The sequence below is a fragment of the Rathayibacter sp. AY1C4 genome (genome assembly GCF_002932195.1).
Taxonomy (GTDB): domain Bacteria; phylum Actinomycetota; class Actinomycetes; order Actinomycetales; family Microbacteriaceae; genus Rathayibacter.
Map to the genome: position 1 here is coordinate 113,770 of NZ_PSWE01000004.1, position 50,406 is coordinate 164,175.

The following is a 50,406-nucleotide window of genomic DNA, read 5'->3' on the forward strand; positions in this document are numbered from 1 at the left end:
CAACTCCCTCGAGGAGGCGAACCTCTTCGAGCTGGCCTGGTCCCTGAAGCGCCACGACGACTTCGTCCGCGAGTTCCTGCCCCTGACCTTCGTCGGCAACCACGACGTGACCCGGATCGCCAGCGCCGTCAGCGACGAGCGCCACCACGGCCACGCCACGGCGATCCTCGGCTTCGTCGCCGGCGTGCCGAGCATCTACTCCGGCGACGAGCGGGGCCTGCGCGGCGTCAAGGAGGAGCGGATCGGCGGCGACGACGCGATCCGCCCGGAGTTCCCGGCCGAGCCCGCCGAGTGGCCGGGCGGGGAGGCCTACCGGGCCCACCAGGAGGTCGTCGCGTTCCGCCGACGGAACCCGTGGCTGGTCGGCGCGAGCACCCGCACGGTCGACCTCTCCAACACCGCCGTGATGCTCGTGGCGGAGGGCCCGGAGGGACGCACCGCGCGGCTCGCGCTGAACATCGGCGACGAGACGGCGACCGTCGGCGGCGTCCAGGTCGCTCCCCACTCCTGGTCGCTGCACGACTGACCCGGCGCGCGGGCGGCCCGGCAGTGCGCGACGGAGCGTCGACCTCCGGGGGCCCGTCCTCTACGCTCGGGCGCATGCCGAGACCTGCACGAGGACCCTCCGACGGGCGAGCCGACTCGATCGACGACGCCGGGATGCCGGCGTCCGGACTCGAGCAGGCGTTCGCCGCCCCCGTCGACCCGGAGAGCGACCCCGGACCGGGCGAGAGGAGCGGCCTGTCGAGCCGCATCGCCCAGGAGCTGCTCGAGGACGGCTTCGGCCTCGACGCGAGCGACGAGGAGCCCCCGTCCCGCGCCGTGGAGATCGACGATCCCGCCCGCGCCGTGGGTGACGATCCCGCCCACCCCGTGCACGGCTCGATGTCCGGCGAGTTCGAGCGCCGCTGAGCCCGGCCGCCGTCGGTCGGTCGTCGACAGCCCGGCGGCACCGCTCCGCCCGCCGGCCGTCGTCACCCCGCCGGTACCGCGCCGCCGGCCGCCGGAGCCGGGTCCGGGCCGGCCGCCTGCAGCTCGGCGAGGAATCCGGGCCGGAGCACGCGTGCCTCGATCGACGCGGCTCCCGAGGTCCAGCCGTCGCCGAGCGGACGCTCGGGCGTGAGCAGCACGTGGCCCGGCGTCCCCGCTCGGCCGAGGGCGGCGGCGACGCGGCCCTCCGGATCGTAGAGGGCGTGGTCGACGAGCGGCCCGTAGACGGCGTGCACCGCGAAGTCCTCGCGGCTGCCGAGGAGGACGGGCAGCAGCTCCTCGCCCGGGCGCAGGCCGTGGGGCCACCAGCGGAAGCGCTCGACGAGCTCGTGGCAGGCGGCGCACGAGGGCGAGAAGAAGACGAGGTGCGTCGCCGGGCGGGACAGCTCCTCGAGCGTCAGGAGCTCGCCGGCCACCGTGACGAACGCGAGGTCGGCGGCCGAGAGGTCGCCCTCGGGCGCGCGCCCCGGCGCGGACTCCCTGTCGGCTGCGGACAGGCGGGCGGCCGCCCGGACGCGAGCGGCCGTCGACGCCGCACGGCGGTCGCGCACCAGCACGAGCGAGACCGCGGCGAGAGCGGCGGCGAGCCCGGACGCCGCCGCCGAGGCACCGCCGCCGCCGAGCAGCGCGGCCGGAGCGAGCCCGCCGAGGGCCCCGGCGACCGCGAGCGCGAGCAGCACCGCGTTCCTCGCGACGGTGCGTCCGGTCATCCGTGCCGAGCCCAGCCCGCCGAAGCACTCGCAGTCGACGTCCTCCGTCGCGCGGACCGCGCGGACGGCGACGACGAGGAACACGGCGTCGAGGAGCGCCACCGGCACGAGGGCGGCACGGTGCGCCGGAGCGGGCGCCAGCACCACCGCGGCGCCCAGCGCGATCTCGACGACGGGGAAGGCGGCCGCGAACCAGCCGCGGCGCCGGAGGAGGAGGGGGACCCCGAGCGCCTCGAGGCTCGCCCGGAACCGCTCCGTGCGGCCGAGCTTCAGGGCGCCGCTGACGACGAGCACCGCGCCCGCGCACCACGCGGCGATCGCGAGAACCGCCTCCAGCATCCGTCGCCCTCCTCGCTCGGCATCGACCCGCACAACGCTACCGGCGCGGACCGGCCTCCCGCGGCCGAGACGGGGAACGGGGCGGAGACGGCGCGATCCGGCGCGTTCCGCCCTCCGGACGAGCCGCTGCCGGCACATCCGGCGCCCGGATCCCTCCAGGCGGGGCGCCCCCGGGCTCCCTCCCGGTCCCGGACGGCCGCTCCGCCGTACACTGCGAGAGGATCGGAGGGGTCATGCGGGGACGGCGAGCGCGCGACGAGCGGCACGGCACGGCGGCGAGTCCGCCTGCGGCCGCCGCTCCCCCGGCTGCGGTCACGGCTCCGGCCCCCTCGGACTCGCCGGACGACGCCTCGGGCGACGTCTCGACCGGGATGCGGATCGCCGCCGCCTGGTCGTGGCGCTTCCTCGCCGTCGCCGGGCTCCTCTACCTCCTCGTGCGCCTCGTCTCGCTGCTGCCCGTGATCGTCGTGCCGGTGCTGATCGCGCTGCTGCTCACCGCGCTCCTCACCCCGCTGCGGAACCGGCTCGAGCGCCTGCGGCTCCCCCGCCCGCTCGCGGTCCTGGTCTCGATCGTCCTGATGCTCCTCCTGCTGACCGGCCTCGTCGGGCTGGTGATCGTGCAGTCGCGCTCCGGCTTCAGCGGAGTGGGGCAGCGCGCTCTCGACGCGGTCGACGGCGTCGAGGCGTGGCTGCGGAGCCCGCCGCTGTCGTTCTCGGACGTCCAGCTCTCGGACTGGGCGCAGCGCGCGGTCGACTGGGCCGACGCGCAGGCGTCGACGATCGCGTCCGGGGCCCTCGCCGTCGGCTCCCAGCTGGCCGAGGTCTTCGCCGGAACCCTCCTCACCCTGTTCTCGCTGATCTTCCTGCTCCTCGACGGCCGCCGGATCTGGCACTGGTTCCTCCGCCTCCTCCCCCGCCGCGCGCGCCCCGCGATGGAGCGCGGCGGCGCCGCCGGCTGGCGGACCCTCAGCCAGTTCGTGATCGCGCAGCTCGGCGTCGCCGGGATCAACGCCGTCGGCATCGGCATCGGCGCGCTCGCGCTGCAGCTGCCGCTCGTCGTGCCGATCGCGATCGTGGTGTTCCTCGGCTCGTTCGTCCCGATCCTCGGCGCGATCGTGACCGGTGCGCTCGCCGCACTGGTCGCTCTGCTGTTCAGCGGGCCCGTCGCCGCGCTGGTGATGGTCGGCGTCGTGATCCTGGTGCACCTGCTCGAGGGGCACGTGCTGCAGCCGCTCATCCTCGGGACCGCCGTGAAGGTGCATCCGCTCGCCGTGGTGCTCGGAGTCGCGACCGGGCTCGAGGTGGCCGGGCTCGCCGGGGCGCTGTTCGCGGTGCCGACCATCGCGACGCTGAACGCGGCGGTCACCGCCATGCGGGCGCGCGCGCCCGGAGCGGAGTGAGCGCGTTCGATCCGGCCGCCCGACCCGGATCGACGGTGCTGCCCGCCCTCGCCTGCCCGGTCTGCGGCGGCGCGCTCGCCCCCGACGCGCTGCCCCGCCCCTCCTCGCTCCGCTGCCCCCTCGGGCACAGCTCCGACCTCGCGCGCCAGGGCTACGCCTCGCTCCTGCGCGGGAGGCACGCGACCTCGGGCGACACCACGGCGATGGTGCAGGCCCGCGCCGACCTGCTCGGCTCCGGCCACTACCGGGTGATCCAGGACGCGGTCGCCGCGGCCGTCCCCGCCGGCGCACGGCTCGTGGTCGACCTGGGCTGCGGCACCGGGGCGTACCTCGCGGCCGTGCTCGAGGCGCATCCGGCGGCGGACGGGCTGGGCCTGGACCTCTCGGCCCCGGCCGCCCGCCGCGCCGCCCGCGCGCATCCCCGGGCGGCGATCGCGACCGCGGACCTCTGGCAGCCCCTCCCGCTGGCCGACGCCTCCGCCGACGCGCTGCTCACCGTCTTCGCGCCGCGGAACGCCCCGGAGATGCGGCGGGTGCTCCGTCCGAGCGGCGTCGCCGTCGTCGTCACTCCGCGCGAGAGGCACCTGCACGAGATCCGCGAGCGGTTCGGGATGCTGGGCATCGACGCCGGCAAGGCGGAGCGGCTCGACGAGCAGCTGGCGGGGTTCGCGCTCGAGGAGCGCATCGAGCTCGACACGACGGTGCTGATGAGCGTCGACGAGCTGCGCGCCGAGGTGCTGATGGGGCCGAGTGCCCACCACGTGGATCCCGAGGCGCTGGACGCTCGGCTCGCGGCGGTGGAGGGGACGACCGCGGTGACGGTCGCGGTCACCGTGTCGCGCTTCGTGCGCGCGGAGTAGCGGCGGGCGTGCCGCCGACCCCGCGTCAGTACGTCTCGCGCAGGCGCTCCTGGTCGACCACCGCTTCGCGGTCCGCGAGGCGGCGCAGGCCCGCGAGGGGCTGGGCCATCCGGTGGTTGCCGCGGAGGACCGGCTCGGCCCGGTCGAGGAAGGCCCAGTACCCGGCGGTCACCGGGCAGGCGTTCTCGCCCAGGCGCACCTTCGGGTCGAAGCGGCAGCCGCCGCAGTAGTCGGACATCCGGTTGATGTAGGCGCCGCCCGAGGCGTACGGCTTCGTCGCGACGACGCCGCCGTCGGCGTGCTGGGACATCCCGATCACGTTCGCCGGCATCACCCACTCCGTGCCGTCGACGAAGACGTCCACGAACCAGTCGTTGAGCTCCGCCGGATCCCACCCCCGCTGCAGTCCCCAGTTGCCGAGCACCATCAGGCGCTGGATGTGGTGCGCCCAGCCGTGCCGGTGCACGTCGTCGAGAGTCTCGTGCAGGCAGTTCGCCTCGATGCCGCTCGGGTCGAGCGCGAGCAGCTCGGCGGGCAGCGGCGTCGAGGCGCCGAGCGCGCGGCTGCGGTTCCGGTACTCCGGCCCGAGGTGCCAGAACAGGTTCCAGACGTAGTCGCGCCAGCCGAGGATCTGGCGGATGAACCCCTCCGTCGCCGCGATCGGCGCGCCCCCGGCGGCGTACTCCGCCTCGGCCGCCTCGACGACCGTCCGCGGATCGAGCACGCCGAGGTTCATCGGGGCGCTGAGCAGCGAGTGCGCCATCGTCCAGTCGCCCGAGAGCATCGCGTCCTCGTAGGTCCCGAAGTCGCCCAGCCGCGACGACACGAAGTCGGCGAGCGCCGCCTCTGCCTCGGCGGGCGTCGCGGCGAAGCGGCGCGGACCGTCGGCGCCGACCAGGCGGATCGCCCCCTCGGCCTCCCAGCGCGCGAGGTCGGCGCGCACCTCCTCGTCGATGTCGTCCTCCTCCGGCCACCACGGGTCGGGCAGGCCGAGCCGGGAGGCGCCCTTGGGCGGAGGCTGGCGGTTGTCGTGGTCGTAGTTCCAGCGGCCGCCCTCGGGCTGGTCGCCGCGCATCAGCACGCCGGTGCGCTCGCGGCTCCACCGGTAGAAGTCCTCCAGCAGCAGGCGCTTGCCCGAGCGGGAGAGCGCCCACTCGCGGAAGTCCTCCTCGGCCGTGATGAAGCCGCAGCTGGGCAGAACGCTCATGCCGAGCCTGCGGGCGAGGCGGCGGCCGCCGCGGGTGGGCGGGTCGATCACCTCGAGGTCGTCGCGCCCGGCGAGGGCCTCGCCGAAGGTCTCGGAGCGGACGTACTCGGCGCGGTCCCCGAGCTCGCGGGCGCGGTGGCGGAGCGCCGACAGCAGCAGCTGCGCCTTGGCGCGGTGCATCGGGCGGCGCCCGAACGCCGATCGGGCCTCGACCAGCAGCATCGGACCGCCGTCGTCGAAGGCAGGGCCGAGCTGGCCGATGACGCTCCAGCGGGTGCGAGGGGGTCTGCTCATCCTCGGAGGCTAGGCGGACGGATCCGGCGCCGGTAGGAGTTGCGCGGCACGGATGTGCAGCCGCCACGTCTTGCACCCCCGCCCCCGATGCAGAAGTCTCGGAGCGAGCGCGGCCGATCCGACCGCGCACCGACGCGACGAAGCGAGGAGGCCGCCATGGCCCACCACGACCACGACAACGAGCACCACGAGGGTCACGAGCACCACGACCACCACGAGGGTCACGACGAGCACACCGCCGGCCACGGCCGTCACGTCGCCGAGGGCACGAGCACCGAGGACACCGAAGGCGGCGAGTACACCTCGACGGAGGGCGTCTCGCACACCGCCGGCGAGGCCGAGGGCAGCTACGTCGACACCTCGGTCAACGAGCAGAGCACCGCCGACAAGGGCAGCTACGTCGACACCAGCGCCGCGGGCACCTCCGCCGAGGGCGAGGGCGAGTACACCGACCGCGACGAGTGACCCGCGCCCGGGCGCCGCGCGTCCCGCCGGGACACCGCGCTCCGGCCGGTGTCCCGGCGGGGAGCCGGCGCCTCGGCGGGACGCGGTGGTCCGCCGGCGCTTCAGGCGGGCTTCAGCGGGGCCGCGGCTAGCCTGGGCTCGCGCGGGCCCCCGCGCGCCGAGCCCGGGGAGGCCGCCATCCGCATCCTGGTCGTCGACGACGAGATCAACCTGCTCCGCGCCCTCGAGACGGGCCTGGAGGCCGAGGGCTTCGCCGTGGACACCGCCACCACCGGCACCGACGCCCTCTGGTACGCGCAGGAGGCCGACTACGCCGCCATCGTCCTCGACCTGATGCTCCCGGACGTCAGCGGCTTCCGCGTCTGCGAGCGGCTGCGCGCCGCCGAGGACTGGACCCCGATCCTGATGCTCACCGCGAAGGACGGCGACCTCGACCAGGTCGAGGCCCTCGACACCGGCGCCGATGACTACCTCACCAAGCCGTTCTCGTTCCCGGTGCTCGTCGCGCGGCTGCGCGCCCTCATCCGCCGCGGAGCCGCCGAGCGGCCCACGGTGCGCGTCGTCGGCGATCTCGTGCTGGATCCGGCCTCCCGGAGCGTCGAGCGGGGCGGAGTCGCCGTGCCGCTGACCGCGCGCGAGTTCAGCGTCCTCGAGTACTTCGTCTCACGGGCGGGCGAGGTCGTCTCCAAACGCGACGTCCTCGGAGCCGTCTGGGACTTCGACTACGACGGCGACCCGAACATCGTCGAGGTCTACGTCCGCACCCTGCGCAACAAGATCGACCGGCCCTTCGGCCGCGACACCCTCCGCACCCGGCGCGGGGCGGGCTACACGCTGGTGGCCGGGTGAGCCGCCGGAGCCTGCGGACCCGCATCACCGCGGCCGCGACCGCCGTGGTGGCCGCCGCCGCGCTCCTCGGGAGCGTGCTCTTCGTCCTGGTCCTCTCCTCCGTGCTCGCCTCGAGCGCCGCCTCCGCCGCCGACGCCGAGGCGGAGCGGGTCGCTGCGCTGGTCGAGCAGGGCGGCCCGGAGGCCGTCCGCGGCTCGGAGGGACTGGTCCAGCTCGTCGTCGACGGGCGAGTCGCCGCCGCGGGCGAGGACGCGGAGGACCTCCCTCCGCTCGCGCTGGCCGAGAGCGACGACCCGGTCACGGTCGACGTGGACGACGAGGGGCCGGTGGTGGTCGCCGCCCGCGAGCTCGACGACGACTCCCTCGTCGTGGTCGGCGTGCCCGACGAGGGCCGCGAGGAGGCGGTGTCCACGACGATCGGGCTGCTCGCGGTCGCCGTCCCGCTGCTGATCGCGCTGGTGGCGGTGGTGTGCGCCGTCGTCGTCGGCCGGGCGCTGCGCCCCGTGGAGCGGATGCGCGAGGAGGCCGAGGCGGTCACCTCCTCCGCCCTGGACCGCCGGATCGCCGCTCCCGGCTCCGGCGACGAGGTCGACCGGCTGGCGCACACCCTCAACCGGATGCTCGATCGGCTGCAGAGCGGGCATGAGCGGCAGCGGCGCTTCGTCTCGGACGCCTCGCACGAGCTGCGCTCCCCCGTCGCGGCGCTGCGCCAGACCGCGGAGGTGGCGCTCGCGCACCCGGACCGGCTCGACTCCGCCCGGCTGGCGAGGACGGTCGCGGAGGAGTCGGTGCGGCTCGGCGGGCTGATCGAGGGCCTGCTGCTGCTCGCCCGGGCGGACGAGGCGCGCCTGGCCGTGGCGTCGGCCCCGGTGGACCTCGACGACCTCGCCCTCGGCGAGGTGCGGCGCCTGCGCGACTCCGGGGCCCGGGTCGACGCGAGCGGGATCTCGGCCGTGCAGGCGGTGGCCGACGAGGCCCTGCTCTCGCGGGCGCTGCGCAACCTGGTCGACAACGCGGTGCGGCACCGCTCCTCGCAGCTGGCGCTCTCGACCCGGATCGACGGAGCGGAGGCGGTGCTCGCGGTGGACGACGACGGGCCGGGGATCCCGGCGGCGGAGCGCGAGCGGGTGCTCGAGCGCTTCGTTCGCCTCGACGAGGGCCGGGCGCGCGACGCCGGAGGGTCGGGCCTCGGCCTGGCGATCGTCGCCGGGATCGCCCGGGCCCACGGCGGACGGGTCGTCGTCGGCGACTCGGCGCTGGGCGGCGCCCGGGTCGAGGTACGGGTGCCGCTCGTCCGCTGAGCGGGCGCTTCAGGCTCGCTTCAGCGCCCGACCGCGAGAGTGCTGGAGGCGTCGACGAGCGGCGCCGGGACGGAGCCATCGTGCAGAAGAAGACGAAGATCATCGCCGGGATCGCCGGAGCGGTCGTGCTGATCGGAGCCGGGACGGGCATCGCCTACGCCGCGACCGACGGCTTCGAGGGATCCGACTCCCTCATCGGCAGCGACCTGGACCGCGCGAGCGAGGCAGCGCTCGCCGAGATCGGCGGCGGGACCGTCACCTCGGCCGAGCGCGACGACGACGGCGCCACCGGCTACGAGCTGGACCTGACCGACCGCGCCGGCCTCGAGTACGAGGTGCGCCTCGACGACTCCTTCGCCGTCGTGTCCGTGGACCCCGACGACCGCGCCCTCCAGGCCGGCTCCGTCGACGACGGCGTGCCTGCCGGCGACCCGACCGCGGCCGCCGTGGACCCGGACGACCTCACCGGCGACGACCTCGCCCGCGCGAGCGAGGCGGCGCTGGGCGCCGTCGGCTCCGGGACCGTCACCGAGGCCGAGCGCAGCGACGACGCCGGCCACGCCTTCGAGGTGGAGGTCACCCGCGAGGACGGCACGGACGTGGACGTCGAGCTCGACGCGGCGTTCGCCGTGCTCTCGACGCAGGAGTAGCGCTCTAGCGGCCGCCGGGGCCCTTCGCGGCCCCGGGCGCGGCACCGCTGCCCGCGGGGGCGCCGACGCCGGTCGCCGCACCGCGAGCGCCGGGGCCGTTGCCGTTGCCGCCCGCGTTGCCGTTGCCGTTGCCGTTGCCGTTGCCGTTGCCGTTGCCGTTGCCGTTGCCGGGAGCGTTCCCGCTGTTCCCGGGTGCGTCGCCGCTGTTCCCCGGAGCGTCCCCGCTGTTCCCCGGAGCGTCCTCGCCGGGAGCGGCCGGGGTCTCCTCCGCGGGCTCCTCCGGCTCGGTCGGCGTCTCCTCCGGCTCCGACTCCTCGGGCGAGGGGGCGGGGTCGTCCTCGGTCTCGACGGGGGCCGGCGTGTCCTCCGGCTCCTCCTCGACCGGGGTCGTCTCCTCGGGAGCCGGGGCGGTCGTCTCGGCCGGCGCCGGCTCCGGGGCTCCCGCGATCAGGGCCTCGAGGTCGCCGCGGACGACGTCGACCTGCGCCTGCACCGTCGCTGCGCGGTCGGAGCTGACGGAGCCCTCGGCGAGCGCGGCGTCGAGCGCCGATTGCAGCGAGGCGAGCTCGGTGAGAGCGCCCTGGTAGTCGTCGGCCGAGGCCTTCTCGGCGACGGCCACCACAGCGTCGTCGAGGGTCTGGGCGGTGCCCTCGTCGATGCCCTGCGGCGCGGAGGAGCATCCGCTCAGCAGCAGGACCGAGGCGAGCACGGCGCCGGCGGCGCGCAGTCGGAGGCCCCTCACGAGCGGATGCTCTCGCGCAGCTGACGGAGGTGGTCGCCCAGCTCGCCGTCCACCTGCGGCAGAGGCGACTGGGGACCGTCGATCAGGATGATCGCGAGCCCGACGGCGACCGCGACCAGCGCGAGCACCAGCACGATCAGCCACGGGCTCGGGCCGCGGCGCTGCGGAGGGGCGGCCGCGGGGCGGAGCGGAGCCGTGCGCGGCGCCGGAGCGGTCTGCGGTGCCGGAGCGATCCGCGGTGCCGGAGCGATCCGCTCGGTCGCGGTGAAGCGCTGCGTCGGAGCGATCGCCTCCGTGGCCGGGTAGGCGTCGGCCGCGAGCCGGCGGGTCGGGTCGAGCGCCTCCGTCCGCGTGATCGGCTCGGTCTCGGCGAGCGGCTCCGTCGACATCACCCGGGTGGCGGGGACGTCGGGAACGACGATGGCCGCCGGCGGGGAGTCGCGCCGCGGATCGATCAGGCGGCGTGCCGACTCCGCCACCTGGAGCGCGGCGGGACGCTCGCCGGGCTCGCGCCGCGTCATCGAGGTCAGGAGCGAGGTCCAGCCGCTGCCGAGCGACTCCGAGACCTCGGGGTCGCGGAGCAGGCGGGCGAGCGTGACCTCGATCGCCGAGCCCGTGAACGGGCGGCGGCCGGTCAGCGACTCCAGGAGCACCAGGCCGAGGGAGTAGATGTCGCTCGCCGAGGTGACCGGGTCGCCGTGCGCCTGCTCGGGGCTGAGGTAGGCGGCGGTGCCGATGAGGGTGCCGGGCGCGGTGATCCGCGTCGCGTCGATGAGGGAGGCGATGCCGAAGTCGGCCAGCTTCGGGCGGAACTCGCGGCTGGTCAGCGGGCTCGGGACGAGCAGCACGTTCGACGGCTTCACATCGCGGTGCACGACTCCGGCCGCGTGGACCGTGTGCAGGGCCTCGCCGAGGTCGCCCGCCATCGAGGCGACGTCGTTCGGCGCGACCGGGCCCTCGGCGAGCCGCTCGGACAGGCTCGGCCCCTCGGCGAGCTCCATCACCATGTAGGCCTGGCCGTTGGTGTCGTCGCCGCCGTCGTGCGCGTCGTAGAGCGTGACGAGGGCGGGGTGGTTGAGGGCCGCGAGCAGCCGGATCTCGGACGCCTTGCGCTGCAGGTCCTGTGCGTCGTCGATGCCGGGGGCGAACATCTTCAGCGCGACGGAGCGGCCGAGGACGCCGTCTCGCGCCCGGTAGACCGTGGCCATGCCGCCGCGGCCGATGAGCTCCTCGATCGTGTACCGGCCGTCGACCGTCGTCCCGACGATGCGGGTGTCGCCTGTCCGGTGGGATGCCACAAGTCCTCCTCGCGGTCGGCGGCGGGTGTGCCGCGCCCCCCGGTGCGACCGTCGACCCAGGGTAGTACGTCGACCCTGCACGCCGCCCTCCCCCGGCCGGGCTGTCAAGCGGGTGCCCCCGCGCGCGCCCCGACGTAGCGTCGGAGGTCCCGACGAAAGGCGACGACATGGACCAGGACCGCACGGAGCAGGACGACCAGGGCTCGACCATCGGCAAGCCGGACGGGGCGGCGCCCGCCACCTCCTCCGAGAGCGAGACCATCGAGAAGGACATCTCGGAGTCGCCCGGCAGCGAGCGCGAGACCGAGGCCAAGCAGGATTCGGACCCGGCGGAGAGCCGCACCGAGGTCTCCGGCTCGGCCGAGGTGAAGGCCGTGCCCGGCACGGGCGGCCCGGACGACGTGGGCGACGTCGAGGTCGACCCCGACGAGGTCTCGCTGAACGGCAAGCCGTTCCCGGGTCACGCCGGCACGAAGTAGGACGCCCGGGAGGGGCGGGGCCGCGGCTCCGCCCCTCCCGTGCTCTCCGGTCCACCCACCACCGGTCGTCCGCCCTCGCCCGGAGGTTCCGCGGACCGCGCGGATCGTCCCGCGCCTGTCAGGCGAGCGGCGTCAGGCGACCGGCGTCAGCAGGCCCGGGTCGCGGCGGTCGACGGTGCGGGAGTTGTTCACGCGGCGGTCGACCGGGTGGGCCGTGACGGTCGAGGCCATCGCGACGGACGCCCGGTCGAGGGTGGCGAGCATCTCCTCGGCGGAGGCGAGCGGAGCCGGGTCGAGCCAGGCGTCGCGCACGTCGGGCGTGAGGAACACGGGCATCCGGTCGTGCACCTCGCCGGAGGCGTCGCGCGCCTCGCGGGTGATGATCGTGAAGGAGACGCGCCAGTCGTCGCCCTCCTTGCGGGCCGTGTAGAGGCCGGCCGCGGCGAGGATCGGCTCCTCGCCCTGCAGGAACCAGGGCTGCTTGCCGTCGGCGCGGGTCTCCCACTCGTAGTACCCGCGCATCGGCACGATCGCGCGCTGCTTGGCGAACGCCCCGCGGAACAGGCCGTTCGTCGCGACCGACTCGAGGCGCGCGTTGATCGGCGAGGGCCCCCTGCCCTTCGACCAGGACGGGGTGAAGCCCCAGGACGCGAGCTCGAGCTCGCGCTCCCGCTCGCCGTCGTGGAGCCGCTCGCGGACGATCGGCGCGACGTCGGTGGGAGCGACGCTGTAGTCGGGCGCCCAGTCCTCGGCGCGCCCGCCCGCGGCGACGAACTCGCGGATCAGCTCATCGGTCTCGGAGTCCATCGCGAAGCGGCCGCACATGCGGGACAGGCTACGCCGCACCTCCGACGCCGCGCGAGGCGCCCGGTCCGACCACCCGGGACTTCGCGGACCAGAAGCGCATCAGCGCGCCGGCGAGGATCGAGCCCAGCGCGCCGGCGGCGAGGTCGCCGAGCGTGTCCTCGTAGCCGACGAAGATCGAGGAGTCGATGAAGCGGTGCCCCGCCCACTCGCCCCACTCCCACAGGACGCCCGCCGTCGTCCCGAAGCAGGCGCAGAGCACGACCGCCGGGAGCAGCGGCCCGCGATCGCCCGCGACCGCCGGCACGACTCCGGCCCGCGCGGCGACGATGTAGGCCACCGCGGCGATCAGCCCGTTGAGCACGCAGTGCACGACCAGGTCCCACTGCGGCCAGGCCTCGTAGAGGCCGAGGACGCTGCTCCAGGACGCCACGAGCAGCGCGAGCCCGAAGAGGGCGTCGAGCGCCGGACGGATGCCGAGGAAGCGCGGCAGCACCAGCCCGATCGCCGCGAGCGCGAGCACCGCCACGTCGACCAGGTCCCAGCCGATCGCGGCCGCCACGATGCTCGCCGCTCCGATCGCGCGGATGCCGTCGGCCGTCCACTCCCCGCGGGTGCGCGGGGGCTCGAGGAAGGTCTCGACGAGGGCGGAGCCGCTCACGGCTTCGTGAAGCGCAGCACGGCCTGGACCGGCTCGTGGTCGGAGGGCGCCGCTCCCCCGTAGCGGACGGCGTTGATCCCCGCGGAGACGACCTCGAAGGCGCCCTCGCTGACGAGCAGCCAGTCGATCCGCTTGCCCGGCGCCGGCGCGCGGTAGTTCGAGAAGGTGCTCCACGAGTGGGTGAGGTGCTTCTCCGCCGTCTCCCACGCGTCCGCGAGGCGGCCCTCCTCGAGGATCGTCCGGTAGGGGACGGTGTCGACGTCGGTGTTGGTGTCGCCCATCACGATCGCGGGGCGTCCGAGCTCGAGGACGCGGCGGGCGATCAGCTCGGCGGAGCGCTGGCGCGAGCGCCGCGAGATGTGGTCGAAGTGGGTCGAGACCACGGTGAGCTCGCGGCTGGTCGCGTGATCGGTCAGCTCCGCGATCACGGCGGTGCGCGGGATGCGGTTGCCCCAGCTGCGCGAGCCGGCGACGTCCGGGGTGTCCGAGAGGGCGATCTGGGTCCAGTGCCGGACGGCGTAGCGGCTGCGGTCGACGAAGAGCATCACGCGCTCGCCGCCGCGGTCCGCGTCCCGGCCGAAGCCCATCGCCTCGAAGGAGGAGCCCAGCGCCTCGTGCACGGCGGCCGACTGGTCCGGCAGCGCCTCCTGCACGGCGAGGATCGAGGGGCGCTCCTGCTCCAGCACCCGCTGGACGAGCGGGCGGCGCCGGTCCCACTGGTCGACGGCGCGGGAGGTGAGGCGCGGCATCCGCCGGCGGATGTTGTAGGTCATCACGTGCAGATCGGGCGCCTCGGTCGGGCCGATCAGAGGCGTCGCGTCGGTCATCACTCCACCCTACGGGGGCGGATCGAGGTGCCACGGAGGCTTGCGGTGACCGCTCCCGGCCGCTCTACTTCGGACATGCCCCTCTCCCAGGACCTCACCGCTCTCGCCGACGAGCGCTTCGTCTCGCTCACCACGTTCCGGAAGTCCGGGGACGCCGTCTCGACCCCGGTCTGGATCGCCCGCGACGGCCACGAGCTGATCGTCACCACTCCCCGCCGCAGCGGCAAGGTGAAGCGCCTCCGCAACGACGCGCGGGTGACCCTCGTCCCCTGCGACCGCCGCGGCCGCGTCTCCGACTACGCGGTGCCGGTCGAGGCCGCCGCGGAGATCGACGCCGACCCCGGCGAGGTCGAGCGCCTGGGCCGCGTGTTCCTGGCGAAGTACCGGCTCGAGTACCGCGTGTTCCTCCTGATCGAGGGCCTGGTCACCCGCGCCGACCGCACCCGCGTGATGCTCCGCGTCTCCGACCGCTGACCCGCACCGCCCTACACCCCCGGAGGCTCCCGCCGGAAGGCCTGGGGGCCGCCGGACCCGAGGTCTACCGTGGGGCGATCGCCGGTGCCCCTGCGCGCTTCCCGCGCGCGCTCCGGCGGCAGTCAGAAGGAGCACGCAATGAGCATCGGAGCAGGGATCTTCCTCCTCGTCGTCGGCGCGGTCCTCGCCTTCGCGGTGGACGTGCAGGTGTCCGGGATCGACCTGAAGCTGGTCGGCTACATCCTCATGGCGGCCGGAGCGGTCGGCCTGATCCTCGGGCTGGTCCTGCTGACGCGCCGCCGCCAGGCCGTCTCGACCACGCGCTCGGCCGTCGACCCGGCCAGCGGCGAGCAGGTCACCCGCCGCTCGAGCGAGAGCGACGGCCCGCTGATCTGATCGGCGGAACGACGAAGGGCGGGACCTCGCGGTCCCGCCCTTCGTCGTTCACGGCCCTACTCGGCGGGCTCGTCCGGCTCGCCGCCGGAGACGGTGTCGGTGTCGCCGCCACCGGAGGAGGTGTCCGTCCCGGTGCCGTCGGGGAGGTCCTCGGTCTTCTCGGTGTCCTCACCCGTGGTGCGGTCGGTGCTCATGGCGCTCTCCCTTCGCGTCGGCGACCTGCCGACCCGCCCACTCTGCTCCGCCCGCGCCTCGCGGGGCAGGGGGTAGCGGAGGCGGAGGCCGGCGTGGAAGGCGCCTACTCCTCGACGACGATGGTGGTGATGACCGGGTTCCGGCGGTGGCGGCGGGTCAGCCAGCGGCCGAGGGTGCGCGTGATCAGCGCCTCCATGGCCTCGAGCTCGACCGGCTTGCCCGCGGCCTGCAGGACGGCGTCGTCGATCGCCTTGCTCGCGTTGGCCTTCCAGCCCGGCTCCTCGACGAAGCCGCGGGTGAAGAACTCGACCGGCTCGCCGAGCGTGCCGCGGTCGAGGTCGGCGATGGCGAGGACCGTGATGGCCCCCTCCTCGGCGAGGACGATGCGGTCGTTCATCGCGTCCTCGGTGGCGACGCCCATCGTGGTGCCGTCGACCAGGATCTGGTCGGCCGGGATGCGCCCGCTGATGCGCGAGCGGCCCTTCACCAGGTCGATCGAGACGCCGTCCTCGATGACGAAGACGTCCTTCTCGTCGATCCCGGTGCGCGTCGCGATCGCCGCGTTCGCGGTGAGGTGGCGCCACTCGCCGTGCACGGGGAGCACCGCGGTGGGGCGCAGGATGTTGTAGCAGTAGGCGAGCTCGCCCGCGCTGGCGTGGCCCGAGACGTGCACCTTGGCGTTGCCCTTGTGCACGACGGTGGCGCCCCAGCGGGTGAAGGCGTTGATGATCCGGTAGATCGCGTTCTCGTTGCCGGGGATCAGCGAGCTGGCCAGCAGCACGGTGTCGCCGGGGCCGATGTCGATGATGTGGTCCTTGTTGGCCATGCGCGAGAGCGCCGCCATCGGCTCGCCCTGCGAACCGGTGCAGATCATCACGATCTCGGTCGCGGGGAGCTTCTCGAGCACCTTCATGTCGACGACGAGGCCGGCCGGGATCTTGAGGTAGCCCAGGTCGGCGGCGATGCCCATGTTGCGGACCATCGAGCGGCCGACGAAGGCGACCTTGCGGCCGTGGCGCTGCGCGGCGTCGAGGACCTGCTGGATGCGGTGCACGTGGCTCGCGAAGCTGGACACGACGATGCGGCGCGGCGCGGTGCGGAACACCTGGTCGATCGCGGGGGCGAGGTCGCCCTCCGAGATCGCGAAGCCGGGGACGTCGGCGTTCGTGGAGTCGACCAGGAACAGGTCGACGCCCTCGTCGCCGAGGCGCGCGAAGCCGGGGAGGTCGGTGGTGCGCCCGTCGAGCGGGAACTGGTCCATCTTGAAGTCGCCCGTGTGCAGCACGAGGCCGGCCTCGGTGCGGATCGCGACGGCGAGCCCGTCCGGGATGGAGTGGTTCACGGCGAGGAACTCGAGGTCGAAGACGCCGGCGTCGATCCGGTCGCCCTCCTTCACCGGGCGCGTGCGCGGCGTGATGCGGTGCTCCTGCAGCTTCGCGCTGATCAGCGCGAGGGTGAAGGTCGAGGCGATGATCGGGATGTCGCCGCGCTCCTTGAGGAGGTACGGCACGCCGCCGATGTGGTCCTCGTGGCCGTGGGTGAGGACGATGGCCTCGATGTCCTTCAGGCGCGAGCGGATCGCGGCGAAGTCGGGGAGGATCACGTCGATGCCGGGCTGGTTCTCCTCGGGGAAGAGGACGCCGCAGTCGACGATGAGCAGCTTGCCCTTGTGCTCGAAGACGGTCATGTTGCGGCCGATCTCGCCGAGGCCGCCGAGCGGAGTGATCCGCATGGCGCCCTTCTCGAGGGGCTTGGGCTTGGGGAGCTCGAGGTGGTGGCGGGCGGGCTTGGCGGTTCTGGCGTTTCTCATGCGGTTCTTCCGGGAGGGAGTGGCTGGACGCGGGCGCGCGGCGCAGGGTCCGACCGCGCGCCCGGTCGGGCCGCGGTGATGTGTCGCTCCGGCGCTGTGAGCGCTGTCGGGAGCGGGTGGAGGTGTGCGGGACGGGGCCGGGCGGGGCCGCTCTCAGCGGGCGGTGCCGTCCGTGCGGCGCGCTCTCGCGCACCGACCGTCCCGTACATCCTGCCAGCGTTCCCTGGGTCGCGGGTCCAGGAGGCGGGATCCGGGCCTCGCAGGCGCTCAGGCGCGCGCGTCCTCGACCTCTCGCCGACCCACCGCGTCCTGGCGGCTGCGGAGGAGCTGGCGGCCTGGCGCGCGTGACGGGCGCCGTTCGATGGCTTTACTGCGCTTCACTCGATCTGGATAAAGCACAGTAAGACTCCTGAACCGGCCCGTATGGATGCCGTCGACAATCCCTACACGCCGAACGCGGGAGCGCGACCGGAGATCCTCATCGGCAGAGACGAGCAGACCCAGGCGTTCCGCACGCTGCTGACGCGCCTGCGACGGGGCCGCACGAACCAGTCGATGACCATCACGGGGCTGCGGGGCGTCGGAAAGACGGTCCTTCTCAACGGCTTCCGGACGATCGCCCAGGAGGAGAACGGGGACAGTGATCGAGTTCGAGGCGGTCAAGCACGACGAGGGCCGGTTCCGCCAGGTGCTGGCATCCCAGCTCAAGGCGGCACTCCTCCGCCTGTCTCCCCGCGCGAGATGGACTGACCGCGGGAGGCACGCCGCCGCGGTCTTGAGCGCCTTCGCGGTGTCTGTCGGAGCGGACGGCGAGTGGTCCATCGGATGGGATGTACCGCTGGCAGAAGGAGTGGCCGATCATCGGGATCTCGGACTGGACCTGACGGACGTCCTCGTCGCCGTGGGTGAAGCGGCGGCCGAGCAGGGCGAGGGGATCGTCCGAGGGCGCGGTCTACGACGACGACGCTGTTGAACTCGCAGTCGAGATCACGACCGGATACCCCTCTTTCATCCAGGAACGGGGCTACCAGGTCTGGACGGTGGCTGAGAACGATCGCATCCACCGGGAGGACGTCGAATTGGCGAGGGAGGCCTAGGAGGCGAAGCTGGACAGCTCCTTCTTCCGCGTGCGACTCGATCGGGCGAGTCCACTTCAGACCGCGTACATGCGAGCCATGGCGGAGCTCGGACCAGAGCCCCAGAAAGCGGGCGACGTCGCGGCGCTTCTGGAGCGCGCGTCCACTCAGCTCGGATCGGTCCGCGCGGAGCTGATCGGGATGGGGCTCCTGTTCACTCCCGAGCACGGGTACGCCGCGTTCACTGTTCCGGACTTCGACCGGTTCATGAAGCGTGCAGTCCCCGTCTTGGAGGTGCCTCCCGTCGTGAGCCGGGGAGCCCGTCGAGCACCCGCCACCGAGGTCTGAGCCAGGCCGCACCCGTTCACGGCCGCCCGGCGTCAGGACTCGTCGGCCTCGAAGCGCAGGGACCGGTCGGCCACCGGCAGCCCGGAGTCGCGCACGGCGGCCTCGATCGCGGCGTGCCCGCCGTCGGGCGCGACGATCCGCAGGCCGTCCTCGGTCGCCCAGTAGGCGGTGACGCCGTGCTCCTCGACGAGGGTCGTGAGCAGCGCGGCGGTCCGCTCCTGCTCGCCGGGACCGACGGTGATCGCGGCCCAGGGACCGGAGATCTCGACCGGGGCGCCCCGCTCCGCGCCCGCAGCGTCCCGCAGGTCCTCCGCCGCCCGGACGATCGGGAGCAGCGCGGGCAGCCCGCCGGAGACGTCCTCCAAGGAGTCGAGGGCGAAGGACCCCTCGCGGAGCGACGCGTGCAGCTCCAGGTCGCGGCCGAGCCCGTCGATCCGCTCGAGCAGGGCCGACGCGTCGACAGCGGGAGCGGGGCACGCGGCGGTCGGCTCCTCCGCGCCCGCGAAGGAGAGGGTGTTCCCGCCTGCGGACGTCGCCCGGAACGACCACAGCACCGGATCCGCGTACTCGGTCGCGCAGGCCGTCGCGAGGGCGTCGGCGAGCGCCGGCTCCTCGACCGCGACCCCGACCCAGGAGGTCGGCGGGCCGAACGCCGGCGCCTCGACCCAGCGCTCGGCGCCGTCGAGGGAGACTCCGGGCACCGCGGCGACCTCGCTCGTCAGACGGTCGAAGCCGGCGTCGGGCCGTGCGAACGGCGTCTCGTCGATCGTCCAGACGAGGAGCGTCAGCCCGCCGGCAGCGAGGGCCGCGGCGAGGACGCCGGCGACGGGGAGGAGGAGGCGACGGGACACGCCCCCATCCTCGCTCCCCTCCTCCGCGGCGTCACGTGGACATCGGGTGAACGGACGGTGCGTCGGCGACGACGGCTCCCGCCCGCGGCCCGGCCCGCGCCGCTACTGCCCGGCGCCCATCCCGCCGTCGATCCGGTACTGGGCGCCCGTGATGAACGAGCTCTCGTCCGAGGCGAGGAAGAGCACCAGCGCGGCGATGTCCGAGGCCTCGGCGTAGCGTCCGAGCGGGATCCCGGCCTCGTAGGCGGCACGCTGCTTCTCAGCGTCGCCGCCGCCCGCCTCGATCGAGCGCATCATCCGCGTGTTCACGGGCGACGGGTGGATCGAGTTGACCCGGACGCCGGTGCCCGCGACCTCGAGGGCCGCGCTCTTGGTGAGCCCGGCGACCCCGTGCTTCGAGGCGACGTAGGGGCTGAGGCCCGGGGCGCCGTCGAGCCCGGCGACGGAGGAGGTGTTGATCACGCTGCCCCGCCCCTGCTCGATCATCCGCGGCAGCACGGAGCGGAGCCCGAGGAAGGCACCGCGCAGGTTGATGCCGATGACGCGGTCGAAGTCCTCGGGGGCCGTGTCGACGATCGACGCCACCCTCCCCTCGATGCCGGCGTTGTTGAAGAAGACGTCGATCCCGCCGAAGGCGTCGACGGTCGCGCTCACGTAGCGGTCGACGTCGTCGGGGTCGGAGACGTCGGCGCGGACGGTGAGGACGCGCCCCTCCGCCTCGAGGCCCGCGGCCGCCTCGTCGAGCGCCGACTGGTCGATGTCGACCAGCACGACGCGGGCTCCGGCGTCCAGGAGCGCGCGGGCGGTCGCGAGGCCGATGCCTCCGGCGCCGCCGGTGATGATCGCGGTGCGGTCGGTGAAGTCGGTCATGGTGATTCCCTTCGTCGTCCGTGGTGCGGGGCGGCGGCGGTGCCGGCCCGCTCCCAGCACGCTAGGCGGCGGCCGACCGCCTGCCACGGGGGTCGACCTCCGCGGGGGTCAGGGGTTACCGGCGCAGTCCCGAGACGAGCGCGAGGAGCCCGTCCATCGACTCGACGACGAGGGGCGGGAGGTCGCCGCGCTCGGCGACGAAGGCGATCGGGGTGGTCGCGACGACGTGCCCGGCGAGCTCGCCGTCGACGTGCACGACCAGGAGGCCCGCCCCCTCGGCCTCGGGGGTGCCGACCACGACCTCCCGCTCGCCGAGGAAGCCGGTCCGCGGATCCTTCCGGGCGGAGCGGATCCACGCGGGCAGCGGCTCCTCGGCGACGTACCTCGAGAGCGCGTCCTCGAGCGACGGGCAGGTCACGTCCTCCTGCGGCAGCCCGAGGCGGTGCGCCTCGAAGCCGCCGTCGACCGGCGTGATGAAGCCGAGCACGGCCTCCGGCTCCCGCGGGTCCTCGGTGCGGGCGCGGACCCGCCAGCCGTCGTCGCCGACCGGGTCGAGCTCCACGTCGTCGACGGTCGCGGGCAGTGCTGTGCGGATCACGGGTGGTCCTTCCTCGAGGGACCGTCCAGTCCACCGGACGGCGGAGGGCGCGTCACCGGGGTTGACGACGGTCGCACCACCCGCATCGAGCACGCCCGCTCCGGACGCGTCCGACTGCTCCCGCTCCGGCACAAGGCCCAGCGCGCGGGCCGCCGTCTCCGCTTGACTGGGGGCGACGCGCCGACCCTCGGCGCACCCGGGAGGCGACATGGCGAACCACCGTTTCGAGCTGCGGTCCGGCCGCGGGATGGGCGTCTCGGCGGCGGGCGATCCCGTCGCCGACCGGCTGGTGGTGTTCTGCCACCCCACTCCCGGAGCGGGCGGCTTCGACCCCGACCCGACCGTCACCGGTCCGTGGGGTCTGCACCTGCTGATCCTCGACCGCCCCGGCTACGGCGCCTCGGACCCGGTCGACGCCGCTCACGGCCGCGTCGAGGACCGCGCGGACGACCTCGCCGAGTACCTGCGCCGCTCCGAGCGCACCGCCCGCATGGTCGAGGGCGCCCGCTTCGGCAGCGTCGGCGTGGTCGGCTGGGGCTCCGGCGGCGCGTTCGCGCTCTCGCTCGCGGCCCGGCACCCCGACCTCGTGGACCGCCTCGCGCTGGTCGGCACCCCCGCGCCCCCGCAGGCCGGCGTGATCGTGCACCCCACCAGCGCGTGGGAGCGGCGCGAGACCCTCCGCGGAGAGGACGCCGACGCGATCGCCGCCGCCCTCCCGCAGACGCAGCCGGGCCTGGACGCGCTCGGGATCGACTCCGACGACCCGGTGCTCGCCACCCACGGCGGACTGCGCAACCGGCTGGAGCGGATGCTCGCCGAGGGCTGGCGGCAGGGCTCGAGCGGCGCCGCGACCGACCTCGCGGCGCTCCGCGACGGCTCCTGGGCCGACGACCTCGACCGGGTGACCGCCGAGACGCTCCTGGTCCACGGCGACGCGGACCCGGTGGCGAGCGCCGAGGACGGCCGCTGGTACCGCGGCCGCCTCGCGCGGGCGCGCACCGTGACGGTCGACGGGGCCGGCCGGCTGGCGCTGGTGCGCGAGTGGCGCCGGATCCTCGACCACGTCGCTCCGCTCGAGCGCGGGGCGGAGGGCCGATGAGCCGCCTGGGCGCGGGCCCGCTCGTGCTCGTGTCGGCGATGGCGGTCTCGGGAGTCGTGCACCTGGTGCACCCGCGGACCTTCGACGCGGTCGTCCCGCGAGGGATGCCCGGCTCGGCGCGCGGATGGGTCCTCGTCTCGGGAGCGGCGGAGCTGGTCTGCGCGGCCGCGACGCTGCACCCGCGGACCCGCGCGGCCGGCGGTCTCGCCTCCGCCGCCCTGATGGCCGCCGTCCTCCCCGGCAACGTGCAGATGGCGCGGGACGCCCGTCGGCCTCGGACCCGGGTGATCACGCTGCTGCGCCTCCCGCTCCAGATCCCGCTCGTGCTCTGGGGTCTTCAGGCGGCACGCAGCCGCTGACGCAAGCCCGCGCGGGCGCGGATCGCCCGCTGCTACCGTCCAGGCATGACCGACCAGAGCGCGGACGACCGCCACGACCAGCTGACCAGCGCCCCGAAGGCGACGGAGGCCGACGCGGCCCCGCGCATCGAGGTCTCCACCACCGAGGCCGGCGACACCCGCATCGACATCCGCGAGGACGCCGCCGTGCGTCCGGGCCGTGTCGACGAGAACGGCGACGAGCTCGACGAGAGCCGCGACGATGCCTGAGCGCCGCCGCGCCGCCCTCGTCTACAACCCCGTCAAGGTCGACCTGGAGTCCGTGAAGGCCGCTGTGAAGCGCGCCGAGGAGGCCGCCGGCTGGGAGGAGACGCTCTGGTACGAGACCTCCGTCGAGGACCCCGGAGCCGGTCAGACGAAGGAGGCCCTCGCCGCGGGCGCCGACGTCGTGATCGCGGCCGGCGGCGACGGGACGGTCCGCGTCGTGGCGGAGGCCCTCCGCGGCTCCGACGCCTCGCTCGCGCTGCTGCCCTCCGGCACCGGCAACCTGCTCGCCCGCAACCTGAACCTCACGCTCGACGACATCGACAACTCCCTGACCGTCGCGTTCTCCGGACAGGACCGGGCGATCGACGTCGGGATGATCGACATCGAGACCTCCACGGGCCGCGACCGCCACGCCTACGTCGTGATGGCGGGCCTCGGGATCGACGCGAAGATGCTCGCCAACACCGACGACGACCTCAAGAAGCGGGCCGGCTGGCTCGCCTACGTGGACGCGCTGCGGAAGGCCCTGCTCGACAAGAACCAGCTCGAGTTCCGTTACCGCCTCGACGGCTCGAAGACCCGCAAGGTGCGCGCGCACACGATCATCGTGGGCAACTGCGGCGCCCTGCCGGCGAACATCCTCCTGCTGCCGGACGCGGCCGTCGACGACGGCGAGTTCGACATCGTCCTGCTGCGCCCCGAGGGCTTCTTCGGCTGGGTGCAGATCATCTTCAAGGTGGTGTGGGAGAACGGCGTGCTCCGCCGCAGCGGCGTCGTCGGCAAGAAGCTGATGGGCCTGACCAAGGAGGTGTCGGCCCTGCGGTACGTGAAGGGCCGCGACCTCACGGTCCGCCTCGAGCACGCGCAGGAGATCGAGCTCGACGGCGATCCGTTCGGCTCGACCTCGGCGTTCCGCACCTGGATCGAGCCCGGCGGGCTGACGGTGCGCGTCCCGGCGTAGCGCCGGCGGCGGCCGGGCGGATCCGCCCGGTCCGCCTCCCGCCGGGAGAGAGGATCGTCATCCCTCCCGGCGGAGGCGTCTGCTCCGAGCAGGGCGGTGCAGTGCGGCTTCGGGTACCGCACCCCATGCACCTGCATGAACACGGCGACTGTAGTGCGGAATCCGTCGCCGCCGCAACGATCCGCGGGGCTCCGGCGGCTCGAATGGGTAGTTCCACCGTGCGATGCTCCGTGGCGGCGACGGATTCCGCAGCTGACTCGCCCCGGCAGGAGCGTGATCGCCCGTCCGTCGATCGACGGGGCTTCTCCTCGGCACGGTGCCGACACGCGCACGAAACGCCCGCCCGCTAGCGTGCGGACATGACATTCCGTGCGTCAGCCGCGCTCAGCGCGCTCGTGGCCTCCTCCCTCCTCCTCGCACCCGCCGCCATCGCCTCCCCCGCCGCCCGCGCGGGCGCCGTCGACGGGGGCACCAGCGCCGGCGATCCCTACTTCCCCGGCCTCGGCAGCAGCGGCTTCGACGCCCTCACCTACAGCCTCGTCCTGAAGTACGATCCGGCGACCCGGTCCCTCGGCGGCAGGGCCGTGGTCACCCTCGCGCCCCAGAAGGACCTGCGCTCGCTCTCCTTCGACCTGACCGGCCTCACCGTCTCGAAGGTCACCGTCAACGCCGGGGTCGCCCGGTTCTCGCAGTCGGGGGACGAGCTGACCGTCACGCCCGCCCGGACCCTCCGGAAGGGCCTGCCCGCGCTGGTGAGCATCGACTACGCCGGGACCACCGGGAACCCCGTCGACGGCACCGGGGCCCCCTTCGGCTGGTGGTCGACGGACGACGGCGCCCTGGTCGCCAGCGAGCCGGACGGCGCCTCGACCTGGTATCCCGTCAACGACTCGCCCGCCGACAAGGCGCGCTACACCTTCAGCATCACGGTCCCGGAGGGCCGGACGGTGGTCGCGAACGGCCTGCCGGTCGGCTCCCCCACCACGTCGAAGGGGTGGACGACCTCGCGCTGGGTCGAGACCAGCCCGATGGCGAGCTACCTCGCCATGGTGAACATCGGCGACTACGACCTGGTCCGCTCCACCCGGGGCGGCGTGACGACCATCGACGCGATCGACCGGGACATCACCGGCGACACCCGCGCCCGCACCGAGGCGGCGCTCGCGAAGCAGGGCGCGATCATCGACTACTTCTCCTCCGTCTTCGGCCCGTACCCGTTCCGCTCGGCCGGAGCCGTGGTCGACGACGAGCGGATCGGCTACGCCCTCGAGACCCAGGGCCGCTCGTTCTACTCCGGCGGCGCGGACGAGTCGACCGTCGCGCACGAGACCGCGCACCAGTGGTACGGCGACAGCGTCACGCCGGAGACCTGGTCCGACATCTGGCTGAACGAGGGCTTCGCGACCTACGCCGAGTGGCTCTGGGAGGAGCACACCGGCGGCGCGAGCGTCACCGAGTCCGCCGCCCGGGTCGCCGCCGCTCCCGCCGACGACCCGTTCTGGTCGACCGCCGTCGCCGACCCCGGAGCCGCGGGCCTCTTCGACGCGCCCGTCTAGGCCCGCGGCGGCCTGACCCTCGTCGCCCTCCGCGACCGGATCGGCGCGGACGCGTTCGGCGTGCTGCTGAAGCGCTGGGCCTCCGAGAACCGCTACTCGAACGCGACGACCGCCGACTTCCAGGCCCTGGCCGAGAACGTCTCCGGCTCCGACCTGGCGGACTTCTTCGACACCTGGCTGCGCACGCCGGAGAAGCCCGCCGGTCTCTGACCCCCGGATCGCCGCGGCGCGGCCGGGGTGTCAAGGAGGGACGGCAGGTCGGCCCGAGCCGATACCGTCCCTCCATGGGCTTCTTCGACCGCAACGACTCCTCGACCAGCGCCGCCGCGCCGCAGCCGAGCGCACCCGATCCGCAGCGGCGGGTCTGGAGCGACGGCCTCGGCCGGTTCGCCACCCGCTGCCTCCAGGTGGTCATCGTCCTCCTGCTGGCCTCGGTGCTCGTCTTCGCGATGACGCAGCTCACGCTGGTGCTCATCCCCGTGATGATCGCGCTCATCCTCGCCGCGGCGATCCACCCGGTCCTGGCGTGGATGCGGCGCAAGGGCGTGCCGTCGATCCTCGCGACCTGGCTGGCGCTGATCGGGCTGCTCGCGATCCTCGGCGCGGTCGGCTGGCTGATCACGGTCGCGGTCCGCAACCAGTGGGACGAGCTGGTCAGCAGCGCCTCCGACGGCATCACCTCGCTGCAGGACTACGTGCAGCACCTGCCGTTCCAGATCACCGACGAGCAGATCGAGTCCGCCCGCCAGTCGGTCGTCGACTTCCTCACCTCCAGCTCGTTCGGCAACGGCGCGCTCGCGGGTGTCTCCGCAGCGGCGAACTTCATCACCGGCCTCGTGCTGATGATCGTGGTGCTCTTCTTCTTCATGAAGGACGGCCCGAAGATCTGGGAGTTCCTCCTGCGCCCCTTCACCGGCTCGGGCTACGAGCGCGCCAAGCGCGTCGGGCACAAGACGGTCGACGTGCTGGGCGGCTACGTCCGCGGAACGGCGACCGTCGCCGCGGTCGACGCGATCGGCATCGGAGTCGCACTGGCGATCATCCAGGTGCCGCTGGCGATCCCGCTGGCCGTCATCGTCTTCCTCACCGCGTTCATCCCGATCGTCGGAGCCACGGCCGCCGGCATCCTCGCCGCTCTCGTCGCCCTGGTCGCCAACGGCCCGGTCGCCGCGCTGATCGTGATCCTGGTCGTCATCGGGGTCAACCAGCTCGAGGGCAACTTCCTCCAGCCGGTCGTGATGGCGCGCTCGCTGAAGCTGCACCCGCTGATCGTCCTGATCGCCCTGACCGTGGGCACCGTCCTCGCCGGCATCGTCGGCGCCGTGCTGGCCGTGCCGATCGCGGCCGTCGTCTGGGGCATCGTCTCGATCTGGAACGGACCCTCCGACCCCGCCGAGCCCGCGCGGCAGAAGCGCGCCGAGACGGTCTAGGCCCCCGGGATCGTCGAGCGCGCGCCTAGCGCTCGACGATCCCGTCGCGCAGCGCCTGCCGGCGGAGCGAGATCTTCGTGCCGACGGCCAGCCCCTCCGCCCGGTACTTGCCCCGGGCGCTGCGCAGCGAGCTCCGTGCGGCGTCCTGGGTGATGCCGAGGAGCGTGGCGACCTGCTTCAGCGGCATCCCGTCGACGAAGAGGCGGACGATCTCCCGCTCGCGGTGCGTCAGGGTGCCCGGGCGGTCGGCCCCGAGCAGCTCCCGCGTCTGCGCCGTCAGGAAGCGCTCGTCGCGCGCCGCCGCTCGGATCGCCGCGAGGATCGTCTCGGTCCGCTCGCTCTTGACCACGTAGCCGTGCGCCCCGGCCTCGAGCGCCCGGTTGATCGTCCCCGGCTCGGAGTGCGTGCTGATGATGATCGTGGCGGCGCCGGCGGCCGCGATGATCCGGATCTTCATGGCGAGGTCGAGCTCGTCGCCGAGGTCGATGTCGAGCAGCACCACGTCGGTCGGGAAGGCCGGGTGCGCGAGCAGGTCCGTCCAGGTGCCGGCCGTCGCCGCCACGCGGATGTCCGTGCCCGAGCGGCGGATCCACTCCGCCAGCGCCGCCAGCAGGATCGGGTGGTCGTCGAGGATGGCCAGCGTGATCGCGGGCTCGTCGCTCATGTCGTCGTCCTCCTCCGGGGCCGGTGGGCGACGAGGATCCTCGTCGCGCCGTGGTCGGTCGTCGTGCGGTGCTCGCCGAGCTCGCTGAGGATGCCCCAGACAGAGCGGTCGAGGTCGCGGGCGCGGATGCCCGCGGCGACCAGGGCGAGCTCCACCCCGCCGCCCTGGCCCGGCTCCAGGCGGACGGCGAGCGGAGTCCTCCCCGCGGGGGCGGTGAGCAGCCAGAGCACCGAGAGCAGCCGCGAGCGGTCGAGCGGGGCCAGCAGCGCCGCAGCCCCGCTCGGATCGTCGATCGCGACAGCGGAGGACAGCAGCGCCGACTCCTCCACCGCGATCCTCAGCCAGGTGCGGTCATGGCTGCGGGCGAGCGCCTCGCGGAGCTCGTCTCCGAGCACCCGCGCCCGCTCGCCCAGCTCCTCGTCCAGCGGCACCGGCGTCCGAACCTGTTCGAGGAGCTCCTCGATGCGGGCGTCCACCTGCGAGAACTCGTCGTCCGCGGCGTGGACGGTGCCGTCGGCCAGGCTGCGGTCGAGCGTGCGCCGCACGTACTGGTCGAGCGAGGTGAGCACGACGACGCACACGGCCGCGGGCGCGACGGCGAGGAGGACGTTGCTCACCGCGAGGGCGGCGCCTCCGTCGCCGAGGAGCGCCTGGCCGACGAGGCCGAGCGCCGTGAGCCCGACCAGGACCACCAGGGCGAGGAACGAGCGCGAGAGCGGCTGGAAGGTGATCAGCGCGATCACCCCCGCGCCCACTCCCACGCAGACCGACGGGTAGTACATCGGAGCCGGTGTCGGCAGGGCGTGGTCGGCGAACTCGAGCAGCAGCGCGGCCACGTCCACGGTGAGGACGCCCGCGAAGGCCCGGCGGGGCAGCTCGCCGTGGCGGCGGAGGGCGATCGAGACCCCCACCGCGCTCGCGACGACGACCAGCAGCCAGGAGAGTCCGCTCAGCCAGGTCGCGGACCGCGCGTCGAGGGACCAGAGGTACGAGATCACTCCGCGGATGTCGAGCAGCACCGCCATCGTGAGGAAGCCCAGCCCGAGGTAGCTCCCGCTCAGGCGGTTCGGCCGGGTGAGGCGCTCGCGGATGCTCCACAGCGCGCCCGGGCTCCTGTCCGCCGCCCGGACCAGCTCCAGGAGCGTCCCCTCCTCCTGCCGCGACCCGCTCACAGCGGCACGCTCAGCAGCACGGTCGCGCCGGACCCGGGCGCCGAGAAGACCCGGACCGCGCCGCCCACCGCCTCGATCCGGCCGACGACCGACTCCGCGAGGCCGAGGCGTCCGGCCGCCACCGCGGCCGGGTCGAAACCGCGCCCCTCGTCCGAGACGACGACGCGGAGCGTGCCCGCCTCCTCCGCCACGCTCACGTGGGCCAGGTCCGCTCCGGAGTGGCGCCGCACGTTCTCGAGGCACTCCCCTGTCGCGCGCACCACGGCGTCGAGCACCTCCGGTCGGATCCGCGGCTGCGCACCGCCGTGCCAGCGCACCTCCACGCCCACCGCCGCCGACCGCCGACCGAGCGCGAGGAGCGCCTCCGGCACCCCGGCCGCCCCGTCCGGGTCCGGCTCCTCCACCGTCTCCAGGCCGCGCAGGAGGGCCAGATCGGCGGCGGCCCGGTCGCGCAGCACCGGAGCGGGCACGCCCTCCCCCCGGTGCGCCACCAGCGTCAGCGTCGCCAGGATCGTGTCGTGCATCAGCCGCGCGTCGGCGCGGTGCCGGGACTCGCTCTCGCTCGAGCGGCGCTCGGCGTCGTGGGCGGTCCGGAGGCGGGCGGTGCCGACGTGCGCACGCGCGACGCTGCCCGCGAGCCACCGCGCGGCGGTCAGCAGCAGCGCCCAGCAGACGACGACCGAGATCAGGACGAAGGGAGCGCGCCCGGACGCGCCCGTCGCCGCCGCGCCGAGGGCGAGGACCGGGAGCAGCGCGAGGACCGCGGCCCACGGCATGCCCCGCCAGGAGCCGACGGCGAGCAGAGCGCACGGCAGCGCCATCGAGGCGAGCATCGTGATCCCGCCCAGAACGGCGCGGAGCGAGGCGTCGACGCCCGGCGAGAGGAAGGCGGCGAGTGCCGCGACGTCCAGCGCGGATCCCAGGATCACGGCCCTCGTCCCGGTCGCGACCGATCGGCCGGGCGCGAGCTGCACGAGCGCCGAGACGACCAGCAGCGCCAGGCTCGGCAGCACCGTGATCAGCTGCGCGGGCGTCAGGGCGAGCAGGTGCAGCGCGGAGGCGGCGGTCAGCACCCCGCCCGCCCGCCGGGCGCAGAGCACGCCGACCTCGCGCTGCTCGCGCAGCAGCACCGCGGCGTCGGCGGGCCGGGGAGGCAGGGGCACGGTGACCTCGGGAGGACGGGCTCCGGGCTCGTTCCGGGGCGACGGTGGCGGGGAGGCTGTGGCGGGGAGGCTGTGGCGGGGATCGGCGGCGGGGAACGGCGCGATCCGAGTCGTATCGTGGCACAACGCGACCCGCCCGGACAGCGGTTCCGGCCGCCTCGCGCACGCGGATCGGCGCGCCGTCTGACGCGGGCGGTCGCGCTCGGGGGCCGTGATCCCGTAGAGTCGAGACATCTCCTGGGCGATCGCCCGAATTCCACGGCTGAGAAGTCGCACGACGACGAAGAGACTCAGCCCCTGATAGAGACCGCACCGACCGAGAGCATCGTCCTCGGTCGTCCGGTTCGAACGCCCGCCTCGCACGCGGGTACCGCCCTTCACAGGACGCCGCGGAAGCCGCGCCGTTCCTCGTTCGACCCCCGCTCCACCGGCTCGCCCGGTCCGCGGGACGTTCTCCCCCGCAGAGCCGCCCTCCCCCGGAGGCGCGAGCTCAGCCCCTAGACGACCCGGACGACTCCGGCAGACGCGTGTTTCACCCGCGGAGGCCGAGTCGAGCGGGTACCGCACACTCGTGCGGACTCTGACGACGCAGGCCCCGGTCGGCGTCATTAACACATAAGGAAAAGAAATGCCTACTGGCACCGTTAAGTGGTTCAACTCCGAAAAGGGCTTCGGCTTCATCGCTCCCGACGACGGAGGCGCCGACGTGTTCGCGCACTTCTCCGCCATCGCGAAGCAGGGCTACCGCGAGCTCGTCGAGAACCAGCACGTCGAGTACGACGTCGAGCAGGGCCGCAAGGGCCCGCAGGCCGCGAACATCCGCGGCGTCGGCGAGTAATCTCCGACTTCCGACGCCCCGTCGACCAGGATCCCCGGATCCGGTCGGCGGGGCGTCCGTCGTTGACGGGGTGATCCCGCCCTCGGCCGGCGGAGGCGAAAGCCGTGTCACCTCTCCGGGTCGCAGGATCGGTATCCTCTCCGTGGCGGCTCCCGAGCTCACGGAGCCCGCGACGCCGTCCGGGACTCCGGCGCGTCGGCACGACTTCACGGCGGAGACAATGGGACGACTGATCTACGGACCGCAATCACTCGAGATCGACTTCGAGGACCGGCTCCTCGCGCACCTCAAGGTCGCGATGTTCACCAAGATGCGGCGGAACGAATCGTTCAGCCTCTCCTGGAGCGAGCCGGAGTCGTCCGGCTACGGCCGCAGCTCCGTCTGGGTGCACCCGACGACTCCGCTGCACTTCCGGTTCCACGGCAGCAAGCGCCCGTCGCTGAACCGCCTGTGGATCGAGCAGTTCATCGCGAGCGCGAACAACACCGGCGAGATGACCGTGGTGCCGGAGCCCGCCGAGGGCTCCTGAGCCGCGACGCTCCTCAGACCACGAGCGGCCGGGCCGTGTGCACGAGCTCCTCGTGCGGCAGGGCCCGGAGGCGGTCGGCGATCTCGGCAAGGGCCCCCGCGTCGACCGAGGCCCGGGCGTGCTCCTGCGGCCGCAGCGGCGTGAGGGTGACCAGGTCGGCGTGACCGGTCGCCAGGTCGAGCCGCTCGGGCAGGCCGGGGCTGCGCAGGCCCAGGAGGACGCCGACGGTGCCCTGCTCGTCGGTCCAGGCGGGCGGCGCCGCGACGTTCGCGAGCCGCGCCGTGTCGAGGGAGCTGCGGCAGCACACCCCCTGCAGGGCGGCCCGTCGGGCGGCCTCGTACAGCAGGCGGAAGTGCCAGTGGTTCCAGAGCTCGGCGGTGGGGACACCGCGGACGGCGGACGTCTCGAGGCACAGCTCGAGGCCGAGACCGGTGCCGGGATGCGCGAGCCGGTCGAAGGGATCGCTCAGCCCGTCGGTAGCGAGCACCACGGAGGCGCCGCGGTCGACGCGCAGGAACGCACGGTGATCGGTGGGCCAGCGCGCGCCGCCGCGGACGCCCGGGTCCTCGGTCGAGACGACGACGGTGCGATCCAGCGCACCCACTGCGCGCCAGGCGTCGGCCCGGTCCTCCGCCACCGCCTCGGCCAGCGCCCGCCTCTCGTCCTCGGTCCATCGGACCTCACGAGTGCGGTTCAGGAACAACGACATGGGACTCCCCGTCCGCGCGACCGGCGTGCCGCGCTCCCGGAACGCTACGGCGCCCACCCCTGCTCCTCCTCCGAGCAACCGGAACGCCAGCTGTGTGCGGTGTCCACTTCCGCGGCGGTCCCCGCCCGCCGCGGCGCGGTCGGCTCCCAGGAAAGGCCGGGCAGGTGGAGCGTGTCGCGACCGGCTACGCCGAAACGCTGGAACGCGTTTCGACGGTTCGCCTCCGGCGGTGTTCGATCCCGCGGCGGTCCCCGCCCGCCGCGGCGCGGTCGGCTCCCGCAGACGGCCGGGCAGGTGGAGCGTGTCGCGACCGGCGGTGTTCGTTACCGCGGCGGTCCCCGCCCGCCGCGGCGCGGTCGGCTCCCAGGAAAGGCCGGGCAGGCGGAGCGCGTCGCGTCCGGCTACGCCGAAACGCTGGAACGCGTTTCGACGGTTCGCCTCGACGCGGCGCGCCACCGTGGTCGTGGTCGGAGGAGTCGATGGCCCGCGCGGCCGGGCGTCCACCGCCGCTGTGTCCGCGAGGCGAACCGGCGGAACGCGTGTCAGCGTTCCGTCGTAGCTGGACGCAGGACGCTCCACCCGCCCGGCCATCCCGAGTAGCCGACTGCGCCGCGGCGGGCGGGGACCGCCGCGGAAGAAGGCTCAACCCAGCGGGTTGATGCCGTTGGTGCGCCAGCGCTCGTCGGCGAGCTGGCCGGGGGTGCCGGCGCTCGCGTTCTCGCCCAGGGGCTCGCCGCCCTCGACGGCGTCGGCGCCGAGCGCGGTGCCGGCTCCCTCGGCGGTGCTGCCGGGGGGAAGCAGGCCCTCCTCGTCCTCGCGGGGGCCGACCTCGTCCTCGGGGGCGTTCTCGGAGCCGCTCTCGCTCATCGGGTCGTAGCCGTGGTCCGGGTCGCGGCTCTCGTCGGCCGTCGTGTTCTCCTCGACCTCGGCGTCGGCGGGACGGACGTCGTCGGCCTTCTCCGCATCGGTGGAGGGGGTGGCCTCGAAGCCTGCGAACTCGGGGCTGTCGTCTGCGCTCATGGCCGCCACGGTAGCACCGGGCCCGCGGGCACCGGAGGGGGTTCCGCCGGGCTCCCGCGACGCCTCCGCTCAGCGGCCACGCCCTAGGCTCGGGGGGCTGGCACGGACGACGGGAGCGACATGCGACGACTCGGGTACGACAGGTTCGGCGGGCCCGATCTGCTCTCGTGGCGGGAAGCGCCGGTGCCCATGCCGGGTCGCGGCGAGGTCCTGGTGCGCACGCGCGCGGCGAGCATCAACGCGACCGACGAGAAGATCCTGTCCGGCTCCGCGCGGATCATGGCCGTCGGCCGCTCCCGTCCCTACGGGTTCGGCCTCGACATCGCCGGCACCGTCGAGGCGCTCGGCCCGGGGTCGCACTCGGTCGCGATCGGCGACCGCGTGGTGGGGATGACCCGCGACGGCGACGCCTTCGCCGACGCGTCCATCGCGCGCAGCCGCTCGCTCGTCCCGATGCCCGACTCCCTCGGCTTCGTCGAGGCCGTCACGCTCGCGATGTCGGGCGGCACCGCGGTGGGCCTGGTGGACGCACTGCACGTGCGCGCCGGCGAGCGCGTCCTCGTCAGCGGCGGCTCGGGAGCCATCGGCGATCCGACGATCCAGCTGCTGGTGCGGGCGGGATGCACGGTCGCGGCCACCGGCTCGGCCGCCTCCGCCGACCTCCTCCGCTCGCTCGGCGCCGAGCCGCACGACTACCGCGCGCTCGACCTCGGCGTGCTGGGCGGCCGCTTCGACGTGGTCGTCGACGTCTCCGGCCACCTGCCGGTCGACGACGCGGCGATCCTCCTGGCCGAGGGCGGGCGCATCGCGACGCTGGTGCCGAGCGGTCCGGCGCTGGTCTCGCAGGCGACGGGCCTCGTCCGCCGCGACCGCCCGCGGGTGCGCAACATGATCGTGGTGGCGACGGCGGAGCGGATCGGGCGCGCGGTCTCGCTCGCCACCTCCGGCGAGCTGCGGCCCCGGCCGGGCGCCGTGCATCCGCTGGGCGACGTCGTCGACGTGCTGTCGCACCGAGCGACCGGCGCCGACCGCACGATCGGCAAGATCGTCTTCACCGCCGACGACTCGGCTCCGCTGAGCTGACCACCGTCTCCTCCTCCTCGGCCGGTCGGCCGAGCGAGAGCGTGGCCAGGAAGCCGACGGCGAGGAACCCGGCGGCCGCGAAGGCCGCGTAGCGGGTGCCGTCCGAGAACGCCTCGCCCGCCGCCCGGGCCGCGTCGGCGGTGGCCGGCGACGCGGCCAGCCCGGCGATCGCGGCGCCGGAGGAGTCGACCACCGCGTCGACGGTGCTCGCGACCTGCTCCGCGGGGAGGCCCTGCTGCTCGAGCGAGGTCGTGAGGACCCCCGCGGTCGAGGTGTAGAGGATCGTCCCGAGCACGGCGATGCCCAGCGCCGAGCCGATCTGCCGCGCGGTCGACTGCGTGCCCGAGCCCTGCCCGCTGAGCTCGACGGGCACGTCCCGGAGCACGACCCCGGTCAGCTGCGCCGTCGCGAGGCCGACGCCGAAGCCGTAGACGGCGAGGAACGGGACGAGGGCCCACCACGGGGTGGAGTCGGAGACGACCAGGCCGATGCCCGCGACGCCGACGATCTCGGCCGCGAGACCCACCCGCACGATCAGCACCGGCGCGACCCTGTTGCCGAAGGCGCCGGCGAAGCCCGAGGCGACGAAGGAGCCGAGCGCGAGCGCGAGGCGACGAAGGAGCCGAGCGCGAGCGCGAGGAGCACCAGGCCGGTCTGCACGGCCGTGTAGCCGAGGACGCTCTGGAGCCAGATCGGCAGCGCCAGGATGATCCCGAACTCCCCGAGCGAAACGATCATCGCGGCGAGGTTGCCGTTGCGGAACGAGGCGAGGCGGAAGAGCCCGATAGCGAGCATCGCCGAGCGCCCGGCGCGCTCGCGGGCCCGCGCCCAGAGGACGAAGGCGACCCCGGCGAGCACCGCGACGGCGAACGCGATCGGGACCGGTGAGAGGCCGAGCGGCCAGCTCCAGCCGCCGACGCTCAGCCGCTCGTCGACGCCCCACCAGCCGAGGGTGCGCCCCTCGATGAGGGCGAACACGAGGGAGGCGGAGGCGATGATCGAGAGCGCGGCGCCGACGAGGTCGACCCTCCGCCCGTCGGGCTGCCGCGACTCGTCGACGAACAGCAGCGCTCCGACCACGATGATCACGCCGAGCGGGATGTTGATGCCGAACGCCCAGCGCCAGGAGAAGTCGGTGGTGAGCCAGCCGCCGAGCAGCGGGCCGACCGCGGTCATGCCGCCGATGGTCGAGCCCCAGACGGCGAAGGCGATGGCGCGCTCGCGCCCGCGGAAGGTGGCGTTGATCAGCGAGAGGGTCGTCGGCAGCACCATCGCTCCTCCGACGCCCTGCACGACCCGGGAGAGGATCAGCAGGTCGCCGGTCGGAGCGAGGGCCGCCGCGACGGAGGAGAGCGCGAAGAGCGAGACGCCGACGATCAGCATGCGGCGCCGGCCCCAGCGGTCCGCGAGGGTGCCGAAGACGAGCAGGAGCGCGGCGAACACGAGCGTGTACGACTCCTGCACCCACTGCACCTGGGTCGAGGTGATCCCGAGATCGGCGACGATCGACGGGATGGCGACGTTGACGATGGTCGAGTCGACGATGATCGTCGCCACTCCGAGGCTGATGACGACCAGCCCGATCCACTTGCGGTTGCGCACGACGCTCTCCTCCGACGATTTAGTAAGCCAGCTGACTATATGCCCGCGGAGGGCGCCGTGTCGAAGGGAGGGCCTGGAAGATTAGCGGGAGGCGGGCGCGGCGACAAGGGCGCGAAGCTCCCGGAGCCGCCCGGTCAGGATGGACGCATGCCCGCATCCCCCCGTTCCTTCCCGTATCCCCTCGGCGTCTCCCTCCGCGGCGACGCCGGCGCCGACGTCGCCGTCTACTCCGAGACCGCGGACAGCGTCGAGGTCTGCCTCTTCGACGAGTCCGGAGCAGAGACCCGCGTCGCCCTCACCGAGCGGACCGGCCACGTCTTCCACGGCCTCGTCCCCGAGATGGGCATCGGCACCCGCTACGGGCTGCGCGTCGACGGCCCCTGGGACCCCGCCAACGGCCTCCGCCACAACGCCGCCAAGCTCCTCCTCGACCCGCACGCCACCGCGATCGAGGGCTCGTACACCTGGTCCGAGGACGTCTTCGGCCAGTTCTACGAGGACGCCGACACCCGCAACGACGCCGACTCCGCGCACGCGGTCCCCCGCTGCGTCGTCACCGACCCCGACTCCTTCGACTGGAGCGGCGACACCGCGCCGCGCATCCCGCTCGAGGAGACCGTCGTCTACGAGGTGCACGTGAAGGGCTTCACGAAGCTGCACCCCGACGTGCCCGAGGACATCCGCGGCACCTACCGCGGCCTCGCTCACCCCGCCGCGATCAAGCACTTCACCGACCTGGGCGTGACCTCGGTCGAGCTGCTCCCCGTGCACCAGTTCGTGCAGGACTCGCACCTCGAGGAGAAGGGCCTGCGCAACTACTGGGGCTACAACTCCCTCGGCTTCTTCGCGCCGCACAACGAGTACTCGCACGCCGGCGACGACGGCTCGCAGGTCGACGAGTTCAAGGCCATGGTCAAGGCGTTCCACGAGGCCGGCCTCGAGGTCATCCTCGACGTGGTCTACAACCACACCGCCGAGGGCAACGACAAGGGCCCCACCCTCTCGTTCAAGGGCATCGACAACGGCTCCTACTACCGCCTGGTGGAGGAGGACCGCGCGAACTACTTCGACACCACCGGCACCGGCAACAGCCTCAACGTCGCGCACCCGGCCGCGCTCGGCCTGATCATGGACTCGCTGCGCTACTGGGTGACCGAGATGCACATCGACGGCTTCCGCTTCGACCTCGCCACCACCCTCACCCGCCAGACCGGTGAGGCCGAGGTGCACAGCGCCTTCCTCGACCTGATCGCGCAGGACCCGGTGCTCGCGCCCGTCAAGATGATCGCCGAGCCGTGGGACACCGCCGGCTACCAGGTCGGCGGCTTCCCCGCGGACTGGTCGGAGTGGAACGGGAAGTTCCGCGACGACGTGCGCGACTTCTGGAACGGCGCCGACTCGGTGCTCGGCACGACCGCGCAGCGCGTCCTCGGCTCCCCCGATGTGTACGAGGCCGACCGCCGCTCGCCGGTCTCCAGCATCAACTTCGTCACCGCGCACGACGGCTTCACCCTCGCCGACCTCACCGCGTACTCGCGCAAGCACAACGCGGCCAACGGCGAGGACAACAACGACGGCGAGAGCGACAACCGCTCCTCCAACAACGGCGCCGAGGGCCCGACCGAGAACGAGGCGGTCAACGAGCGCCGCGACCGCATGCGCCGCAACTTCCTCGCGACGCTGCTGCTCTCGGCCGGCGTGCCGATGATCCTGGGCGGCGACGAGATCGCCCGCACGCAGGGCGGCAACAACAACGCCTACTGCCAGGACGACGAGATCTCGTGGTTCGACTGGGAGAACGCGGACCGCGAGCTGCTCGCCTTCACCCGCGAGCTGATCGCCCTCCGCGCCGCGGAGCCGGCGCTGCGCCCGAAGTGGTTCCGCCGCGCCCCCGGCGACGGCGGCCCCGACACGGTCGACATCCTCCGCTCCGACGCGCAGGGCTTCGCCGACGAGGACTGGGACAACCCCGACGCCCGCTCGATCACCTTCGTGTTCGAGCACGAGGGCAGCGCGAGCTTCGCCCTGCTGCTGAACGCGGCGGAGAACGGCGTCGAGTTCACCGTTCCCGAGGCGCCCGGCGCCGAGTGGACGCTGGCCGCCTCGAGCGACCCGGAGCAGGTCGTCGAGGGCGAGGTCACCACGCTGATCGTGCGCGACGGCTCGTTCACGCTGCTGCGCTCGGCCTCCTGATGACCGGCCGGACCCCGCGGCTCCTCCGCTTCGGCGGGCGCATCGCGGGGTTCGGCACGTCCTCGGGCACGAGGATCGTGCTGGGCCTCTGGGAGGACACCCCCTTCGGCCCGTTCGCCGACGCGATGGTCGAGGACGGCGACGGCCACCGCCTCCTGATCGCACCGACCCGCGAGGTCGCGGACTTCATCGGGTCGACGTACGCGTTCGACGAGGTGCGGATCGCGCCGGTGTCGTGGCGGAGGATCGCGGGCGGCCTGTCCGTCTCGGCCGGACCGCTCGCGGTGCGACTGGAGCTCGGCGGTCTCACTGCGCTCGGCCGGCTGCTGCGGATCGTTCCGCGACCGCTCGCCGAGCACCCGGCATGGCTGACCGCGATCTCGCCGGTCGCCTCCCTGCTCGTCCGCGGAGTGAGCACGGCCGGGTCGGCCGGGCACGGACGCCGCGAGTACTACGGCGTGCGGGCGATCCGCCGCGTCGAGGGCGTCCACGCGGTGCTGGCGGAGGAGGACCTCGGCCCGCTGCGCCCGCTCTCGCCGCCCGTGCGGTTCGGCTTCTCGTCGGCGCCCGCCGCTCCGGCGATCGTCGACGTCACCACCACCATCGCGCTTCCGCGCGAGGGGACCACCGCGCTCCGGCGCGACCGAGAGAGAGGAGCCGCCTCGTGAAGAAGGGCGACAAGATCAGCTGGAACACCTCGCAGGGCGAGACCCACGGCGAGCTGGTCGAGAAGAAGACGAAGGAGTTCCAGTTCGAGGGGCAGAAGTTCAACGCCTCGGACGACGAGCCCTACTGGATCGTGCAGAGCGACAAGACCGACGCGAAGGCCGCGCACAAGGAGTCGTCGCTGACGAAGAAGTGAGCGGGCGCAGGCCGAGCGGCTGCGGGCCGGGCTCCGGATCGACTCCGGGGCCCGGCCCGCGCCCGTCTCACGCGATGCGGATGAGCTTCTTGTTCACGAACTCCTCGAGGGCGGGGCGGCCCATCTCGCGGCCGGTGCCCGAGCGCTTCACGCCGCCGAAGGGCAGCTCGGCCGCGTCGCCGAGGACGAGGTTGATCCAGACCATCCCCGCGTCGATCCGGTCCGCCAGGCGCAGCGCCTGCTCCTGGTCGGTCGTGTAGAGGTAGGAGCCGAGGCCGTAGGGGGTGTCGTTCGCGAGGGCGATCGCCTCGTCCTCGTCGCGGACGCGGTAGAGCGCGGCGACGGGGCCGAAGAACTCCTCGCGGTAGGCGTCCATCTCGGGCGTGACGCCCTCGAGCACGGCGGGCGGGAAGAAGTTGCCGGTCACCTCGCCGCTGGCGCGGACGGTGGCCCCCTGCTCGCGCGCGGCCGCCAGCTGCGCCTCGAGTCGCTCCGTCGCGGCGGAGGAGGAGAGCGGGCCGAGGAGGGTGCCCTCCGCGAACGGGTCGGCCGGCTGGGCGCGGGTGAACGCCTCCGTGAACTTCTCGGCGAACGCCTCGTACAGCTCGTCGATCACGATGAAGCGCTTCGCGGCGTTGCAGGACTGGCCGTTGTTGTCCAGGCGTGCGGCGACCGCGTCCTCGACCGCCTTGTCGAGGTCGTCGGTCGACAGGAGCACGAACGGGTCGGAGCCGCCGAGCTCGAGCACGACCTTCTTCAGGTGCCGGCCCGCGAGCTCCGCGACGGCCGCGCCGGCCCGCTCGGAACCGGTGACGGAGACGCCCTGGACCCGGGGGTCGGCGATGACGGTCGCGGCCTGCTCGTTCGTGGCGTAGAGGTTCACGTAGACGCCGGCGGGCGCACCCAGCTCCTCGGCCGCGGTGCGGAACATGTCGGCGATGGCGGCGGCCGACTCCGGGCACTGCGGCGCGTGCTTGAGCAGGATCGTGTTGCCCGCGACCACGTTCGGGCCGGCGAAGCGGGCCACCTGGTAGTAGGGGAAGTTCCACGGCATGATGCCCAGCAGCACGCCCAGCCCGGCACGGCGGATCAGCGCGGAGCCGGTGCCCTCGGCGAGCTCGATCGGCTCGTCGGCCAGGAAGGCCTCGCCGTTCTCGGCGTAGTAGCGGTAGATGTCGGCGGCGAAGCCGACCTCGCCCTGCGCCTGGTCGAGCGGCTTGCCCATCTCGCGGACGATGATCGCCGCGAGCTCGTCGGCGCGCTCGACGTGCAGCTCTGCCACCCGGGCGATCAGCGCCGCGCGGGTCGCGACGGGCACGGTCCGCGACCACGAGGAGTAAGCGTCCTGCGCCGAGCCGATCGCCGCGGTCAGCTCGGCGTCGCCGAGGGTCGGGTACTCGCGGAGGGTCTCCCCCGTGGCCGGGTCGATCACGGCGTAGTGGGTGCTCATGCGGGCTGTGCTCCTTCGCGCTGGGGGGCCGGTGCGGTCGCGCCGTCCTCGTCGATGATCTCCTGTGCCAGGCGCCTGCCGACGCGGATGGCGCCGTCGACGTGCTGGTAGCCCTCGGCGGCGAGGTCGCTCGTGCCGAAGCGGAGCGGACCCACCGGCTCCAGCTGCAGCGCGCCGTACCGGGTCAGCCCGCCCAGGTCGAAGCTCGCGGCGTACGCGCCCTGCGTCCACTCCTCGGACGCCCAGTCGCTCTCGTAGTAGACGACCGGATCGAGCGCGGCCGCGCCGAAGTAGGCGGCGAGCGAGTCGAGGATCGCGGCCTTCCGCACCGCCTCGTCGAGCGCGAGCACGCGGTCGGCCTTCTCGTCCGAGACGAAGCCGACCAGGGTGCCGCGCTCCTCCCCGTGGTTCGAGTTGTCGTAGGCCTCGTGCACGAGCGAGTGCGGGCTGAACGCGGTGCCGGAGAGGCCGTCGGCGCGCCAGAAGGGCGTGGCGTACGTGGCGTGCACCTTGATCACGAGGCCGAGCGACTGGTGCTGCAGGGCCTGCTGCCGCAGGCGCGGGAGCGGCGGGTCGAACGAGATGCGGCCGACGAGGTTCGGCGGCACGGCGACGATCGCACGGCGGGCGCGGAGGACGACGCCGTCGGCGCGCACCTCGACCCCGCCGTCGCCGTAGCGGACGGAGCGGACCGGGTACCCGAGCAGGACGCGCTCGGCGCCGAGGCGCTCGGCGAGCCGCTCCGGGACCTGCTGGAGGCCGCCGATCACGCGCTTGTCGAGGATGAAGTCGGCGTCGACCAGGTTGCTGAAGCTCCCCGCGCTCGCGGCCATGAGGAGCGCCTGGAGGAGGGAGAAGGCGTGCGCCGGCTTGGTGAGCATGGCGTCGGCGAGGAAGAGGGCGATGTTGGCCCGCGCCTCCTCGTCGTCGCTCTGCTGCTCCAACCAGGCGGCGAAGGTGACGCGGTCGTAGTCGCGGGCGAGCGAGTGCGTCCACGGCGCCGCCGGATCGGTCTCGGCGACGAGGCGGTCGAGCACCTCGATCAGGCGGGAGATCTCGGACTCGGTGCGCTCGCTCCCCGGGAAGATGTCGCCGGTGAAGCGGCGAGCGGAGCCGTCGGCGCCGATGTAGACGCTCTCGCCCTCGCGGTAGCGGGAGTAGGTGCCGAGGCCGAGCTCGTCGAGGGTCTCGAGGAGCGCCGTCTGGTCCGGCGAGACCCACTGGCCGCCGAGCTCGAGGAGCTGCCCGTCGACCACGCGGGTCTCGAGCCGCCCGCCCACCCGCTCGCGCGCCTCGACGACGACGACGTCGAGGCCGTGCTGCTGCAGCCGGAGCGCCGCGGTGAGTCCGGTGGCACCGGCTCCGATCACGACGACGTCGTGCTCGCTCGGGGACATGACTTCCCTTTCCGTCGGTGATCGCGGGAGTGGACGCGCGAATACGGACGATCCTGTCACAGAATCGGAGGAGAACGTCAGTGAGTGCGCCCGATGGAGGGTGGACTCGAAGCGCCCTCCACCGAACTACATAGGCGTGCTATATTGTTTCTCGTGCCCGATCCCAGTGCCCCCGTGCGTCTCGCCTCCGCCGCCACCGCCCTCACGCGGTTCGCGGGGCGGGCGAGCGGCGCGACCGGGCTCGGCGCGCAGTCCGGAGCCGTCTGGTCGACGCTCGCCGAGCTGCGCACCGCCTCCCCCTCCCGCCTCGGCGAGCTCGCCGAGCGGGTCCGCGTCACCCAGCCGACGATGACCGGCATCATCGCCCGGCTCGACGAGGCCGGCTGGATCCGCCGCGTCCACGACGCCGGCGACGGCCGCGCCTGGCTGATCGAGGGCACTCCCGCCGGCTTCGACGCCCTCGCCGAGCACCGGCTCCGCCTCGAAGCCGCCCTGGCCCCGCTGTTCGAGGACCTCGACGAGGACGACCGCCTCGCCCTCGAGCGCGCCGCGACCCTCGTCGAGGCCCGCGTCGCCCGCATCGCCGGCACCCCCGTCCCCTCCTCCCCCGAGAAAGGCTCCACGCCGTGACCACCTCCCCCCATTCGCCCGCCCAGGGCTCGATCCTGAAGCAGCCGCTGGCCGTCTGGGCCGTCGCCTTCGCCGCGGTGATCGCCTTCATGGGGATCGGCCTGGTCGACCCGATCCTCCCGGCCATCGCCGAGAGCCTGCAGGCGACTCCGACCGAGACCTCGCTGCTCTTCACGAGCTACCTCGTCATCACCGGCGTCGTGATGTTCTTCACCAGCTGGCTCTCCAGCCGCATCGGCGCCAAGAAGACCCTCATGATCGGCCTGGTGCTGATCGTGGTGTTCGCCGCGCTCGCCGGCACGGCGGGCAGCGTCGAGGGCGTCATCGGCTTCCGCGCGGGCTGGGGCTTCGGCAACGCGCTGTTCATCTCGACCGCACTGTCGACCATCGTCGGCGCGGCGAGCGGAGGCTCCTCCGCGGCGATCGTGCTCTACGAGGCCGCGCTGGGCGTCGGCATCGCCATCGGCCCGCTGCTCGGCGGGCTCCTCGGCAGCGTCTCGTGGCGCGGTCCGTTCTTCGGCACCGCCGTGCTGATGGCCGTCGGCTTCATCGCCATCGCGACGCTCCTGCGGGAGGACGGCCCCAAGCCCGCTCCGACTCCGCTCTCGGCGCCCTTCGCGGCCCTCAAGGTCCCGGCCATCCGCACGCTGGCGGGCGCCGCCCTGTTCTACAACATCGGCTTCTTCGTGCTGCTCGCCTACACGCCCTACCCGCTCGGGCTGGACGAGATGGGCCTCGGCTTCACGTTCTTCGGCTGGGGCCTGGGCGTGGCGATCACCTCCGTGTTCGTCGCTCCGCTGCTCACCCGGCGCCTCCCGCGCACCGTCGTGCTGCGCTCGGTGCTGCTGCTGCTCGCGCTGGACCTGATCGCCGGCGGCCTCGTGATCTCGTCGCGCGTCGGCCTGATCGTCTGCATCATCGTCGGCGGCCTGCTGCTCGGAGTCGTCAACACGGTGCTCACCGAGTGCGTGATGGAGGCGACCGACCTGCCCCGCTCCGTCGCCTCGTCCGCCTACTCCGGCGTCCGCTTCCTCGGCGGCGCGATCGCCCCGCCCGCCGCGTCCGCCCTGGCCGCCGCGATCTCGCCGGCCTTCCCGATGTACGCCGCGGCCGGAGCCGTCGCCGTCGCCGCGCTGATCGTGCTGCTCGGACGCCGCACCCTGGCCCGCGCCGACGCCCACGAGCCCGAGCCCGAGCTCGTCGAGGCGCAGGCGATCACGCTCGGCGAGTGACGCGCCCGGCGGGCTTCAGGGGCCCGCCGAGGCGTCACGAACGGTCGTCATCCGGGCATGTTGACGGCCGTTCGTGACGCCTGGACGCGGTCGAGCGGGAAGGGCGCAGGATCCGACCTGTGGAGAACCGGTTCACGAGGATCGGGAGGCGGGACAGTGGCCGGATGCACGATCCCTCGCCCCTTCCGATCGGACTCCGCGGCCGCGCCTTCACCGTCGCTGACGCTCGCGCGAGCGGACTGAGCCGCGGGCGGCTCCGCAGCTCCGACCTCCACCGGCCCTTCCACGGGGTCCGCACCGCCGACCCCGACCCCGACCTGCGCCCGCGCGCGGAGGCGCTCCTCGCGCTGGTCGGTCCGGAGGCGCTCCTGAGCCACCTGACGGCGGCGCGGCTCTGGCCGCTCGACCTCCCGCCCGCCGCTGCGGACGAGCCGGTGCACGTCAGCGTCCGTCGGCCGGGACGCGCTCCCCGGCACCGGAACGTCGTCGGCCACGCCCTCGCCGATCCCGACGTCCGCCGCGTCCTGCGCCGCGGACTGCCCCTCACCGATCCGGCCTCGCTCTTCTGCCATCTCTCCGCGCTCCTCGAGCCGGACGACCTCGTCGCGGTGGGCGACGCGCTGGTGCGCACGCCGGTCGTCGGCGATCCGGCGGATCGACGGCCGTGGGTGCCGCTGCCCGACCTGCGGGAGCGCGTGTCGGCCTTCCGCGGTCGGGGCTCGGTGCGGCTCCGCGCGGCGCTCGCTCTGGTGCGCGACGGGGCGGAGTCGCGGCAGGAGTCGCGGTTCCGGCTCGCCTCGGTGCGGGCGGGCCTCCCGGAGCCGGTGCTGCAGGAGCCGCTGTTCGACTCCGACGGGGTCTTCATCGGGCGTCCGGACGGCTGGTACCCCGCGGAGCGGGTCGCGTGGGAGTACGAGGGCGACGATCACCGCACCAGCAACCGGCGCTTCGCGCGCGACCTCGGCCGCTACGACGACCTCGCCTCGATTGGGGTCCGCGTCGTCCGCATCGTCGGCGCCGAGTTCGTCCCCCACCCCGAGCGCTCCGTCGAGCGCCTGCGACGAGCACTCGCCGACCGGGCTCCGCATCGACGACCGCCGAGGGGTCACGAACGGTCGTCATCCGAGCGGGATGACGACCGTTCGTGACGCCTCACGGGAGGGCGCGCGCTCAGGAGTCAGGGCGCGACCTCGAAGAGGCGCGGGCGCAGCGCGGACGTGCGCGGGTCGGCGGCGCAGGCGGCGAGCGCCGCCGCGAGGACGCCGCGGGCCGGGTGCGGCTCTCGGACGTACACATCGACGCCGGCGGGCGTGAACGGAGTCCGGGCGAAGCGGGTGAGCGCCCAGCCCGCCTCCTCGTCGGCGGCCACGAACGACCAGCGGCTGCGGGCGAGGAGGGTCAGCGGCTCGACGCCCCGCCAGCGGAAGCCGGACGGATCGTGCGGGTCGGGGGTGTCGATCCCGACAACGTAGTGCGAGCGCGTCCGGCCGCGCCAGCTGACGACGTCGCCGATCCCGCCGGTCGGGAGCGGCGCGTACGTGATCGCCACCCCCGACCGCGAGCGCCAGAGCGGCAGCGAGGAGCCCCGGACGAACCAGGTGCCGCTCGCGAGCGCCCGGGCGTCGATCATCGGAGAGCGTGCTTGATGTTGGTGCGGGCCAGCGCGACGGCCTCGCCCGCTCCTCCGTTCATCACGATCTTCGAGACCGCCAGCGCGAAGCCCTTCACCTGCGCGCCCGTGATCGTGGGCGGGAGCGAGAGGGCGAGCGGATCCGTCACCACGTCGACGAGGACCGGGCCGCCGTCGGCGAGCGCCGAGCGGAGGGCCTCCTCCACGTCGCGCGGGTCCTCGACGCGGATTCCGCGGATGCCGATCGCCTCCGCCACCTTCGCGTAGTCGACCATCGGCACGTCGACAGCGAAGTCCGGGAAGCCGTCGACCAGCATCTCGACCTTCACCAGCCCGAGCGTGGAGTTGTTGAACACGACGATCGTCACGGGCAGCCGGTAGGCGGCGACCGTGACCAGCTCGCCCATCAGCATCGAGAGCCCGCCGTCGCCGCTCAGCGAGACGACCTGGCGCCCCGGGTGCGAGAGCTGCGCGCCGACCGCCTGCGGCAGCGCGTTCGCCATCGAGCCGTGCATGTACGAGCCGAGCAGGCGCCGCTTCCCGTTGGGGGTGATGTAGCGGGCCTGCCAGACGTTGCCCATGCCGGTGTCGGCGGTGACGATCGCGTCCTCGGAGAGCAGGCCGTCGAGCGTGGACGCGACGAGCTCGGGGTGGATCGGGCTGCGCGTGCCGACCTCGGTGTACTTCCCGACGACTCCGGTGACCAGCTTCTCGTGCTTCTTCAGCGTCTTGTCGAGGAAGCGGTGGTCCTTCCGCTGCACGAGCGGGGTCAGCGCGGTGAGGGTCGCCGCCACGTCGCCGTGGACGGGGTGCGCGACGCTGACGCGGCGACCGAGCTTCGAGGCGTCGCTGTCGACCTGAGCGATCACCACCTTCGAGGCGTCGGGGAGGAACTGCTCGTAGGGGAAGTCGGTGCCGAGGAGGAGGAGCAGATCGGCGTCGTGCATGCCGGCGTGCGCCGCTCCGTAGCCGAGGAGGCCCGTCATGCCGACGTCGTAGGGGTTGTCGTACTGGATCCACTCCTTGCCGCGCAGGCTGTGCCCGACGGGCGCGCCCACCAGCTCGGCGAAGGCGACGACCTCGTCGTGCGCGTTCTGCACTCCGGCGCCCGCGAAGATCGCGACGGTCCGCGCCTGGTCGATCGCGGCCGCGAGGGCGCGGACGTCGGCGTCGGCGGGGACCAGGACGGGCGTCGACGGCAGCACGAACGCGGGGAAGCCGTCGACCGCCTCCAGCTCGGCGATGTCGCCGGGGAGGGTGACCACGGCGACTCCGCGGAGCGCCACCGCGCTGCGCATCGCGGCGTTCACGACCCGCGGAGCCTGGGCGGCGGTCGAGATCAGCTCGCGGTAGTTCGAGCACTCGACGAAGAGCCTGTCCGGGTGCGTCTCCTGGAAGTAGGACGAGCCGATCTCGTTGCTGGGGATGTGGCTCGCGATGGCGAGCACCGGGGCGGAGGAGCGGTGCGCGTCGTAGAGGCCGTTGATGAGGTGCAGGTTGCCGGGGCCGCAGCTGCCGGCGCAGACGGCGAGGCGCCCGGTGAGCTGCGCCTCCGCGCCGGCGGCGAAGGCGGCCGCCTCCTCGTTGCGCACGTGGATCCAGTCGATGCCTCCCTTCTCGGAGCCGCCGCTGCGGCGCACCGCGTCGACGATCGGATTCAGCGAGTCGCCGACGATCCCGTAGATGCGGGAGACGCCGGCGTCGATGAGCTGAGCGATGAGCTGGTCTGCGACCGTCTTCTGAGCCATGACCCCATTCGACCGGACCGGGCTGAGCGTCCGCTACTCCGGAAAGTGGAGATCCGGATCGGGTGCATCCCCCTCGGGACGGATGCCCTGCACCCCTAGCCTGGGAGCCGTCACAGGAACACCTCCGTGCCGCAGATCCCGGGAGTCGCCATGAACCGCCGCAGAACCGCCCTCGTCCTGGCCGCCGGCGCGGCCCTCGCCCTCGGCCTGACCGGCTGCTCGGGCCTGAACGGCCTGATGGGAGGCGAGACCCGCGACGACGAGACCGGGGAGATCACCGAGGGCGGGACGACCGACGTCTTCCAGCTGCGCGTGGGCGACTGCCTGAACGGCGAGCTCAGCGAGGAGGCGACCGAGGTCACCGACGTGCCGACCGTGCCCTGCACCGACCCGCACGTCTACGAGGTGTTCCAGAACCTGACGATGGCCGACGCCGACGAGTACCCGGGCGAGTCCGTCGCGACGGAGCAGGCCGAGACCGACTGCGTCACGGCGTTCGAGTCGTTCACCGGGATCGGCTACCAGGACTCGGCGTACGACTTCAGCTACTACTACCCGACCGCCGAGAGCTGGGGCACGGGCGACCGCACGATCAACTGCATGATCACCGACCCGAACGGGCCGAGCACGGGCACGCTGGCGGGCGTCGCGGCCTGATCGCGATCCCCGCGCGCGGAGGTGCCGGTCCCGCCGAGCGCTCCGCGCGCGGCCGGTGTCAGTCGCGGTCGCGCGCGGGGAACAGGCGCAGGAGCAGGCCGGAGCCGATCCAGACCACGGCGATCCCCGAGACGAGCCAGGAGGCTCCGAGGCCGGACGCCGCTCCCGCCAGCACGGCGCCGACGGCCGCGGCGGCGGAGCGCAGCCCCGCGCCGATCGTGAACACCTGCGAGCGGACGGCGGCGGGGCTCTCCTGGTCGCGCAGCAGCAGCATCGCCGCGTTCGAGGGGGCCGTGAAGACGCCCGCGACCGCGAAGGCGGCGATCGCCACGACGACGCCCAGGTCGGGGACGGCGATCAGGAGGACGGCGCCGGTCGCGATGTAGGCGGCGCCCATGGTCCACGCCGGCGGACGGCGGGTCCAGCGGCGGGCCGCCACGGCGAGGGCGCCGAGCAGGCCGCCCACGGCGAAGGCGGTCAGGATCCACGCGGCTGCGTCGGTGCTGCCCAGCCGCTCCACCGAGAGGCTGATCGCCGCGACTCCCGCCGCTCCGCCCGCGACCTGGCTGAGCGTGCCCGCCGAGGTGACCACCGCGATCGGACGGTGTCGCACGAGGTGGGTGACGCCCGCGACGATCGTCCGCAGCACGCCGACGGTCGGCGCCGGACGGGCCTCCATCGCCAGGCCGAGCGACCCGACGACGCCGATGAGGGCGAGGACCGCCATGGCGAGCATCGCGGTCCGCGCTCCCCCGACTCCGACCGCGAGGCCCACGATGGCCGGCCCGCTGATCGAGGCGACCGTGTACGAGAGCGAGTCCTGCGCGTAGGCGCGGCGCGGCTCCGGGATGGCGCTCGTGACGAAGCTCGACATGCCGCCCATGTAGACGGGCGTCGCGAGCCCCGCGAGGAGCAGCAGCACCACGATGAGCGGCGTCGGCACCTCGCCGAGGAAGGCGGCGACCGCGAAGGCGACGGCGGTCGTGAGCGCGGCGCCGACCAGGAGCCGGCGGGGGCGGCGGACCCGGTCGAGCACCGTGCCGACCAGCGGCGCGGCGATCACGGCGGGGAAGAGCGCCGCTCCGGTCAGGGCACCGCCGAGCGCGACGTCGCCGAGACGCTCGACGGCGAGGACGGGGAGGGCGACGACCATGCCGGCGCTGGCCAGGCGGAGGGGGATCGACGCGGCCTGGTAGCTGACCGCGCTCATGCGGGACCGGGGATCGACATCACCTCCGATGGTGCCACGGCTGCGGGGCGGGGTCGTTCGGAGAGGCAGGCCACCGGCGTCCGAGCGGCCTGCGGCGGCGCGCCCTAGGCGATCGGCGTCCGCGCCGCGAGCTCGGCCGCCGCCGCGACGCCCAGGCGCCAGGGCGCGCCGTGGCCGGGGAGGAGGGTCCGCGCCCCGGTCCCGGCGAGGACCCGCAGCGAGTCGAGGGACAGCGCCGTGTCGGCGGTGGCGGCGCGCGCGACCAGGTGCGGGCCGGTGCGCGCGGAGTAGGGGTCGAGCGTGACCAGGGCGTCTCCGCCGATCACCGCGTCGCGCTCGGAAAGGTGCAGCGAGACGTGCCCGTCGGTGTGCCCCGGAGTCGCGAGCACGCGGGGCGACCCGGGCACGTCGAGCACCTCTCCGGCGGTCAGCGGCAGCGTCCCGTGCACGGGCGGCACCGCGAGCGCCCCGGCACGGGCCATCGCTCCGAGCACCGGGATCGCGGAGGGGTGCAGCAGCGGGTACACGAACGGGGTGCGCTGGCGGCGGTAGGAGTAGGGCTGCGCGGCGAGCGGCTCGTCGGACGCGTGCAGGTGCACGGGGACGCCCCGCCGGACGAGGCTGCGGGCGACGCCGAGGTGGTCGAAGTGCGCGTGGGTCAGCACGAGGGCGTCGATGTCGCCGAGCGAGCGGCCGAGCACCTCCAGCGCGCGGATCAGGTGCGGCCACGTCCTTGGGAGCCCGGCGTCGACGACGGTCATCCGACCCGCCTCCTCGATCAGGTAGAGGTTCGTCCAGGCGTGCTCGAGCCGGTGCACTCCGGGTGCGACGTCCCGGTGCAGGCTCGCGCCGCCCCCTCGCCGCTGCTGCCGGTGCTGCCGATCGCGCTGCTGCTGCTGGTCCATCGTGCTCCCGCCCCTCCGGGCCCGCGCCCGATCGCGACGACGCTACGAGCGTCTGCGACGGATCGGACAGGGCGTTGACGGCGGGGGTCCGCGTCGTGCAGGGCTCAGCGGCGCCGCCCGCGGAGGGCGAGCTGCACCGCCGCGAGCAGGAGGAGGACCGCGAAGAGGATCCCGGACACGCGCGCCGGCAGGAGGAAGGAGAGCGCCACTCCGGCGAAGGAGAACGCCGTGGCGGTGAGTCCGACCACGAGGCCTGCGCGCACGTCGAGCAGGCCGCGCCGGGCGTTCGCGATCGAGCCGGTGACCGCCGTGGGGATCATCGCGGCGAGCGAGGTGCCCTTGGCCAGGAGGTCCGCGAGCCCGAAGGCGCCGACCAGGACCGGCACGGCGATCGCTCCGCCGCCGATGCCGAAGAGGCCGGAGGCGACGCCCATCCCGATGCCGAGCCCCGCGAATCCGGGCCACACGCCCCAGCCCTCGGCGACGTCGCCGGTGTCGTTCGAGCCGAACACGGCCATCCGCACCGCCGCGGCCACGAGCAGCGCCACGAACATCCAGCGCAGCACCCCCAGAGGCAGCCGCGCGAGCAGCCAGGATCCGGCCACCGCCCCGAGCATCGCCGCAGCCGCGATCACCGCCGCCGGGACCCAGGCGACCTGGCCGGCGAGGGCGTAGCCGAACGCTCCAGCGACCGAGGTCGGAGCGATCGCGAGCAGCGAGGTGGCGGAGGCGCGGCGCTGGTCCATCCCGGCCCACGCGATCAGCATCGGCACCATCACGATCCCGCCGCCGACGCCGAACGCGCCCGACAGGGTCCCGCCGACCGCGCCGATCAGGGCCAGGACGAGCAGGGCGCGCGGGCGCATGCGCGCGGCCGTCCGATCGGGGAGGGGCGCCTGCGGGGCGGTCGCGTCGGTCACGGCTCCATGCCACCACAGCACCGGGCCGAGGGCGAATCGACGGGCGTCGACCGCGTTCCTGAGAGGACCGGCCCGGCCCGGCCCTCCTCTCTGGCAGTTGCCTGGGCGGGCCGGATCCGACCGTGACGTTCGACGTCGACGGAGCGTCCTACCTGCATACCCCGCCTGATCGAGCGATCGGGCCCCGAGCGAAAGAGGAGACCATGGCCGAGACCACCGCGACCACCACCCGTCAGACCAGCACCGGATCCGGACGCACCGTGATCGAGGACGGCGTCATCGCCAAGGTCGCCGGCATCGCCGCGCGCGAGGTCCCGGGCGTCCACGCCCTCGGCGGAGGAGCGGCCCGAGCGATCGGCGCCATCCGCAGCGCGATCGGCAACGACGACCGCGGCCAGGGCGTCAAGGTCGAGGTCGGCGAGCGCCAGGTCGCCGCCGACATCACCATCGTCGCCGAGTACCCCGCGCCGCTGCAGAAGGTCGCCGAGGACGTGCGCTCCGCCGTCGCCGACGCCATCCAGCACATCGCCGGCATGGAGGTCGCCGAGATCAACGTGACCGTCCAGGACGTCCACATCCCCGAGGACGACACCCAGGAGTCCGACCCGCGCGTCGTCTGACCCGTTCCCCCCGCACCGACGCCCCGG

At 73.9% G+C, this 50,406-nt stretch carries 57 protein-coding genes and 1 pseudogene (1 of these 58 only partly in view); 33 read left to right on the top strand and 25 right to left on the bottom strand.

The annotated features are described in order from the left end of the window. Window positions 1–526 carry the end of an alpha-amylase family glycosyl hydrolase gene (locus C5C99_RS03360; RefSeq protein WP_104339587.1) on the top strand. 746 nt of this gene lie to the left of the window's left edge, so the window shows 526 of its 1,272 coding nt (coding positions 747–1,272); the start codon falls outside the window, past its left edge; the stop codon is at window positions 524–526. 74 nt (window positions 527–600) lie between these two features. Then, entirely contained in the window at window positions 601–912 is a 312-nt protein-coding gene (locus tag C5C99_RS17420) for a hypothetical protein (protein WP_146084422.1), read from the top strand. A gap of 62 nt (window positions 913–974) precedes the next feature. On the opposite strand, the gene C5C99_RS17425 is transcribed toward C5C99_RS17420, so the two are convergent. Further along, window positions 975–2,039 (bottom strand): MauE/DoxX family redox-associated membrane protein, encoded by a 1,065-nt coding sequence (locus C5C99_RS17425; RefSeq protein WP_104327371.1) that lies wholly within the window; start codon window positions 2,037–2,039, stop codon window positions 975–977. Window positions 2,040–2,272: 233 nt separating this feature from the next. On the opposite strand from C5C99_RS17425, the gene C5C99_RS03375 reads away from it, so the two are divergent. Then, complete coding sequence (locus C5C99_RS03375; RefSeq protein ID WP_104226121.1) at window positions 2,273–3,439, top strand: AI-2E family transporter; 1,167 nt, start codon at window positions 2,273–2,275, stop codon at window positions 3,437–3,439. Continuing rightward, window positions 3,436–4,299, top strand: coding sequence for a methyltransferase domain-containing protein (locus tag C5C99_RS03380; RefSeq protein WP_104339588.1), 864 nt, complete (start codon window positions 3,436–3,438; stop codon window positions 4,297–4,299). Before C5C99_RS03375 ends, C5C99_RS03380 begins: the two co-directional genes overlap by 4 nt. Window positions 4,300–4,324: 25 nt before the next feature. Here C5C99_RS03380 and C5C99_RS03385 read toward each other — a convergent pair whose 3' ends face one another. Then, window positions 4,325–5,800 carry a cryptochrome/photolyase family protein gene (locus C5C99_RS03385; protein ID WP_104339589.1) on the bottom strand — a complete coding sequence of 492 codons (1,476 nt, stop codon included), beginning with the start codon at window positions 5,798–5,800 and terminating at the stop codon, window positions 4,325–4,327. Window positions 5,801–5,956: 156 nt separating this feature from the next. Here C5C99_RS03385 and C5C99_RS16995 point away from each other — a divergent pair, with 156 nt between their 5' ends. From C5C99_RS16995 to C5C99_RS03405, 4 genes are all read left to right on the top strand, one after another. Then, the gene (locus tag C5C99_RS16995) at window positions 5,957–6,265 is read left to right on the top strand and encodes a hypothetical protein (RefSeq protein ID WP_181027115.1); all 309 of its coding nucleotides are present in this window, start codon (window positions 5,957–5,959) and stop codon (window positions 6,263–6,265) included. Window positions 6,266–6,442: 177 nt separating this feature from the next. After that, window positions 6,443–7,114 (top strand): response regulator transcription factor, encoded by a 672-nt coding sequence (locus tag C5C99_RS03395; RefSeq protein WP_104222956.1) that lies wholly within the window; start codon window positions 6,443–6,445, stop codon window positions 7,112–7,114. Then, window positions 7,111–8,415 carry an ATP-binding protein gene (locus tag C5C99_RS03400; RefSeq protein WP_258063614.1) on the top strand — a complete coding sequence of 435 codons (1,305 nt, stop codon included), beginning with the start codon at window positions 7,111–7,113 and terminating at the stop codon, window positions 8,413–8,415. The genes C5C99_RS03395 and C5C99_RS03400 overlap by 4 nt, the downstream gene beginning before the upstream one ends. A gap of 80 nt (window positions 8,416–8,495) precedes the next feature. Continuing rightward, complete coding sequence (locus C5C99_RS03405) at window positions 8,496–9,065, top strand: PepSY domain-containing protein (protein ID WP_104339590.1); 570 nt, start codon at window positions 8,496–8,498, stop codon at window positions 9,063–9,065. Window positions 9,066–9,069: 4 nt separating this feature from the next. Here C5C99_RS03405 and C5C99_RS17000 read toward each other — a convergent pair whose 3' ends face one another. Both C5C99_RS17000 and C5C99_RS03415 read right to left on the bottom strand, forming a co-directional pair. Then, window positions 9,070–9,807: a hypothetical protein gene (locus tag C5C99_RS17000; protein ID WP_181074529.1), complete on the bottom strand. Its 738-nt coding sequence runs from the start codon at window positions 9,805–9,807 to the stop codon at window positions 9,070–9,072. Further along, the gene (locus C5C99_RS03415) at window positions 9,804–11,105 is read right to left on the bottom strand and encodes a serine/threonine-protein kinase (protein ID WP_104226116.1); all 1,302 of its coding nucleotides are present in this window, start codon (window positions 11,103–11,105) and stop codon (window positions 9,804–9,806) included. The genes C5C99_RS17000 and C5C99_RS03415 overlap by 4 nt, the downstream gene beginning before the upstream one ends. 167 nt (window positions 11,106–11,272) lie before the next feature. Between C5C99_RS03415 and C5C99_RS03420 the strand changes: the two genes are divergently transcribed. Continuing rightward, window positions 11,273–11,584 carry a hypothetical protein gene (locus tag C5C99_RS03420; protein ID WP_104222919.1) on the top strand — a complete coding sequence of 104 codons (312 nt, stop codon included), beginning with the start codon at window positions 11,273–11,275 and terminating at the stop codon, window positions 11,582–11,584. A 132-nt stretch (window positions 11,585–11,716) separates the two neighbouring features. Here C5C99_RS03420 and C5C99_RS03425 read toward each other — a convergent pair whose 3' ends face one another. Genes C5C99_RS03425 through C5C99_RS03435 form a run of 3 tightly spaced genes read right to left on the bottom strand, consistent with a single transcriptional unit; the run spans window position 11,717 to window position 13,876 of the window. Further along, window positions 11,717–12,409 carry an SOS response-associated peptidase gene (locus C5C99_RS03425; protein WP_104226115.1) on the bottom strand — a complete coding sequence of 231 codons (693 nt, stop codon included), beginning with the start codon at window positions 12,407–12,409 and terminating at the stop codon, window positions 11,717–11,719. A 10-nt stretch (window positions 12,410–12,419) separates the two neighbouring features. After that, window positions 12,420–13,049, bottom strand: coding sequence for a hypothetical protein (locus C5C99_RS03430; protein ID WP_104226114.1), 630 nt, complete (start codon window positions 13,047–13,049; stop codon window positions 12,420–12,422). Continuing rightward, entirely contained in the window at window positions 13,046–13,876 is an 831-nt protein-coding gene (locus C5C99_RS03435; protein ID WP_104249931.1) for an endonuclease/exonuclease/phosphatase family protein, read from the bottom strand. The genes C5C99_RS03430 and C5C99_RS03435 overlap by 4 nt, the downstream gene beginning before the upstream one ends. 75 nt (window positions 13,877–13,951) lie before the next feature. Here C5C99_RS03435 and C5C99_RS03440 point away from each other — a divergent pair, with 75 nt between their 5' ends. Together C5C99_RS03440 and C5C99_RS03445 are read left to right on the top strand one after the other, a co-directional pair. After that, window positions 13,952–14,350: a PPOX class F420-dependent oxidoreductase gene (locus C5C99_RS03440; RefSeq protein WP_104246944.1), complete on the top strand. Its 399-nt coding sequence runs from the start codon at window positions 13,952–13,954 to the stop codon at window positions 14,348–14,350. Between the two features lie 138 nt (window positions 14,351–14,488). Continuing rightward, a complete protein-coding gene (locus tag C5C99_RS03445) occupies window positions 14,489–14,746 on the top strand; it encodes a DUF6458 family protein (protein ID WP_104222924.1) in 258 nt (85 codons plus the stop codon). A 56-nt stretch (window positions 14,747–14,802) separates the two neighbouring features. On the opposite strand, the gene C5C99_RS17005 is transcribed toward C5C99_RS03445, so the two are convergent. Together C5C99_RS17005 and C5C99_RS03450 are read right to left on the bottom strand one after the other, a co-directional pair. After that, a complete protein-coding gene (locus C5C99_RS17005) occupies window positions 14,803–14,940 on the bottom strand; it encodes a hypothetical protein (RefSeq protein ID WP_159940924.1) in 138 nt (45 codons plus the stop codon). A 104-nt stretch (window positions 14,941–15,044) separates the two neighbouring features. Beyond that, the gene (locus C5C99_RS03450) at window positions 15,045–16,751 is read right to left on the bottom strand and encodes a ribonuclease J (RefSeq protein ID WP_104222925.1); all 1,707 of its coding nucleotides are present in this window, start codon (window positions 16,749–16,751) and stop codon (window positions 15,045–15,047) included. Window positions 16,752–17,174: 423 nt separating this feature from the next. Here C5C99_RS03450 and C5C99_RS17430 point away from each other — a divergent pair, with 423 nt between their 5' ends. The 4 genes from C5C99_RS17430 to C5C99_RS17445 all read left to right on the top strand — a co-directional run bounded on the left by C5C99_RS17430 (window position 17,175) and on the right by C5C99_RS17445 (window position 18,175). Next, entirely contained in the window at window positions 17,175–17,501 is a 327-nt protein-coding gene (locus tag C5C99_RS17430; protein ID WP_258063615.1) for an ATP-binding protein, read from the top strand. After that, complete coding sequence (locus tag C5C99_RS17435; RefSeq protein ID WP_258063621.1) at window positions 17,392–17,724, top strand: hypothetical protein; 333 nt, start codon at window positions 17,392–17,394, stop codon at window positions 17,722–17,724. Before C5C99_RS17430 ends, C5C99_RS17435 begins: the two co-directional genes overlap by 110 nt. Then, window positions 17,657–17,848, top strand: a complete 192-nt coding sequence (locus C5C99_RS17440) for a hypothetical protein (RefSeq protein WP_258063616.1) — start codon at window positions 17,657–17,659, stop codon at window positions 17,846–17,848. The genes C5C99_RS17435 and C5C99_RS17440 overlap by 68 nt, the downstream gene beginning before the upstream one ends. A 78-nt stretch (window positions 17,849–17,926) precedes the next feature. Next, window positions 17,927–18,175, top strand: coding sequence for a hypothetical protein (locus C5C99_RS17445; RefSeq protein WP_258063617.1), 249 nt, complete (start codon window positions 17,927–17,929; stop codon window positions 18,173–18,175). A 32-nt stretch (window positions 18,176–18,207) separates the two neighbouring features. On the opposite strand, the gene C5C99_RS03460 is transcribed toward C5C99_RS17445, so the two are convergent. From C5C99_RS03460 to C5C99_RS03470, 3 genes are all read right to left on the bottom strand, one after another. Further along, window positions 18,208–19,026 (bottom strand): hypothetical protein, encoded by an 819-nt coding sequence (locus C5C99_RS03460; protein ID WP_104246945.1) that lies wholly within the window; start codon window positions 19,024–19,026, stop codon window positions 18,208–18,210. Between the two features lie 102 nt (window positions 19,027–19,128). Beyond that, window positions 19,129–19,896, bottom strand: coding sequence for an SDR family NAD(P)-dependent oxidoreductase (locus C5C99_RS03465; protein ID WP_104226110.1), 768 nt, complete (start codon window positions 19,894–19,896; stop codon window positions 19,129–19,131). Between the two features lie 115 nt (window positions 19,897–20,011). Then, window positions 20,012–20,494, bottom strand: coding sequence for a hypothetical protein (locus C5C99_RS03470; protein WP_104246946.1), 483 nt, complete (start codon window positions 20,492–20,494; stop codon window positions 20,012–20,014). Window positions 20,495–20,702: 208 nt separating this feature from the next. Here C5C99_RS03470 and C5C99_RS03475 point away from each other — a divergent pair, with 208 nt between their 5' ends. From C5C99_RS03475 to C5C99_RS03500, 7 genes are all read left to right on the top strand, one after another. Continuing rightward, on the top strand, window positions 20,703–21,593 hold the full coding sequence (locus C5C99_RS03475) for an alpha/beta fold hydrolase (protein ID WP_104246947.1): 891 nt from the start codon (window positions 20,703–20,705) through the stop codon (window positions 21,591–21,593). After that, a complete protein-coding gene (locus tag C5C99_RS03480) occupies window positions 21,590–21,952 on the top strand; it encodes a hypothetical protein (RefSeq protein WP_104222929.1) in 363 nt (120 codons plus the stop codon). Before C5C99_RS03475 ends, C5C99_RS03480 begins: the two co-directional genes overlap by 4 nt. A gap of 45 nt (window positions 21,953–21,997) precedes the next feature. Then, entirely contained in the window at window positions 21,998–22,201 is a 204-nt protein-coding gene (locus C5C99_RS03485) for a multidrug transporter (protein ID WP_104222930.1), read from the top strand. Beyond that, window positions 22,194–23,159, top strand: a complete 966-nt coding sequence (locus C5C99_RS03490; protein ID WP_104222931.1) for a diacylglycerol kinase family protein — start codon at window positions 22,194–22,196, stop codon at window positions 23,157–23,159. Before C5C99_RS03485 ends, C5C99_RS03490 begins: the two co-directional genes overlap by 8 nt. Window positions 23,160–23,518: 359 nt before the next feature. Continuing rightward, window positions 23,519–24,715: a M1 family metallopeptidase gene (locus C5C99_RS03495; protein ID WP_104339591.1), complete on the top strand. Its 1,197-nt coding sequence runs from the start codon at window positions 23,519–23,521 to the stop codon at window positions 24,713–24,715. Window positions 24,716–24,775: 60 nt separating this feature from the next. Next, window positions 24,776–24,925, top strand: coding sequence for a M1 family metallopeptidase (locus C5C99_RS16715; RefSeq protein WP_146085458.1), 150 nt, complete (start codon window positions 24,776–24,778; stop codon window positions 24,923–24,925). A 74-nt stretch (window positions 24,926–24,999) separates the two neighbouring features. Beyond that, on the top strand, window positions 25,000–26,145 hold the full coding sequence (locus tag C5C99_RS03500; RefSeq protein ID WP_104226105.1) for an AI-2E family transporter: 1,146 nt from the start codon (window positions 25,000–25,002) through the stop codon (window positions 26,143–26,145). 25 nt (window positions 26,146–26,170) lie between these two features. On the opposite strand, the gene C5C99_RS03505 is transcribed toward C5C99_RS03500, so the two are convergent. Genes C5C99_RS03505 through C5C99_RS17015 form a run of 3 tightly spaced genes read right to left on the bottom strand, consistent with a single transcriptional unit; the run spans window position 26,171 to window position 29,144 of the window. Further along, on the bottom strand, window positions 26,171–26,809 hold the full coding sequence (locus tag C5C99_RS03505) for a response regulator (protein WP_104287829.1): 639 nt from the start codon (window positions 26,807–26,809) through the stop codon (window positions 26,171–26,173). Then, window positions 26,806–27,981 (bottom strand): hypothetical protein, encoded by a 1,176-nt coding sequence (locus C5C99_RS17010; RefSeq protein WP_181074530.1) that lies wholly within the window; start codon window positions 27,979–27,981, stop codon window positions 26,806–26,808. Before C5C99_RS17010 ends, C5C99_RS03505 begins: the two co-directional genes overlap by 4 nt. After that, window positions 27,978–29,144: a sensor histidine kinase gene (locus tag C5C99_RS17015; protein ID WP_104339594.1), complete on the bottom strand. Its 1,167-nt coding sequence runs from the start codon at window positions 29,142–29,144 to the stop codon at window positions 27,978–27,980. Before C5C99_RS17015 ends, C5C99_RS17010 begins: the two co-directional genes overlap by 4 nt. 628 nt (window positions 29,145–29,772) lie before the next feature. On the opposite strand from C5C99_RS17015, the gene C5C99_RS03525 reads away from it, so the two are divergent. Both C5C99_RS03525 and C5C99_RS03530 read left to right on the top strand, forming a co-directional pair. Continuing rightward, the gene (locus C5C99_RS03525; protein ID WP_055786246.1) at window positions 29,773–29,982 is read left to right on the top strand and encodes a cold-shock protein; all 210 of its coding nucleotides are present in this window, start codon (window positions 29,773–29,775) and stop codon (window positions 29,980–29,982) included. A gap of 220 nt (window positions 29,983–30,202) precedes the next feature. Next, window positions 30,203–30,511 carry a hypothetical protein gene (locus C5C99_RS03530; protein ID WP_104226101.1) on the top strand — a complete coding sequence of 103 codons (309 nt, stop codon included), beginning with the start codon at window positions 30,203–30,205 and terminating at the stop codon, window positions 30,509–30,511. A gap of 13 nt (window positions 30,512–30,524) precedes the next feature. On the opposite strand, the gene C5C99_RS03535 is transcribed toward C5C99_RS03530, so the two are convergent. Both C5C99_RS03535 and C5C99_RS03540 read right to left on the bottom strand, forming a co-directional pair. Then, on the bottom strand, window positions 30,525–31,220 hold the full coding sequence (locus C5C99_RS03535) for a hypothetical protein (RefSeq protein ID WP_104339595.1): 696 nt from the start codon (window positions 31,218–31,220) through the stop codon (window positions 30,525–30,527). Window positions 31,221–31,862: 642 nt separating this feature from the next. Next, complete coding sequence (locus C5C99_RS03540; protein WP_104314845.1) at window positions 31,863–32,240, bottom strand: hypothetical protein; 378 nt, start codon at window positions 32,238–32,240, stop codon at window positions 31,863–31,865. A 120-nt stretch (window positions 32,241–32,360) separates the two neighbouring features. On the opposite strand from C5C99_RS03540, the gene C5C99_RS03545 reads away from it, so the two are divergent. After that, window positions 32,361–33,323, top strand: coding sequence for an NADP-dependent oxidoreductase (locus tag C5C99_RS03545; protein WP_104339596.1), 963 nt, complete (start codon window positions 32,361–32,363; stop codon window positions 33,321–33,323). Here the strand turns inward: C5C99_RS03545 and C5C99_RS03550 are convergent. Then, window positions 33,292–34,925 (bottom strand): annotated as a pseudogene (locus C5C99_RS03550) (DHA2 family efflux MFS transporter permease subunit). The gene C5C99_RS03545 and the pseudogene C5C99_RS03550 sit on opposite strands and share 32 nt — an antisense overlap. A 147-nt stretch (window positions 34,926–35,072) precedes the next feature. Here C5C99_RS03550 and glgX point away from each other — a divergent pair. From glgX to C5C99_RS03565, 3 genes are read left to right on the top strand one after another with little or no spacing between them, the layout of a single operon-like run. After that, window positions 35,073–37,118, top strand: coding sequence for a glycogen debranching protein GlgX (gene glgX, locus C5C99_RS03555; protein WP_104246955.1), 2,046 nt, complete (start codon window positions 35,073–35,075; stop codon window positions 37,116–37,118). Then, entirely contained in the window at window positions 37,118–37,786 is a 669-nt protein-coding gene (locus C5C99_RS03560; protein ID WP_104308328.1) for a hypothetical protein, read from the top strand. The genes glgX and C5C99_RS03560 overlap by 1 nt, the downstream gene beginning before the upstream one ends. After that, window positions 37,783–37,980: a DUF2945 domain-containing protein gene (locus tag C5C99_RS03565; RefSeq protein ID WP_056866275.1), complete on the top strand. Its 198-nt coding sequence runs from the start codon at window positions 37,783–37,785 to the stop codon at window positions 37,978–37,980. The genes C5C99_RS03560 and C5C99_RS03565 overlap by 4 nt, the downstream gene beginning before the upstream one ends. Window positions 37,981–38,047: 67 nt before the next feature. Here the strand turns inward: C5C99_RS03565 and C5C99_RS03570 are convergent, their stop codons facing one another. Then, window positions 38,048–39,430 carry an NAD-dependent succinate-semialdehyde dehydrogenase gene (locus C5C99_RS03570; protein ID WP_104339597.1) on the bottom strand — a complete coding sequence of 461 codons (1,383 nt, stop codon included), beginning with the start codon at window positions 39,428–39,430 and terminating at the stop codon, window positions 38,048–38,050. Beyond that, window positions 39,427–40,827 (bottom strand): NAD(P)/FAD-dependent oxidoreductase, encoded by a 1,401-nt coding sequence (locus tag C5C99_RS03575; RefSeq protein ID WP_104339598.1) that lies wholly within the window; start codon window positions 40,825–40,827, stop codon window positions 39,427–39,429. The genes C5C99_RS03570 and C5C99_RS03575 overlap by 4 nt, the downstream gene beginning before the upstream one ends. A 153-nt stretch (window positions 40,828–40,980) precedes the next feature. On the opposite strand from C5C99_RS03575, the gene C5C99_RS03580 reads away from it, so the two are divergent. The 3 genes from C5C99_RS03580 (at window position 40,981) to C5C99_RS03590 (ending at window position 43,837) form a co-directional block, all read left to right on the top strand. Beyond that, window positions 40,981–41,457: a MarR family winged helix-turn-helix transcriptional regulator gene (locus C5C99_RS03580; protein WP_146084654.1), complete on the top strand. Its 477-nt coding sequence runs from the start codon at window positions 40,981–40,983 to the stop codon at window positions 41,455–41,457. After that, complete coding sequence (locus tag C5C99_RS03585; protein WP_104339599.1) at window positions 41,454–42,689, top strand: MFS transporter; 1,236 nt, start codon at window positions 41,454–41,456, stop codon at window positions 42,687–42,689. The genes C5C99_RS03580 and C5C99_RS03585 overlap by 4 nt, the downstream gene beginning before the upstream one ends. 164 nt (window positions 42,690–42,853) lie before the next feature. Continuing rightward, window positions 42,854–43,837, top strand: a complete 984-nt coding sequence (locus tag C5C99_RS03590) for a hypothetical protein (protein WP_104339600.1) — start codon at window positions 42,854–42,856, stop codon at window positions 43,835–43,837. Window positions 43,838–43,866: 29 nt separating this feature from the next. Here the strand turns inward: C5C99_RS03590 and C5C99_RS03595 are convergent, their stop codons facing one another. Both C5C99_RS03595 and C5C99_RS03600 read right to left on the bottom strand, forming a co-directional pair. Further along, complete coding sequence (locus C5C99_RS03595) at window positions 43,867–44,319, bottom strand: hypothetical protein (protein ID WP_104225142.1); 453 nt, start codon at window positions 44,317–44,319, stop codon at window positions 43,867–43,869. Then, the gene (locus tag C5C99_RS03600) at window positions 44,316–46,067 is read right to left on the bottom strand and encodes a pyruvate dehydrogenase (RefSeq protein WP_104226089.1); all 1,752 of its coding nucleotides are present in this window, start codon (window positions 46,065–46,067) and stop codon (window positions 44,316–44,318) included. The genes C5C99_RS03595 and C5C99_RS03600 overlap by 4 nt, the downstream gene beginning before the upstream one ends. 150 nt (window positions 46,068–46,217) lie before the next feature. Here C5C99_RS03600 and C5C99_RS03605 point away from each other — a divergent pair, with 150 nt between their 5' ends. Then, window positions 46,218–46,724: a septum formation family protein gene (locus C5C99_RS03605; RefSeq protein WP_104226088.1), complete on the top strand. Its 507-nt coding sequence runs from the start codon at window positions 46,218–46,220 to the stop codon at window positions 46,722–46,724. A gap of 58 nt (window positions 46,725–46,782) precedes the next feature. Here C5C99_RS03605 and C5C99_RS03610 read toward each other — a convergent pair whose 3' ends face one another. The 3 genes from C5C99_RS03610 to C5C99_RS03620 form a co-directional block, all read right to left on the bottom strand. Then, window positions 46,783–47,934, bottom strand: a complete 1,152-nt coding sequence (locus C5C99_RS03610; RefSeq protein WP_104262790.1) for an MFS transporter — start codon at window positions 47,932–47,934, stop codon at window positions 46,783–46,785. A 104-nt stretch (window positions 47,935–48,038) separates the two neighbouring features. Next, window positions 48,039–48,839, bottom strand: a complete 801-nt coding sequence (locus C5C99_RS03615) for an MBL fold metallo-hydrolase (protein ID WP_104339601.1) — start codon at window positions 48,837–48,839, stop codon at window positions 48,039–48,041. Between the two features lie 104 nt (window positions 48,840–48,943). After that, entirely contained in the window at window positions 48,944–49,759 is an 816-nt protein-coding gene (locus C5C99_RS03620; protein ID WP_104233037.1) for a sulfite exporter TauE/SafE family protein, read from the bottom strand. Window positions 49,760–49,962: 203 nt separating this feature from the next. Here C5C99_RS03620 and C5C99_RS03625 point away from each other — a divergent pair, with 203 nt between their 5' ends. Beyond that, a complete protein-coding gene (locus C5C99_RS03625; protein ID WP_104225148.1) occupies window positions 49,963–50,379 on the top strand; it encodes an Asp23/Gls24 family envelope stress response protein in 417 nt (138 codons plus the stop codon). Window positions 50,380–50,406: the final 27 nt, after the last annotated feature.

What these genes read in the sequence shown, in the direction of transcription:
- C5C99_RS17420 (WP_146084422.1), top strand. Translation starts at nt 601, where the DNA reads ATGCCGAGACCTGCACGAGGACCCTCCGACGGGCGAGCCGACTCGATC.
- C5C99_RS17425 (WP_104327371.1), bottom strand. Translation starts at nt 2,039, where the DNA reads ATGCTGGAGGCGGTTCTCGCGATCGCCGCGTGGTGCGCGGGCGCGGTG.
- C5C99_RS03375 (WP_104226121.1), top strand. Translation starts at nt 2,273, where the DNA reads ATGCGGGGACGGCGAGCGCGCGACGAGCGGCACGGCACGGCGGCGAGT.
- C5C99_RS03385 (WP_104339589.1), bottom strand. Translation starts at nt 5,800, where the DNA reads ATGAGCAGACCCCCTCGCACCCGCTGGAGCGTCATCGGCCAGCTCGGC.
- C5C99_RS16995 (WP_181027115.1), top strand. Translation starts at nt 5,957, where the DNA reads ATGGCCCACCACGACCACGACAACGAGCACCACGAGGGTCACGAGCAC.
- C5C99_RS03420 (WP_104222919.1), top strand. Translation starts at nt 11,273, where the DNA reads ATGGACCAGGACCGCACGGAGCAGGACGACCAGGGCTCGACCATCGGC.
- C5C99_RS03425 (WP_104226115.1), bottom strand. Translation starts at nt 12,409, where the DNA reads ATGTGCGGCCGCTTCGCGATGGACTCCGAGACCGATGAGCTGATCCGC.
- C5C99_RS03435 (WP_104249931.1), bottom strand. Translation starts at nt 13,876, where the DNA reads ATGACCGACGCGACGCCTCTGATCGGCCCGACCGAGGCGCCCGATCTG.
- C5C99_RS03440 (WP_104246944.1), top strand. Translation starts at nt 13,952, where the DNA reads ATGCCCCTCTCCCAGGACCTCACCGCTCTCGCCGACGAGCGCTTCGTC.
- C5C99_RS03445 (WP_104222924.1), top strand. Translation starts at nt 14,489, where the DNA reads ATGAGCATCGGAGCAGGGATCTTCCTCCTCGTCGTCGGCGCGGTCCTC.
- C5C99_RS17005 (WP_159940924.1), bottom strand. Translation starts at nt 14,940, where the DNA reads ATGAGCACCGACCGCACCACGGGTGAGGACACCGAGAAGACCGAGGAC.
- C5C99_RS03450 (WP_104222925.1), bottom strand. Translation starts at nt 16,751, where the DNA reads ATGAGAAACGCCAGAACCGCCAAGCCCGCCCGCCACCACCTCGAGCTC.
- C5C99_RS17430 (WP_258063615.1), top strand. Translation starts at nt 17,175, where the DNA reads ATGGATGCCGTCGACAATCCCTACACGCCGAACGCGGGAGCGCGACCG.
- C5C99_RS17445 (WP_258063617.1), top strand. Translation starts at nt 17,927, where the DNA reads ATGGCGGAGCTCGGACCAGAGCCCCAGAAAGCGGGCGACGTCGCGGCG.
- C5C99_RS03465 (WP_104226110.1), bottom strand. Translation starts at nt 19,896, where the DNA reads ATGACCGACTTCACCGACCGCACCGCGATCATCACCGGCGGCGCCGGA.
- C5C99_RS03475 (WP_104246947.1), top strand. Translation starts at nt 20,703, where the DNA reads ATGGCGAACCACCGTTTCGAGCTGCGGTCCGGCCGCGGGATGGGCGTC.
- C5C99_RS03480 (WP_104222929.1), top strand. Translation starts at nt 21,590, where the DNA reads ATGAGCCGCCTGGGCGCGGGCCCGCTCGTGCTCGTGTCGGCGATGGCG.
- C5C99_RS03485 (WP_104222930.1), top strand. Translation starts at nt 21,998, where the DNA reads ATGACCGACCAGAGCGCGGACGACCGCCACGACCAGCTGACCAGCGCC.
- C5C99_RS03490 (WP_104222931.1), top strand. Translation starts at nt 22,194, where the DNA reads ATGCCTGAGCGCCGCCGCGCCGCCCTCGTCTACAACCCCGTCAAGGTC.
- C5C99_RS03495 (WP_104339591.1), top strand. Translation starts at nt 23,519, where the DNA reads ATGACATTCCGTGCGTCAGCCGCGCTCAGCGCGCTCGTGGCCTCCTCC.
- C5C99_RS03500 (WP_104226105.1), top strand. Translation starts at nt 25,000, where the DNA reads ATGGGCTTCTTCGACCGCAACGACTCCTCGACCAGCGCCGCCGCGCCG.
- C5C99_RS03505 (WP_104287829.1), bottom strand. Translation starts at nt 26,809, where the DNA reads ATGAGCGACGAGCCCGCGATCACGCTGGCCATCCTCGACGACCACCCG.
- C5C99_RS03525 (WP_055786246.1), top strand. Translation starts at nt 29,773, where the DNA reads ATGCCTACTGGCACCGTTAAGTGGTTCAACTCCGAAAAGGGCTTCGGC.
- C5C99_RS03530 (WP_104226101.1), top strand. Translation starts at nt 30,203, where the DNA reads ATGGGACGACTGATCTACGGACCGCAATCACTCGAGATCGACTTCGAG.
- C5C99_RS03535 (WP_104339595.1), bottom strand. Translation starts at nt 31,220, where the DNA reads ATGTCGTTGTTCCTGAACCGCACTCGTGAGGTCCGATGGACCGAGGAC.
- C5C99_RS03540 (WP_104314845.1), bottom strand. Translation starts at nt 32,240, where the DNA reads ATGAGCGCAGACGACAGCCCCGAGTTCGCAGGCTTCGAGGCCACCCCC.
- C5C99_RS03545 (WP_104339596.1), top strand. Translation starts at nt 32,361, where the DNA reads ATGCGACGACTCGGGTACGACAGGTTCGGCGGGCCCGATCTGCTCTCG.
- glgX (WP_104246955.1), top strand. Translation starts at nt 35,073, where the DNA reads ATGCCCGCATCCCCCCGTTCCTTCCCGTATCCCCTCGGCGTCTCCCTC.
- C5C99_RS03560 (WP_104308328.1), top strand. Translation starts at nt 37,118, where the DNA reads ATGACCGGCCGGACCCCGCGGCTCCTCCGCTTCGGCGGGCGCATCGCG.
- C5C99_RS03570 (WP_104339597.1), bottom strand. Translation starts at nt 39,430, where the DNA reads ATGAGCACCCACTACGCCGTGATCGACCCGGCCACGGGGGAGACCCTC.
- C5C99_RS03575 (WP_104339598.1), bottom strand. Translation starts at nt 40,827, where the DNA reads ATGTCCCCGAGCGAGCACGACGTCGTCGTGATCGGAGCCGGTGCCACC.
- C5C99_RS03590 (WP_104339600.1), top strand. Translation starts at nt 42,854, where the DNA reads ATGCACGATCCCTCGCCCCTTCCGATCGGACTCCGCGGCCGCGCCTTC.
- C5C99_RS03595 (WP_104225142.1), bottom strand. Translation starts at nt 44,319, where the DNA reads ATGATCGACGCCCGGGCGCTCGCGAGCGGCACCTGGTTCGTCCGGGGC.
- C5C99_RS03600 (WP_104226089.1), bottom strand. Translation starts at nt 46,067, where the DNA reads ATGGCTCAGAAGACGGTCGCAGACCAGCTCATCGCTCAGCTCATCGAC.
- C5C99_RS03605 (WP_104226088.1), top strand. Translation starts at nt 46,218, where the DNA reads ATGAACCGCCGCAGAACCGCCCTCGTCCTGGCCGCCGGCGCGGCCCTC.
- C5C99_RS03610 (WP_104262790.1), bottom strand. Translation starts at nt 47,934, where the DNA reads ATGAGCGCGGTCAGCTACCAGGCCGCGTCGATCCCCCTCCGCCTGGCC.
- C5C99_RS03615 (WP_104339601.1), bottom strand. Translation starts at nt 48,839, where the DNA reads ATGGACCAGCAGCAGCAGCGCGATCGGCAGCACCGGCAGCAGCGGCGA.
- C5C99_RS03625 (WP_104225148.1), top strand. Translation starts at nt 49,963, where the DNA reads ATGGCCGAGACCACCGCGACCACCACCCGTCAGACCAGCACCGGATCC.